Origin of the sequence: Streptomyces sp. NBC_00663 (assembly GCF_036226885.1) — a bacterium.
In the GTDB taxonomy this organism is placed as follows: domain Bacteria; phylum Actinomycetota; class Actinomycetes; order Streptomycetales; family Streptomycetaceae; genus Streptomyces.
Map to the genome: position 1 here is coordinate 1477210 of NZ_CP109027.1, position 57671 is coordinate 1534880.

At 71.0% G+C, this 57671-nt stretch carries 48 protein-coding genes, 3 tRNA genes and 2 pseudogenes (2 of these 53 only partly in view); 30 read left to right on the plus strand and 23 right to left on the minus strand.

From position 1 onward, the window contains the following. Positions 1-283 carry the 5' portion of a CaiB/BaiF CoA transferase family protein gene (locus OG866_RS06735; protein WP_329332514.1) on the minus strand. 857 nt of this gene lie to the left of the window's left edge, so only the first 283 of its 1140 coding nucleotides appear in the window; it begins with the start codon at positions 281-283; its stop codon lies off the left edge, out of view. Positions 284-484: 201 nt separating this feature from the next. Between OG866_RS06735 and OG866_RS06740 the strand changes: the two genes are divergently transcribed. Then, the gene (locus OG866_RS06740; protein ID WP_329332515.1) at positions 485-1663 is read left to right on the plus strand and encodes a saccharopine dehydrogenase family protein; all 1179 of its coding nucleotides are present in this window, start codon (positions 485-487) and stop codon (positions 1661-1663) included. 11 nt (positions 1664-1674) lie between these two features. Here the strand turns inward: OG866_RS06740 and OG866_RS06745 are convergent, their stop codons facing one another. The 5 genes and pseudogenes from OG866_RS06745 to OG866_RS06765 all read right to left on the minus strand — a co-directional run bounded on the left by OG866_RS06745 (position 1675) and on the right by OG866_RS06765 (position 5212). Further along, a complete protein-coding gene (locus tag OG866_RS06745) occupies positions 1675-2331 on the minus strand; it encodes a maleylpyruvate isomerase N-terminal domain-containing protein (protein ID WP_329332516.1) in 657 nt (218 codons plus the stop codon). A 56-nt stretch (positions 2332-2387) separates the two neighbouring features. Beyond that, positions 2388-2534 carry a morphogenic membrane protein MmpA gene (mmpA, locus tag OG866_RS06750; protein WP_443063637.1) on the minus strand — a complete coding sequence of 49 codons (147 nt, stop codon included), beginning with the start codon at positions 2532-2534 and terminating at the stop codon, positions 2388-2390. A 506-nt stretch (positions 2535-3040) separates the two neighbouring features. Continuing rightward, a pseudogene (locus tag OG866_RS06755) lies at positions 3041-3724 on the minus strand (endonuclease V); the annotation flags it as partial. Positions 3725-3762: 38 nt separating this feature from the next. Continuing rightward, positions 3763-4092 carry a plasmid stabilization protein gene (locus tag OG866_RS06760; protein ID WP_329332518.1) on the minus strand — a complete coding sequence of 110 codons (330 nt, stop codon included), beginning with the start codon at positions 4090-4092 and terminating at the stop codon, positions 3763-3765. A 64-nt stretch (positions 4093-4156) separates the two neighbouring features. Further along, on the minus strand, positions 4157-5212 hold the full coding sequence (locus OG866_RS06765) for a WD40/YVTN/BNR-like repeat-containing protein (protein WP_329332519.1): 1056 nt from the start codon (positions 5210-5212) through the stop codon (positions 4157-4159). A gap of 325 nt (positions 5213-5537) precedes the next feature. Here OG866_RS06765 and OG866_RS06770 point away from each other — a divergent pair, with 325 nt between their 5' ends. Continuing rightward, positions 5538-5954, plus strand: a complete 417-nt coding sequence (locus OG866_RS06770) for an SsgA family sporulation/cell division regulator (RefSeq protein ID WP_329332520.1) — start codon at positions 5538-5540, stop codon at positions 5952-5954. 1 nt (position 5955) lies between these two features. Here the strand turns inward: OG866_RS06770 and OG866_RS06775 are convergent, their stop codons facing one another. Both OG866_RS06775 and OG866_RS06780 read right to left on the minus strand, forming a co-directional pair. Then, positions 5956-6807 carry an isocitrate lyase/PEP mutase family protein gene (locus OG866_RS06775; RefSeq protein WP_329332521.1) on the minus strand — a complete coding sequence of 284 codons (852 nt, stop codon included), beginning with the start codon at positions 6805-6807 and terminating at the stop codon, positions 5956-5958. A gap of 74 nt (positions 6808-6881) precedes the next feature. Further along, positions 6882-7541, minus strand: coding sequence for a GOLPH3/VPS74 family protein (locus OG866_RS06780; protein WP_329332522.1), 660 nt, complete (start codon positions 7539-7541; stop codon positions 6882-6884). Positions 7542-7840: 299 nt separating this feature from the next. On the opposite strand from OG866_RS06780, the gene OG866_RS06785 reads away from it, so the two are divergent. From OG866_RS06785 to OG866_RS06800, 4 genes are all read left to right on the plus strand, one after another. After that, on the plus strand, positions 7841-9463 hold the full coding sequence (locus OG866_RS06785; RefSeq protein WP_329332523.1) for an ABC-F family ATP-binding cassette domain-containing protein: 1623 nt from the start codon (positions 7841-7843) through the stop codon (positions 9461-9463). 201 nt (positions 9464-9664) lie between these two features. Beyond that, positions 9665-10441 (plus strand): dimethylargininase, encoded by a 777-nt coding sequence (gene ddaH / locus OG866_RS06790; RefSeq protein WP_329332524.1) that lies wholly within the window; start codon positions 9665-9667, stop codon positions 10439-10441. A gap of 225 nt (positions 10442-10666) precedes the next feature. Further along, a complete protein-coding gene (locus OG866_RS06795; RefSeq protein WP_329332525.1) occupies positions 10667-11641 on the plus strand; it encodes an acyl-ACP desaturase in 975 nt (324 codons plus the stop codon). Positions 11642-11707: 66 nt separating this feature from the next. After that, a complete protein-coding gene (locus OG866_RS06800) occupies positions 11708-12547 on the plus strand; it encodes a hypothetical protein (RefSeq protein WP_329332526.1) in 840 nt (279 codons plus the stop codon). Between the two features lie 11 nt (positions 12548-12558). Here OG866_RS06800 and OG866_RS06805 read toward each other — a convergent pair. Beyond that, positions 12559-12632: transfer RNA gene (locus OG866_RS06805), tRNA-Trp, on the minus strand. A gap of 91 nt (positions 12633-12723) precedes the next feature. Between OG866_RS06805 and OG866_RS06810 the strand changes: the two genes are divergently transcribed. Further along, positions 12724-14127 (plus strand): DUF2201 family putative metallopeptidase, encoded by a 1404-nt coding sequence (locus OG866_RS06810; protein WP_329332527.1) that lies wholly within the window; start codon positions 12724-12726, stop codon positions 14125-14127. Beyond that, the gene (locus OG866_RS06815) at positions 14128-15924 is read left to right on the plus strand and encodes an AAA family ATPase (protein WP_329332528.1); all 1797 of its coding nucleotides are present in this window, start codon (positions 14128-14130) and stop codon (positions 15922-15924) included. A gap of 3 nt (positions 15925-15927) precedes the next feature. Here the strand turns inward: OG866_RS06815 and OG866_RS06820 are convergent, their stop codons facing one another. The 4 genes from OG866_RS06820 to OG866_RS06835 all read right to left on the minus strand — a co-directional run bounded on the left by OG866_RS06820 (position 15928) and on the right by OG866_RS06835 (position 18623). Beyond that, complete coding sequence (locus tag OG866_RS06820; protein WP_329332529.1) at positions 15928-17109, minus strand: ribonuclease inhibitor; 1182 nt, start codon at positions 17107-17109, stop codon at positions 15928-15930. Then, on the minus strand, positions 17106-18437 hold the full coding sequence (locus tag OG866_RS06825; RefSeq protein WP_329332530.1) for an SDR family oxidoreductase: 1332 nt from the start codon (positions 18435-18437) through the stop codon (positions 17106-17108). The genes OG866_RS06820 and OG866_RS06825 overlap by 4 nt, the downstream gene beginning before the upstream one ends. A 31-nt stretch (positions 18438-18468) precedes the next feature. Beyond that, a tRNA-Glu gene (locus OG866_RS06830) sits at positions 18469-18540 on the minus strand. Positions 18541-18551: 11 nt separating this feature from the next. Continuing rightward, positions 18552-18623 (minus strand) — tRNA-Ala (locus OG866_RS06835). Between the two features lie 98 nt (positions 18624-18721). On the opposite strand from OG866_RS06835, the gene OG866_RS06840 reads away from it, so the two are divergent. Next, on the plus strand, positions 18722-21232 hold the full coding sequence (locus OG866_RS06840) for a hypothetical protein (RefSeq protein WP_329332531.1): 2511 nt from the start codon (positions 18722-18724) through the stop codon (positions 21230-21232). On the opposite strand, the gene OG866_RS06845 is transcribed toward OG866_RS06840, so the two are convergent. Continuing rightward, positions 21213-21458, minus strand: coding sequence for a WhiB family transcriptional regulator (locus OG866_RS06845; protein ID WP_329332532.1), 246 nt, complete (start codon positions 21456-21458; stop codon positions 21213-21215). The genes OG866_RS06840 and OG866_RS06845 overlap by 20 nt on opposite strands. A gap of 197 nt (positions 21459-21655) precedes the next feature. Here OG866_RS06845 and OG866_RS06850 point away from each other — a divergent pair, with 197 nt between their 5' ends. Then, on the plus strand, positions 21656-22447 hold the full coding sequence (locus tag OG866_RS06850) for a VOC family protein (protein ID WP_329332533.1): 792 nt from the start codon (positions 21656-21658) through the stop codon (positions 22445-22447). Positions 22448-22499: 52 nt separating this feature from the next. On the opposite strand, the gene OG866_RS06855 is transcribed toward OG866_RS06850, so the two are convergent. From OG866_RS06855 to OG866_RS06865, 3 genes are all read right to left on the minus strand, one after another. Further along, positions 22500-23513 (minus strand): LacI family DNA-binding transcriptional regulator, encoded by a 1014-nt coding sequence (locus tag OG866_RS06855; protein ID WP_329332534.1) that lies wholly within the window; start codon positions 23511-23513, stop codon positions 22500-22502. A gap of 105 nt (positions 23514-23618) precedes the next feature. Next, entirely contained in the window at positions 23619-24644 is a 1026-nt protein-coding gene (locus OG866_RS06860) for an ornithine cyclodeaminase family protein (protein WP_329332535.1), read from the minus strand. A gap of 26 nt (positions 24645-24670) precedes the next feature. Then, the gene (locus OG866_RS06865; RefSeq protein ID WP_329332536.1) at positions 24671-25639 is read right to left on the minus strand and encodes a multicopper oxidase domain-containing protein; all 969 of its coding nucleotides are present in this window, start codon (positions 25637-25639) and stop codon (positions 24671-24673) included. Positions 25640-25828: 189 nt separating this feature from the next. On the opposite strand from OG866_RS06865, the gene OG866_RS06870 reads away from it, so the two are divergent. Together OG866_RS06870 and OG866_RS06875 are read left to right on the plus strand one after the other, a co-directional pair. After that, positions 25829-28309, plus strand: coding sequence for a ThuA domain-containing protein (locus OG866_RS06870; RefSeq protein ID WP_329332537.1), 2481 nt, complete (start codon positions 25829-25831; stop codon positions 28307-28309). Positions 28310-28353: 44 nt separating this feature from the next. Continuing rightward, a complete protein-coding gene (locus tag OG866_RS06875) occupies positions 28354-30498 on the plus strand; it encodes an OmpL47-type beta-barrel domain-containing protein (protein ID WP_329343964.1) in 2145 nt (714 codons plus the stop codon). Here OG866_RS06875 and ligD read toward each other — a convergent pair. Next, positions 30485-31522 carry a non-homologous end-joining DNA ligase gene (gene ligD / locus OG866_RS06880; protein WP_329332538.1) on the minus strand — a complete coding sequence of 346 codons (1038 nt, stop codon included), beginning with the start codon at positions 31520-31522 and terminating at the stop codon, positions 30485-30487. The two genes, OG866_RS06875 and ligD, sit on opposite strands and share 14 nt — an antisense overlap. A 75-nt stretch (positions 31523-31597) precedes the next feature. On the opposite strand from ligD, the gene OG866_RS06885 reads away from it, so the two are divergent. Next, a complete protein-coding gene (locus OG866_RS06885; RefSeq protein WP_329332539.1) occupies positions 31598-32668 on the plus strand; it encodes an ATP-dependent DNA ligase in 1071 nt (356 codons plus the stop codon). Positions 32669-32678: 10 nt separating this feature from the next. Here the strand turns inward: OG866_RS06885 and OG866_RS06890 are convergent, their stop codons facing one another. After that, on the minus strand, positions 32679-33869 hold the full coding sequence (locus OG866_RS06890) for a zinc-dependent alcohol dehydrogenase (protein ID WP_329332540.1): 1191 nt from the start codon (positions 33867-33869) through the stop codon (positions 32679-32681). 245 nt (positions 33870-34114) lie between these two features. Here OG866_RS06890 and OG866_RS06895 point away from each other — a divergent pair, with 245 nt between their 5' ends. After that, on the plus strand, positions 34115-35134 hold the full coding sequence (locus OG866_RS06895; protein WP_329332541.1) for a DUF3048 domain-containing protein: 1020 nt from the start codon (positions 34115-34117) through the stop codon (positions 35132-35134). 27 nt (positions 35135-35161) lie between these two features. On the opposite strand, the gene OG866_RS06900 is transcribed toward OG866_RS06895, so the two are convergent. Next, positions 35162-35626 (minus strand): MarR family winged helix-turn-helix transcriptional regulator, encoded by a 465-nt coding sequence (locus OG866_RS06900; protein ID WP_329332542.1) that lies wholly within the window; start codon positions 35624-35626, stop codon positions 35162-35164. Between the two features lie 195 nt (positions 35627-35821). Between OG866_RS06900 and OG866_RS06905 the strand changes: the two genes are divergently transcribed. From OG866_RS06905 to OG866_RS06940, 8 genes are all read left to right on the plus strand, one after another. Beyond that, positions 35822-36577 carry a CoA transferase subunit A gene (locus tag OG866_RS06905; RefSeq protein ID WP_329332543.1) on the plus strand — a complete coding sequence of 252 codons (756 nt, stop codon included), beginning with the start codon at positions 35822-35824 and terminating at the stop codon, positions 36575-36577. Then, a complete protein-coding gene (locus tag OG866_RS06910; protein WP_329332544.1) occupies positions 36577-37221 on the plus strand; it encodes a CoA transferase subunit B in 645 nt (214 codons plus the stop codon). The genes OG866_RS06905 and OG866_RS06910 overlap by 1 nt, the downstream gene beginning before the upstream one ends. Then, entirely contained in the window at positions 37218-38420 is a 1203-nt protein-coding gene (locus OG866_RS06915; RefSeq protein ID WP_329332545.1) for a thiolase family protein, read from the plus strand. The genes OG866_RS06910 and OG866_RS06915 overlap by 4 nt, the downstream gene beginning before the upstream one ends. A gap of 109 nt (positions 38421-38529) precedes the next feature. Further along, positions 38530-39303, plus strand: coding sequence for a protocatechuate 3,4-dioxygenase subunit beta (gene pcaH / locus OG866_RS06920; protein WP_329332546.1), 774 nt, complete (start codon positions 38530-38532; stop codon positions 39301-39303). 6 nt (positions 39304-39309) lie between these two features. Continuing rightward, positions 39310-39915 carry a protocatechuate 3,4-dioxygenase subunit alpha gene (pcaG, locus tag OG866_RS06925; protein ID WP_329332547.1) on the plus strand — a complete coding sequence of 202 codons (606 nt, stop codon included), beginning with the start codon at positions 39310-39312 and terminating at the stop codon, positions 39913-39915. After that, on the plus strand, positions 39912-41237 hold the full coding sequence (gene pcaB / locus OG866_RS06930; RefSeq protein WP_329332548.1) for a 3-carboxy-cis,cis-muconate cycloisomerase: 1326 nt from the start codon (positions 39912-39914) through the stop codon (positions 41235-41237). Before pcaG ends, pcaB begins: the two co-directional genes overlap by 4 nt. After that, a complete protein-coding gene (gene pcaDC / locus OG866_RS06935; RefSeq protein ID WP_329332549.1) occupies positions 41234-42355 on the plus strand; it encodes a bifunctional 3-oxoadipate enol-lactonase/4-carboxymuconolactone decarboxylase PcaDC in 1122 nt (373 codons plus the stop codon). The genes pcaB and pcaDC overlap by 4 nt, the downstream gene beginning before the upstream one ends. Positions 42356-42419: 64 nt before the next feature. Continuing rightward, on the plus strand, positions 42420-43211 hold the full coding sequence (locus OG866_RS06940) for an SDR family NAD(P)-dependent oxidoreductase (RefSeq protein WP_329332550.1): 792 nt from the start codon (positions 42420-42422) through the stop codon (positions 43209-43211). 78 nt (positions 43212-43289) lie between these two features. Here the strand turns inward: OG866_RS06940 and OG866_RS06945 are convergent, their stop codons facing one another. Then, the gene (locus OG866_RS06945; RefSeq protein WP_329332551.1) at positions 43290-45974 is read right to left on the minus strand and encodes an ATP-binding protein; all 2685 of its coding nucleotides are present in this window, start codon (positions 45972-45974) and stop codon (positions 43290-43292) included. Positions 45975-46164: 190 nt separating this feature from the next. Between OG866_RS06945 and OG866_RS06950 the strand changes: the two genes are divergently transcribed. The 3 genes from OG866_RS06950 to OG866_RS06960 are packed head-to-tail and all read left to right on the plus strand — an operon-like array spanning position 46165 to position 49701. Then, on the plus strand, positions 46165-47457 hold the full coding sequence (locus OG866_RS06950) for an MFS transporter (protein WP_329343966.1): 1293 nt from the start codon (positions 46165-46167) through the stop codon (positions 47455-47457). A 4-nt stretch (positions 47458-47461) separates the two neighbouring features. Further along, positions 47462-48616 carry an anhydro-N-acetylmuramic acid kinase gene (locus tag OG866_RS06955; protein WP_329332552.1) on the plus strand — a complete coding sequence of 385 codons (1155 nt, stop codon included), beginning with the start codon at positions 47462-47464 and terminating at the stop codon, positions 48614-48616. A gap of 59 nt (positions 48617-48675) precedes the next feature. Continuing rightward, on the plus strand, positions 48676-49701 hold the full coding sequence (locus OG866_RS06960) for a DUF2510 domain-containing protein (RefSeq protein WP_329332553.1): 1026 nt from the start codon (positions 48676-48678) through the stop codon (positions 49699-49701). A gap of 193 nt (positions 49702-49894) precedes the next feature. Here OG866_RS06960 and OG866_RS06965 read toward each other — a convergent pair whose 3' ends face one another. Continuing rightward, entirely contained in the window at positions 49895-50509 is a 615-nt protein-coding gene (locus tag OG866_RS06965; protein WP_329332554.1) for a TetR/AcrR family transcriptional regulator, read from the minus strand. A 238-nt stretch (positions 50510-50747) separates the two neighbouring features. On the opposite strand from OG866_RS06965, the gene OG866_RS06970 reads away from it, so the two are divergent. After that, a complete protein-coding gene (locus OG866_RS06970; RefSeq protein WP_329332555.1) occupies positions 50748-51566 on the plus strand; it encodes a phosphatase PAP2 family protein in 819 nt (272 codons plus the stop codon). Then, complete coding sequence (locus OG866_RS06975; RefSeq protein WP_329332556.1) at positions 51563-52552, plus strand: hypothetical protein; 990 nt, start codon at positions 51563-51565, stop codon at positions 52550-52552. Before OG866_RS06970 ends, OG866_RS06975 begins: the two co-directional genes overlap by 4 nt. A gap of 483 nt (positions 52553-53035) precedes the next feature. Here OG866_RS06975 and OG866_RS06980 read toward each other — a convergent pair. Further along, positions 53036-54073, minus strand: a pseudogene (locus OG866_RS06980) (phospholipase domain-containing protein); the annotation flags it as partial. A 978-nt stretch (positions 54074-55051) separates the two neighbouring features. Here OG866_RS06980 and OG866_RS06985 point away from each other — a divergent pair. The 3 genes from OG866_RS06985 to OG866_RS06995 all read left to right on the plus strand — a co-directional run. Beyond that, a complete protein-coding gene (locus OG866_RS06985) occupies positions 55052-55273 on the plus strand; it encodes a hypothetical protein (protein ID WP_329332557.1) in 222 nt (73 codons plus the stop codon). Between the two features lie 59 nt (positions 55274-55332). Further along, positions 55333-57360 (plus strand): AAA family ATPase, encoded by a 2028-nt coding sequence (locus OG866_RS06990; RefSeq protein ID WP_329332558.1) that lies wholly within the window; start codon positions 55333-55335, stop codon positions 57358-57360. 163 nt (positions 57361-57523) lie between these two features. After that, positions 57524-57671: the start of a hypothetical protein gene (locus tag OG866_RS06995; RefSeq protein WP_329332559.1), read on the plus strand. 302 nt of this gene lie beyond the right edge of the window; 148 of the gene's 450 nt are visible here — the first part of the coding sequence; it begins with the start codon at positions 57524-57526; its stop codon lies beyond the right edge, outside the window.

Sequence of the window (57671 nt, forward strand, 5' to 3'; positions counted from 1 at the left end):
GGTAACCCTCGACGAGGATGTCGGCGTGGGCGGCGAGGTCGAGGACGCGGGCGGCGCCGTCGGGGGCCTTGAGGTCGACGACCACCGAGCGCTTGTTGCGGTTGGTGACGTCGTACGCCGGGTCGATCGCGAGTCCCGGTCCGCCGGGCCGGTCCACCCGGACGACGTCGGCGCCGAGGTCGGCGAGGAGCATGGCGGCGAACGGGCCCGGTCCGATGCCGGCGAGTTCGAGCACGCGCACACCGGTCAGCGGGCCCTGCCCTGGCGTCGTTGCCGTGGTCATCCAGCCCCCATGCCGTCCTGCCCCCGAGGGCGTGACACAACTGATGTAACACCAGTGATGCTAAGAACCCGATCCACCGGGCACAAGACCTGAACGAGCAAGCGCTTAGCCAATTTACCGATGGGTCACTGTCCGTGCATTTCCCCGGTCACGCTAGCCTCGGCCACCGACAACGGCACGTGATGCGGGACGAGGGGTGTCATGAGCAGGCTGAACAGGGCGGACCGTCCGTACGACATCGTGCTCTTCGGAGCGACGGGTTTCGTGGGGACGCTCACCGCCGAGTACCTCGCCGCGCACGCGCCCGAAGGGCTGCGCTGGGCGATCGCCGGCCGCAGCGAGGAGAAGCTCGATGCGCTGCGCGAGCGGCTGCCGGGCGGCGCGGAGATCGGGGTGCTGCGGGCCGACGTGGCCGATCCGGCCTCGCTGCGAGCGCTCGCCGAGCACGCGCGCGTGGTGGCCACGACGGTGGGCCCCTACGTGACGTACGGCGAGGAGCTGGTCGCCGCCTGCGCCGAGACGGGCGCGGACTATCTCGACCTCACCGGTGAGCCGGAGTTCGTGGACCTGATGTACATCCGCCATGACGCACGCGCGCGGGAGACCGGGGCGCGGCTGGTGCACGCGTGCGGATTCGACTCGGTGCCGCACGACCTGGGCGCGTACTTCACGGTGCGGCAACTGCCGGAGGGGGTGCCGCTGCGGGTGGACGGGTTCGTGACGGCGGACGCGACGTTCTCCGGCGGTACGTTCGCCTCGGCGCTCAACCAGTTCGCGCGCGGTCGGCAGATGCTGGCCGCCGCGCGGGACCGGAGGCGGCACGAGCCCCGACTGGTGGGGCGGCGGGCCACGACGCCGAACGGCGCGCCGCGGTTCGCCGGGGAGGTCGGCGCCTGGGCGCTGCCACTGCCGACGATCGACGCGCAGATCGTGGGCCGGTCGGCCAGGGCGCTGGACCGTTACGGCCCCGACTTCCGCTACCGCCACTACGCGGCCGTACGGCGGCTGCCGATCGCGCTCGGCGGGGTGGCGGGAGTCGCCGCGCTGTTCACGGCGGCCCAACTGCCGCCCGCGCGGCGCTGGTTGTCCGACCGGCTCAAGCCCGGGGACGGGCCGAGCGCGGAGAAGCGGGCGAAGAGCTGGTTCACGGTGCGGTTCGTGGGCGAGGGCGGCGGCCGGCAGGTCTTCACCGAGGTCGCGGGCGGGGACCCGGGCTACGACGAGACGGCGAAGATGTTCGCCGAGGCGGCGCTCTGCCTCGCCTTCGACGACCTTCCGGCGACGGCCGGGCAGGTCACCACGGCGGTGGCGATGGGCGACGCGCTGATCGAGCGGCTGCGGGCGGCCGGCATCGTGTTCCGGGTGGCGCGGAGCAGGTAGCGGCGGCCGGCTCAGCCCAGAATCAGCGGCAACCTCTTCTCCAGCTCACCCAGCTCGGCCCGCTCCGCGTCCGTGGGCGGGCGGCGGCCGGTGCCGACGAGCAGGACGCCCGGGTCGGTGAACGAGGCGGGGAACGCGGCCCCGGCGATCTGCTCCAGCAGCGCGCGGGACCGCGCCAGCCCCTCGCTCGGCGGTCCCGGCGTGCCCGGGAGGTGAGCGATCAGATCGAGGTGGTGCAGCGTCCACTCCAGGACATAGGCGTCGAGGTAGTCGCCCACGGTGAGGACCATGTCCTGGGTGCGCACCAGGGCGACGGGGTCGGCGAGTCGGGCCGCGCGGCCGGCGGCGGAACCGACGTCGTCGAGGTGGAACCTGAGCAGACCGGCCTCCTCGTACGCGGCGGCGAGCCGGACGATGAGCGCGTCGAGCGGGTCGTCCCCGGTGGGCGCCTCGTCGGAGACGTGCCAATAGGTCACGGCGTCGGCGGTCGCTTGCGAGTCGGCGGGCGTCACGAGGGTGATCAGCACGTCCTGGGCGTCGATGACCAGATGGCACACGAGGTCCCGTACCAGCCACCCGGCACAGCCGGACGGCTGTTCGAAGTCCTTGTCCGGCAGTTCCGCGACGGCCGTGCGCAGCGCGGTCCAGGAGCGCGAGAAGAGATCCACCCTCGGCAAGCTAGCCGGGCGCCGGAAGCCCCGACAAGCGAATTGCCGGGCGCGCCCTACAGCGGCCAGGTGGCCACCGTGTAGATCATTCCGCAGATCCACGCGAGGCCCGCCAGCACGGCCAGGATGAGTCCGGCCATCACGGCCCGCTCGACGGGCCGGTCGGGGTCGGCGAGGGGCTTCGGGGAGCGGTGGCGGGGCATACGGTGCGTCGTCATGCGGCACAGCCTGCCGATCATGCGGCCGGGTCCACATCCGTACAGATACTCAGTTCGCGTACTCAGTGACCGAGTACGGCCTCCACGCGCGCGTGCGCCGCGGGGTCGCCGGCGACGCTGCGCCGGGCGAGCGGCCCGATCTGCCAGCCTGCGTGATGGTCGAAGTACGGGGGCGGTCCGGCCGCGTTGTGTGCGACCTTGGCGACGACTTCGGCAAGGCGGAACAGCGACCGCTCCTCCAGTGTGAGCCCCTCGCACGGGGTGCCGGCACGGACCAGTTCGAAGACCTCACGCCCTCGGTGCCACTGGTCGCGGTCGCCCGCCATCCGCAACGCCGCCTCGATCTCCGGCGTCCGGCGCGACGCCGGTGCCGCCGCCTCCAACACGCGGCCCGCCCAGCCCACCGGGTCGGCCTGGCGTTCGTACACGGTGCGGCCCCAGCTTCGCTCCGGATCGGCCGCCGCGCGTTCGGCCTGCGGGTTCCTGACCCGTGTCGCCTCCTTCAGTGCGCTGCGGCACAGGGCGTCCGCGCGCCGGGTCGTCTCCGGGAGGCGGTACTCGGGGGTCAGGGCCAGGGTATGGGCGCAGGCGCTGGGCAGGGTGACGCGGTGGCCCACGGAGACGAAGACCGGCTTGACGGAGTCGCGGGTGCGGACGGCTCGGCCGACCTCGTCGGGGCCCGCCAGGAGGGGGGTGGTGCTGCCGCGCGGGGTGGCCGGATCGTCGTAGGTGAAGGTGAACGGATTCTTCGCGACGCCGATCGTGGGCAGGTCCGTGAGGACGCCCAGGTGGCTGGCGAGGCCGAAGCGGCGGGGGTGGGCGAGGCCGTAGCCGTCGCAGACGATCAGACCGGGTGGGCAGGGGAGGGAGGAGAGGGCGGCCAGGACCGTGGGGATCTCGCGGAAGGCAAGCAGGCCCGGGACGTACGGGAAGGAGATGCGGCCGACGGCCGTGGCCTCCGCGACGACCTCCAGGGTCGCCGCGTCCAGGACGACCGCCGCGGCCACGACGACGTCCCGCTCGTCGTCGTAGGCCACGTCGACGCCGGTCACCCGGCCTGTTCCGGGCGGCGGGCCGGGCTCGTCCAGCACCACCTTCGTCCGCAACTCGTCCTGTACGGCGCGGGCCTCGTCCTCGGTCGCGGGCCAGCCCGCGGGAATGCGTACGGTCGTCATGATGTCGACGAGCGTACGCACTCCGCCACGGGCTCCGGTCAGCTCTTTCCGCCGAGCGCCTGCTTCAGCTGGCTCTTGTTCATGTCCGAACGCCCGCTGATGTTGCGGCGCTTGGCCTCCTCGTAGAGCTGGTCGTAGGTCGGGCCCTGGGAGCCCTTGCCGGACCGCTGTCCGCCCCGCTTGCCGGACGACATGTCCTGCGTGGAGGTGCGGCTCGCGGTCTTGGACTCGCCGGAGCGGGCGCGTTCCTTGTTGACCGTGCGCGCGGCGATCTCCTCAGCGCGCTTCGTGCTCTCGCCCCTGTCCTGCGCGCTCTCCTTGATGTGCTCGTACTGCCGCTCCCGCTTGGGACTGGAACCGCGTGGCATGTGCGCTCACTCCTTTCGCACTCACAGTCCTTCGCATTCGGCGACCGGGTACCCACATCCGCGCTCAGCTCTCCAGCCGGGCCACCCGTCCCTTCTCGCCGGCCGCCCAGCAGCCCAGGTCGGGGGTGCAGTCCACGGTGTCGTACGAGCCCGTGTCGACCGTGCGCCAGGTGCGCCCGCCGTCGGTCGTCAGGTCGGTGCCGGTGGGGCCGACCGCGAGGGCGGCGGTGCGGCTGTGCGGGAGCCAGGCGACGCCGGAGCGGTAGGCGGGCGGGGGTGTGGCGGCGGGCTGCCAGGTGCGGCCGCCGTCCTTCGTCACCGCGCCGGCCTGCGGGGACGACTGGTCCGCGCGGTAGTCGCCGCCCACCGCGAGACCGTGCGTACGGTCGCGGAAGGCGAGCGCGAAGACGCCCTTGGCGGGGTCGCCCGCCGGGATCGGGGTGTCGGTGGCCGTCCAGGTCAGGCCACGGTCCGAGGAGTGGAGCACGCGCGCGCGTGCCGCTCCGCCGGTGGCGAGCCAGACGTCCTTGGGCCCGGAACCGACCAGGCACTGGCCGCTCGCGGCGAACCCGGCCTCGCCGTCCAGCGCGGCCGGCATGCCCTCACTCGGCAGCACCTTCCAGGAGCGTCCGCCGTCGCTCGTCGAAAGGATGCGGAACTTCCCGTCCACGGGGTCGCTCATCGCGAGGCCGTGCCGGCCGTCGAGGAAGGTGAGGCAGTCGTAGAAGGCCCGTGCGTCGGTGTTGCGGAAGGACTCGGTCCAGGTGGCCCCGCCGTCGTCGGTGCGGTACACCCGGGACGCCTCGCCCTCGCCGATCGCGAGGACGACCGCGCGCCGCGCGTCGAAGGCCTCGATGTCCCGGAACTGGAGGTCGGACACGCCCGGCGGAGAGACATTTCGCCAGCTCGCGCCGCCGTCGGTGGTGCGCAGGACGGTGCCCTGGGTGCCGGCCACCCAGGCGGTCGTACGGCTGACGGCGGACAGGCCCCGGAACCGCACGTCGGGGGTGCCGCTGTCCTTCAGTTCCCAGTGCGGCGCCCGGTGCTGCGGTGCGTGCGCCTGTGCGGGTACGGCCGTCAGCGCGGCGAGCGCCGCCGCGCAGGCCACTGCCGCGGCCACCCGGGTCCCGGTGTGTGTCGTGCGGGTCGTGCGGGTCGTACGTGCCGTCCGTCGCGTTCCTCGCGTGTTCCCCAAGCGCCTCATGGCGGGCGAAGCTAGCCCACGCGCGCGTGGGCGTCCAGATGGGGTCCTGGTCGCCACAAGCGCCCTTCCTGACACGGGAGGTCGGCTGCGTCACTCCTGTGCATGAAAGGCGGTGACCGAGGTCACTCGCATCCGGTGTGCACGGATGGGCCGATTCCGGCGTCTCTTCCAGTAGCCGGCCCCATCCGCCCGCCCGGAAGTCAGTTCAGCCGTCAGTCCGCCGTCACAAGGGAGCAAGGCGTTGTCCACCGTCATCGAGCAGCCCGTAGAGGCCCGCCTCGTCGCCGCCGCACCGCGGATGCCGAGCATTCCCGCCACGCTGCACTACGACCGGCGCGATCCGTTCGCCGTCCGTATGACCTTCCCCGCCCCGGCCACCCTGGAGGGCGTGGAGGTCTGCTGGACGTTCTCCCGCGAACTCCTCGCCGCCGGCATGAAGGACTCCGAGGGCCACGGCGACGTGCGGGTACGGCCGTACGGCTACGACCGCACCGTCCTGGAGTTCCACGCCCCCGAGGGCACCGCCGTCGTGCACGTCCGCTCGGGTGAGTTGCGGCGTTTCCTGGAGGCGACGGCCGAGCTGGTGCCCGTCGGGCTGGAGCATCTCCAGCTCGACCTGGACCAGCAGCTGGCCGAGCTGATGCGGGACGCCTGCTGAGCTAGCGCCGACGCTCCCCGCCCAGCAGCGCGTTGAGCTCGCCGTAGTCGTACGCGTCGGCCAGCGACGCGTACGTGCCCGCGCCCAGCAGCTCCCGCGCGGCGCGGCGCACCAGGGCGTGCGCGGCCAGCGGGATGCTCGCGCCCGCGCTCACGCGCGCGACGCCGAGCGCCGCCAGTTCGGCGACCGGTGGGGCGCCGGGGCCGACCATGATGTTCAGGGGGCCGTCGACACCGTCGACAAGCTCCTTCACGGTTCCCGGGTCGACGGCCCCGGGGACGAAGATCCCGTCGGCGCCCGCGGCCCGGAAGGCGGCGGCCCGCTCCAGGGTGAGGTCCACTCCCCCGGCTGCCCGCACAAACGTGTCGATGCGGGCGTTGACGAACAGCGGCACGTCCGCCGCGTCGGCGGCGGCGCGCGCGGCGGCGATCCGCTCGGCCTGCTCGGTGACGTCCCGCAGCGGTCCCGCGCCCTCCTCGTAGGGCTCGTGGAGGGCGTCCTCGATGTTCACGCCGACCGCGCCCGCCGCGAGGACCGCGCGGATCGTGTCGGCGACGCCCTCCGGGTCCGCGGCGAAGCCGCTCTCGACGTCCGCGCTGACCGGTACGTCCACGGTGGCGGCGATGTCCGCGACGACCGCGAGGGCCCGCTCCCGGTCCACCCGGTCGCCGTCCGCCGCTCCGAGGCCCCAGGCGAGCCCCGCGCTGGTGGTCGCGACGGCCGCGGCTCCGGCGTCCTCGACGATCCGGGCGCTCGCCGTGTCCCAAGCGTTCGGCAGGATCAGCGGACGCCCGGGGACGTGCAGGGCGTGGAAGGCGAGGGCGCGCTCGCGCGGGGAGGTCTGCTTCGTCATGGCGTTCACTCAAGCAGCGGGGGCGGGACGGGGCTGGCAGGAAACCGACGTCGACGTGCGAGGCCCTAGGGAGGTCAGGCGCCTGTCGGGGCGGCCGCGTTCGTCAGCGCCGCCCGCAGCTCCTCCCCCACCTTCCGCATCGCCGGCCCCGCCGCCCCGCTCCGCTCGGCCAGTTCGGCCAGACGGTCCTTGTGCAGGCCGCGTTCCTCACGGGGCACCAGGGTGCGGAGTTCGGCCGCGGCGGCCAGGGTGACCAGCGCCGCGTCGCGGGCGGAGACCTCCGCCGTACGCACCGGCCCTTCGAGGACCTGCCGGGCCCGCTCGCGCAGCGCGCCCACCGCGGCGACGCGCTCCAGGACGTACTCGACGGTCGGGAAGAGCGCGAGGACCCGACGCTTCTCCGCGCGGAGGTACCCCTCGGCGGCCAGCTGCTCCCGTACGGCGTCGAGCGTCACGCGCGCGTGCAGCGGCACCCAGCCGCGCCAGTGGTGCGGCCGGGACTCCCGTACGAGCTCCAGGAGCCCGTCGAGGACGGCGTCCCCGGTGCGGGAGTCCATGTCGGCCGGGGTGGCGATGCCGTCGTCGTCGACGAGAAGCTCGCGCTGGGCCAGCTCGGTGAGGGCTCCGGCCCGCACCAGGTGGTGGAGGTGAGGCTCGCCGGTGAGCTCGTTCCTGGTGGTGTCCCAGGCCAGCAGGTAGAGCCGGGCGGGCAGTGACAGCGAGCCGTCGGGCACGGGGCCTCCTCTAGATCGGGATTCAGGTTAATGCGGTTGACCGCCCGGAGCCCGGCTCCTACGGTGTAGAACGCTTCTGCTGCCGTCGATCGGAGAAGGACGTTGCTCCTCTGAGGTCATGAGACACCGCGTCACACACATCTGTGGTGTGTGCGCTGCGTGCGACCTCGGCGTTCGAGCCGTCCTCCGGTGCAGGGGCTTTTCTCATGCCCCCGCTCTGCCCGCGGAGCCTCCCTGTGGTCGCAGGTGTTCTCGATACGCGTGTGCCCCTGACCGCATCAAGCAACCGCGAGGCCCGCATGTCTACTTCCCTCTCCTGTACGTCCCTCGCCTTCGCCTGGCCCGACGGCACCCCCGTCTTCGACGACCTCGACATCGCCTTCGGCCCCGGCCGTACAGGCCTCGTCGGCGTCAACGGGTCCGGGAAGTCCACCCTGTTGAAGCTGATCGCCGGTGAACTCACCCCGGCCGACGGCGCCGTCCGCGTCGCCGGCGAGGTGGGTTACCTGCCGCAGAACGTCACGCTCGACACCGCGCTGCGGGTCGACGACGTGCTCGGCATCGCCGCACAGCGGGCCGCGCTGCACGCCATCGAGGCGGGCGACGTGGCCGAGGAGCACTTCGAGACTGTCGGCGACGACTGGGACGTGGAGGAACGCGCCCTGGCCACGCTCGGCGAACTCGGCCTCGGCCGCATCGGCCTGGACCGCACCGTCGGCGAGGTCTCGGGCGGCGAGTCGGTGCTGCTGCGGCTGGCCGCGCTGCTGCTGCGCCGCCCGGACGTACTGCTCCTGGACGAGCCGACCAACAACCTGGACCTGTACGCGCGCAGGCGGCTGTACGCGGCCGTCGCGTCCTGGTCCGGTGTCATGGTCGTCGTCAGCCATGACCGTGAACTCCTCGACCTCGTCGACCAGATCGCCGATCTGCGCTCCGGAGAGGTGACCTGGTACGGCGGCAACTTCTCCGCCTACGAGGCGGCTCTCGCCACCGAACAGGAGGCGGCGGAACGGATGGTGCGGGTCGCGGAGGCCGACCTGAAGCGGCAGAAGCGTGAACTCGTCGACGCGCACTCGAAGTTGGCGCAGCGCACGCGGTACGCCAACAAGATGTACGACAACAAGCGCGAGCCCAGGGCGGTGATGAAACTGAAGAAACGCTCGGCCCAGGTCTCCGCGGGCAAGCACCGCATCATGCACGAGGAGAAGCTCGCCGAGGCCAGGGACCGACTCGACGAGGCGGTGGACGCCGTACGGGACGACGACGAGATCCGCGTCGACCTGCCGTACACGGCCGTGCCCCCGGGCCGGGACGTGCTGACCCTGATGGATCTGGAGCTGGCCTACGGCGCGCGCGTGCGGGGCGGTTTCGATCTGCGCGGTCCCGAGCGGGTCGCGCTGGTCGGGCGCAACGGCGCGGGCAAGACGACGCTGCTGCGGACGATCGCCGGCGAGCTGGCGCCGGTGTCGGGCGAGACGCACGCGCACGTGCCGCTGCGGTTTTTGCCGCAACGGCTCGACGTCCTCGACGGTGAGCTGTCGGTCGCCGAGAACGTGGCCCGGTTCGCGCCGGACGCCACCAACAACCGGGTGCGGGCGCGGCTGGCCCGCTTCCTGTTCCGGGGCGCCCGGGCCGACCAGAAGGCGGCGACGCTGTCCGGCGGCGAGCGCTTCCGGGCGACGCTCGCGGCACTGATGCTGGCGGAGCCGGCCCCGCAGCTGCTGATGCTGGACGAGCCGACGAACAACCTCGACATGGCGAGCGTGCGGCAGTTGACGAGCGCGCTGGAGTCGTACGAGGGGGCGCTGATCGTGGCCTGCCACGACCTGCCGTTCCTGGAGTCGATCGGCATCACGCGCTGGCTGCTGCTGGACGGTGAGCTCCGGGAGACCTCACCGGAGGCGCTCGCGGACCCTGCCTAGTCCGGAGGGACGCCGTCGGTGATCTTCGGGACGGCCGAGGTCACCGACGGCCCCCCTCCGGGGCGTGGTTACCGCCGCGTATCTCAGGAGGGCCACAGCCTGGCGACGGGGGTTTTGTGTGCGCGGGCCCGCCCTGCATGATGGCGGACCGGCGCCGCTTTTCCCGGGGCGCCGCCACCTGCCGCCGTTACGGAGTTCCTCGTGCCCAGCAAGAAGGCCCTCATCCGCCGCCCCAGCCCGCGCCTCGCCGAAGGCCTGGTGACGCACCTCGAGCGCGAGAAGGTCGACGTCGATCTCGCGGTCGAGCAGTGGGAGGCGTACGCCGAGGCCCTGCGCGCCCACGGCTGGGAGACGATCGAGGTGGACCCGGCCGACGACTGCCCGGACTCGGTGTTCGTCGAGGACACGGTCGTCATGTACAAGAACGTCGCCCTGATCACCCGGCCCGGCGCCGAGTCGCGGCGCGAGGAGACCGCCGGGGTCGAGGAGGCCGTGGCCTCGCTGGGCTGCTCGGTGAACTGGATCTGGGAGCCGGGCACCCTGGACGGCGGTGACGTCCTCAAGGTCGGCGACACCATCTACGTCGGCCGCGGCGGCCGTACCAACGCGGCGGGCGTCCAGCAGGTGCGGGCCGCCTTCGAGCCGCTCGGGGCGCGGGTCGTCGCCGTGCCGGTGACCAAGGTGCTGCATCTGAAGTCCGCGGTGACGGCGCTGCCCGACGGGACGGTCATCGGGAACATCCCGAAGGTGGACCGCCCCGCCCTCTTCCCGCGCTTCCTGTCCGTGCCGGAGGAGGCGGGCGGTCACGTCGTGCTCCTGGGCGGTCACAAGCTGCTGATCTCGGCGAGCGCCCCGAAGACCGCCGACCTGCTGGCCGACCTCAGCCACGACCCGGTCGTGGTCGACATCAGCGAGTTCGAGAAGCTCGAAGGGTGTGTGACATGCCTCTCGGTCCGCGTACGGGAGCTGTACGCCTGACGAGTGAACGGATCATCCGTTCAGCCCTGGGACCTGCGGGTCCCGGGGCTTTTCCGGACACCTCGGGAGCCTTGGGAACACCGGCTGATCAGGGATCTTTACATCCCGCTTAACCTACGGCAACGTAACCTACGGGTTCGTAGCCTACGCTCTCGTAGGTTCCGGCATCCGCTCGCCGGGTACCCGGCTTCTCTCCGCTTAGTTACGCGTCCCCCTGGAGTTCCCGTGACGATCACTTCCCCTCACCTCGGCAGCCCCGCCGGCTGGACCGACGCCAAGCTGCTGTACGCGCTGGAGGAAGTGGTCGAGACCGAACTCAACCGGCATCTGAAGGTCACCAAGGACTGGATGCCGCACGAGTACGTGCCGTGGAGCGACGGCCGTAACTTCCCCGGCTTCTTCGAGGACGGCGAGGCCTGGGACAAGCAGCAGTCCAAGGTCACCGAGATCGGCCGCATCGCGCTCGTGGTGAACCTCCTCACCGAGGACAACCTCCCCAGCTACCACCACGAGATCGCCTCGCTCTTCGGCCGTGACGGCGCCTGGGGCACCTGGGTGCACCGCTGGACCGCCGAGGAGGGCCGGCACGGCATCGTCATGCGCGACTACCTGCTCGCCTCGCGCGCGGTGGACCCGGACAAGCTGGAAGCGTTCCGCATGCAGCACATGTCGGAGGGCTTCGAGTCGGACAACCGCCACTCGATGCTGCACTCGGTCGCCTATGTCGCCTTCCAGGAGCTGGCGACCCGTATCTCGCACCGCAACACCGGCCACCAGTCCGGCGACCCGGTCTGCGACCGCATGCTGGCGCGCATCGCGACCGACGAGAACCTCCACATGGTCTTCTACCGCAACCTCCTCAAGGCCGCGTTCGAACTCGCCCCCGACCTGACCATGCAGGCCGTCCGGGACGTCGTCGTCAACTTCCGCATGCCCGGCCACGGCATGCCCGGCTTCGAGCGCTTCGCCGCGCAGATGGCCATCGGCGAGGTCTACAACCTGCGCATCCACCACGACGACGTCATCCAGCCCGTGCTGCGCTTCCTGAAGATCATGGAGATCGACGGCCTCGGTCCCGAGGGACAGCAGGCCCAGGAGGAGCTCGGCATGTTCATGGGCGGCCTGGACGCGGAGGCTTCGAAGTTCGACGCGAAGCTCGCGGCGCGCAAGGCGCGGATGGCGGCCCGCGCGGCCGGCTGACCGCAGCCGCCGGGGGCTCTCGATTTTCCGGTGCGGTCCGCCCCTGACCGGCGGCATCATGCCGCCATGCGAGAGAACACCAGGGTGGAGAGGGCGGTCGGGTTCCTGCTCGGCCTCGTCGACGAGGAGACCGCCGTACAGGTCCGGGCCCGGACCGGCCTGCCGGAGCCCGAGAGCCCCGCGCAGGCCCGGGGACGGGTCACGCGCGCGTGGACCTGGGCCAGGCACCTTGAGGCATCCGTGGCGCTGTGGATCCTGGAGAACGACGACCCGCAGCTCAACGCCCTGGTGTGGCGGTACATCCCGACCGACTCCGGTCTGCGCCGCGCCATCGCGCGCGGGGTGCCCTTCGCTGCCGGTCGTGTCGATCCTCTGCCGGTCGACGTGACCCTGCCGGGGCAGGAACCCGAGGTTCCGCACAGCTACGTCCGCCTTGGCCTCGTCGGCGCGCTGCGCGAGGTCACCACGGTGCACCAGGGCCGCGCGGCGGCGTCCATGGTGCTGACGCGCGCCGACTGGGCGGCGGTCGGCGCGGCGGACCGCGAGCGCCCGCTGCCCGGCTACGCCCGCTGGGCGCTCAACGTACGCCCGGACTGCCCGCCGTCGGTACGGGCGGGCTTCGGCACGCACGCGAAGTTCACCCACCGCCTGCGCCAGGCGGGCGTGTTCGAGAGCGCCGCCGACTACGTGGACTCCGACGGCCCGGCGCTGACCGTCCTGGAGGTGCTGTCGATGGGACAACTCCTGTTCCCGGCGCGGTTGAAGGAGGCCGAGGACGCCCTCCGCCCGCTCGTCCGGGAGCACTTGGGCGACCGTGAGGACGCCTGGGCGGTGCTGGCCCAGCTGGCGGAGACGTTCCACGGGAACACGCCGGAACTGATCGTCACGGCGGGCGCCATCGCGTGACCGGCAGGGGGACGGGGCGGCTGGATTCGAACCAGCGTGTTCCGGTTTTGGAGACCAGCGCGCCTGCCTCTGCGCTACGACCCCGCCCTTGGCGCCCGATCGTAATGCCTTGGCCCGATGTCAGTGGGTCCTGGTACCAATGAGCCACGGGGCAGGTTCGGTACGGGGGGCGGGATATGGCGTACGGGGAGCGGGGGCGGCGTCCCCCGGTGGTCGACCTCGCCGACCGCAGGGCGCTGGAGGGGTACCGCCCGGCGGATCCGGCGGTCGTGGCGGAGGCGAGCCGGCTCAAGGAGGCGGCGCTGCTGGACTTCGGGCTGACGGAGTCGGCGGTGGCGTCCTGGCTGTACGCCAAGTGCCACCACCAGATCCCGACTACCGCGATCGACACGGCGGCCGTGGTGGCGTCCGGCGACGGGACGTGTCTGCTGCTGTACAACCCGGACTTCTTCGCCGGACTCGGCCTGGACGGCGTGAAGTTCGTCCTGTTCCACGAGGCACGCCATCTGGTGCACCGCCATCTCTTCGCCGACCCGGAGCTGCGGGCCGACCCGGTCTTCGAGCTGGCCGCCGAGGTGTCCATCAACCACGTGGCAATGGTCCGGCTCCGGAGGACCGAACTGCCCCTGCTGGACGGGCGAGCGACGGGCATCGAACCGCGCGCGGTGTACGAGCGGTACCACGCGGACCTGACGGCACACGGCCTGGAGCCGGTCCCGTACGAGACGTTCACCGAGACGGACATGCGGGTGTACGGCGAGCTGAGGCGGATGCATCACCCACCGGTGCCGGAGCGAGGGCTGTGCGTGCATCTGCGGGGCGACCTCGTCCCGGCCGACCAGGAGACCGTCGACGAGGTGACGTCGTCGGCGCTGCTCAACTCCCTGCTGGCGGCCCGGCGCGGACACGCGGGCGCGGAGCGGGAGTTGCTGGACCTCATGGGCCGCACCGAGGACGGCAGCGCACGCGCGGCGCGGATCTGGGGGCAGCTGGGCGCGGGCATGCTGCGGGGTGAGACCACGCGCACCCGGACGGTCGACTGGTGGCAGCGCTGGCTGGTCGACGTGCTCGGCTCCAAGCTGCGCGACGGCGAGCGGCTGGTGTACCCGAAGAAGCGGGGCGCGCTGCTCGCGGCGCTCGGCCAGGACCCGATGCCGGCGCGGCGCGGCCCGGTGCGGGACAAGGTGCTGGTCGTCGCGTACGACACGTCCGGCTCGATGCCGCAGCATGTGATCACCTGGCTCACCGAACTCGTGGGCCGGATCGAGGGCGTGGAGGCGCACTGGCTGTCGTTCGATGCCGTGGTGATGCCCTTCTCGCCCGGCGAGCGGGTCTACGGCGGGGGCGGCACGAGCTTCCAGGTGGTCGCGGACTACGTGGAGGGGCGCACGGAGGTGAACGGCCGCCGTTTCGACGTCACCCCGGACGCGGTCGTGGTGCTGACCGACGGCTACGCGCCACCGATCACGCCCGCCGAGCCGGACAAATGGATCTGGCTGATCACCGAGGGCGGCAGTGAGTGGCCCGAGACGCACACACCGGCGATGGACTGCCATCGCGTCACCACAGGATCACGGTAAATGACCACGGACACACAGCAGTTGACCGCCTCGCGACTCGAGTCCTTCATCGACGCGATGATCGACATGGGGCAGACCGGCCAGATCTTCGGCGAGCACGGCATCGGCAAGACGGCGACGTTCTTCTCCCACCTCGCCCACGCCCACCCGGACACCACCCTGGTGTACGTGCCGGCGGCGAACCTGACACCGGACGACCTGCTCGTCAACGCGCCTGTGCGCGATCCGCGCAGCGGTGAACTGGTGCTGCGCCAGCTGGTGATGAGCCAGCTGAAGCCGGGCACGCCGTTCGTGCTGCTCATCGACGACTCGCTCCAGGCGGGCGACACGATCCAGTCGCAGCTGATGCAGATCGCCTGCAACTGGACGCTGGGCGAGCACGACCTGCGCGCGCTGGGCTGCGTCGGCGTGTTCCTCACCGACAACGAGTCGCTGACGGAGACATCGGCCCGGCGCGGCGACCTCGCGCTCCTGGACCGGATGGTCACGATGCGGATCACGGCCAACGACACGTCGTGGCGTCGGCATCTGGCGGCCAAGTACCGCCCGTGGGACCTGCGTCCGGTGTTCTCGCTGTGGGCGTCCCTCTCCCCCGCCCTGCGCGAGCTGCTGTCCCCGCGCACGCTCGACCATGTCCTCGCCAACGCCAAGGAGGGCTTCCCGCTGCGCTGGGGCCTCCCCCTGGTCGACGGCGACCGTCTGCGCCTCGCCGAGCCGGGCCCGGACGGGAAGCCCGGGCAGAACCGTACGCACGAGATCCTGGACCGGATCGCCGAGGCGGTGGGCGTGGCCAACCCGTCGACGATTCCCGACCCGGTACGACAGGTGCTGCGCGCCGCTCTGCGCAACCGCTGGACGGTGCTGCTCCAGGGCCCGCCCGGCTGCGGCAAGACGGAGCTGGTGCGGGAGACGGTGCGGGCCGGGCTCGGCCGGGAGCCGCTGTACTTCTCGCTGCCGGTGACGAACGTCGAGGACCTGTGCGTGCCGATCCCGTCGGCCGACGGCACCCTCGACAACCTCCTCGCCGCCCACTTCACCGGTCCCGAGCCCAAGGCCATCGTGTGGGACGAGTACAACCGGCCCAAGGACAAGGCCGCGTTCGCCAAGCTGATGGAGATCACCCAGGAGTGGTCGCTCGCCGGCCGGCGGATCGAGAACCTGCGGGCACAGATCGCGGTGCAGAACCCGCCGTACCATCTGGGCCGCAAGCTGCTGGTGTCGCGGAACAATATCGCGCAGGCGACGCGTTTCACGGCCTCGCTGGAGGTCGATCCGCAGGACATCCCGGCCAACGAGTGGCTGCTGGCCCGTTACGGCGCGGACGCCGAGACGGTCCTGGAGTGGTGGAAGCACGACATCGACGACGACGGCCGCGCCTGGATCACCAAGCGCACCCTGGAGCGGCTCATCAAGCTGCACCGGCGCGGACTGCCGCTGGAGATGGGCACGGTCTATCTCGGTGACGGCGAGTACGCGCCCGTGCCGCTCACCGCGCTCCTCGACCGTCTCAAGGGCCGTGAGGTCACCGGCCTGCGCGAGCTGGCCCGCGACGCGGACGCCTGGGAGGCGAGGCTGCTCCGCGCGGCCGAGCAGTCCGCGGAGGGCGGCAACGACACGGACGTGGTCCACCAGATCCTCGCCAACGCGGAGCTGTCCCAGCTGAAGAAGCACCGCGCGGTGGTGGCCCGCCTGGTGGCGCTGCTGCCGGCCAAGCTGCGGGCGACGTATCTGGTGGGGGCCTCGGAGCGGCAGCAGCGGTTCTGGACCGAGGTGTTCATGGGGATGCGGAGGCGGTAGGAATCAGGCGTCGGGCGGAGCGGTTCGGTGCACACTCCGTACGGCGGCCACGTCGGCCGGGACCGCCGGTCGCGGCAGGTGCGCGCTGTGCGCCTCCAGGCGTCGTTTGACGCTGGCCGCGATGCCCTGGCCCAGGACGAAGCGGGTGGCCGTGGCGGCGCGGGGCGCGGTGTCGAGGAGACGGTGGGCCTCGCGGCTGCGCATGCCGGTGTGGGTGAGGACGAGGTGGGTCAGGCGGTGCTCGGCGGTCGCCAGGGCGTCGGCGATCGTACCGGCGGCTGTCAGGTCGATGCGATTGTCCGCCGCGCCGAGCACCGCCGCCGCGCGCACCCGGCCGAGGTCCAGCAGGGTGACGCCCGCAGCGGTGGCGGCCGTCACCAGCCGGGCGGCGGCCTGGGGCCCGATGCCGTTGCTGGCGACCGCGAGCCGGGTGAGCCGCCCGTACGGTGCCCGCCCCAGCGCGTCGACGAGACGGAGGGCGCCCGCGTCCCCCAACCGGGCCGCGGAGACGTACAGTTCGTCGATCGCGCCCGCGGCGACCACCGCGCCGAGCGCCTCCGCGCCCGCCTCGCCCAGCGGGTTGCCGCCGACGAAGAGCCGCTCGATGCGGCGTCCGTTGTCCACGGCGGCCAGCAGCGCGTCGGCGAGGACGACGGCGCCGGTCGCGTCGAGGCCGGTCTGGACGAGGTCGAGAGTGCGCAACGACCGTGCGGACTCGATGAGTTCGGCCGCCGCCCGGCCACCGCCGGACCCCAGCGGATTGCGCTTGAGCCACACCCCGGTGACGGCCTGCGGCGAGGCCCGCAGCTGGTCGGCGATCCGGCAGGCCCCGCCCGCGGTGATCCCGTTGCAGCCGAGGTAGAGCGTCTCGACCTCGGCACTCGCCCCGGCCCCCGCCACCACCTCGGCCCCGGCATCGCCCAGCCCGTCGGTCCCGAGCAGCAGATGCCGTACCGGGGTCGGCCCCTCCCCCAGCGCCTCCGCGACCAAGGACGCCCCCTCGGGGCCCAGTTCCTGCTTGCACAGGTCGAGGCGCCCGTCGGGCAGTGCCGTACCGGCCGGGAAGTCGAGCCGTTCACCGGCCGGTCGCCCGGCCCTCAACCAGTCGAGCAGCGGGCCCAGTTCGGCGACCGGGCGCGGTACGACGGACGGCACCCCGGCGAAGCCGCTCGTCTCCTGATTCACCACTCCGCCTCCTGGTAGTCCTTGAGGAACACCCCGGACAGGGGCTCCCCCGCCTCGCCGCGCACGATCGGGTCGTACACCCGTGCCGCACCATCCACGATGTCCAGCGGCGTCCGGAACCCGGCCCGCGCCATCCGCGCCTTCTTCGGTGCCGGGTTCTCGTCCGTGATCCAGCCGGTGTCGACGGCGCACATGTGCACGCCCTGGTCGGCGAGTTCGGCGGCGCTGGTGCGGGTGAGCATGTTGAGGGCGGCCTTGGCCATGTTGGTGTGGGGATGCCCCGCCATCTTGTTGCGGACGGCGAAGCGGCCCTCGACGGCGGTCACGTTGATCACGTACCGGCGCGGCCGGGGGGACGCCAGCAGCAGCGGCAGCAGCCGGTCGCACAGCAGCGCCGGGGCGAGGGCGTTGACGAGCTGGGTCTCCAGGACCTCGGCCGGGTCGAGCGCGCCGAGCCGGGCCGACCAGGAGTTCTCCGGGGACGGGTCGGGCAGCAGCCCCGCCTCGTCGGCCTCGCGCAGGGCGACGGGCAGGGACGCGGCGCCGCTCTCCAGCATCCGCATCGGCGTGAACCCGGGTGCCTGCCGAGCGCCCTCGGGCAGCGCGTCGTACTCACCGCCCGCGAGCAGCGCGTACGACTCGGGCGGTCTGCGCACCGTCTGGGCGGCGTTGTTGACGAGGATGTCCAGCGGCTCGCCCTCCCGCCGCAACTCCTCGCACAGGCCGAGCACTTGGCGGGGGTCACGCAGGTCGACGGCGAGCACGGTCAGCCGGTCCAGCCACTTCTCACTGCCCGGTTCGGCCCGGAAGCGGCGCACGGTGTCGTGCGGGAACCGGGAGGTGACCAGCAGTTCGGCGCCGTCCCGCAGCATCATCAGGGCCAGCTGGAAGCCGATCTTCACCCGGCCTCCGGTGAGCAGCGCGCGGCGGCCGGAGAGGTCGGTGCTCAGGGCGCGGCGGGCGGTGTTGTCGACGGCGCAGGCCGGGCACAGCCGGTGGTAGAAGGAGTCGACCTCTCGGTAAGGCGTTTTGCAGACATAGCAGGTGCGGGGCTTGCGAAAGACACCAGAGGTTCCGGCCGACGGGGTCAGCGGTGCGTCCTCGCGCCGTTCCGGGGCACCGGTCGCCGTCGCCGCCATGGTCTGCGCGTCGGCGGCGGACGCCTCGGCACCCCTGGCCTTGCGCCGGCGCAGCCGTCCGTCACGGGCGAAGGAGGCGGCGACCTGCTCGGCGGTCAGTCGTACGGGGTCGTCGACGGGCAGCTCGCGCAGCTTGCCCACGACCTGGTGGAAGGCGGCCAGTTCCGCCTCACTGATCGCCTCGCCCATGTGCCGTCCTCGCCCCGTGTTCGCCGTGCCGTGGTCCCGACCGGATTCGAACCGGCGTATCCGCCTTGAGAGGGCGGCGAGTCTGCCTCTGCTCTACGGGACCCCTCGCACGTATCCGGACGGCCGGATTCGAACCGGCGTGACCGCCATGCCATGGCGGCGCGCCTACCTCTGCGCTACGCCCGGATCGCGCCCCCGGATCCTAACCGCACCCCGAACGGCCGGTCGCACGGATTTACGGGAGGCCCCAGCGGTGCAACGGTGCCCGCAGGGGGTGACACACCATGGCCCAGACCCATGAGTGGATGTTCTACGAGGTCATGTGGCGCGGCTGGGCAGGACGGGACCGGGTCCCGTATCCCGTGCCCTGGTGGGCGCAGCAGGCCTTCCGCCGCTGGAGCGACGACTTCGACTCCGGCACGTACGACTCCAAGGAGGCTGCCTTCGCCTCCAACGCCCTGTACCGCTACTGGCACATGGTCGGCGTCAAGGACCACCGCCAGGAGTCCCTGATCGGCCAGGCGGGCGAGATCGAGCCCGTCTACGACAAGTACAGCCTCTGCTTCTTCCTCCACGACCCGGCGACGGGTGCGCTACGGCTGCCCCAACTCCCCGATGGAGGAAGGGTGGAGCAGCGGACGGAGGCTCCGCATCTGCCGGTGGTCCTGACGACGTTCCGTACACCGGACGACGTCGAGTTCGTGCAGCGCACGTTCGCGACGACGGTCGGCGCGAGTCAACGGGACCTGGTGGTCACGCGGGTGACCGTGGGCAGTCCCACCGGGCAGCCGCGCGAGGGGCTGTTGTGCGCGGCCGTACTGCCGGCCGGTCCGAGCGGATTCCAGCGGCACGACCGCAACGGGCGCGAGATCACCGACCGGCGCCTGACGTTTCTGCGCCATCTGCCGGACGAGCAGCGGGTGGAGACCAACTCGAGCTGGGGCCCGGTCTTCGACACCGCGCCGGAACAGTACGGCGTCTACGGCAACACGGACTTCTCCCTCGACCCGGACACCTACCTCACCCACAGCCCGTTCCACGACCTGGTCGTCGGCGGCAAGCTGAACGGTGCCCTGGAGGCGCAGGACCAGGTGGCGGGGATGTGCAGCGCGGTGTTCGCGTGGCCGTTCCGGGTGATGGAGAACGAGGTCTTCGAGATCGACGTACGGCTGCCGGTCGACCTGTTCAGCGGCGCGGCGGACCTCGCCGAACTCCGCGCCACCCCGACCGCCGAACTGGAGGCCGCCAACCGGGACTTCTGGACGGCGAAGATCCTCGGGCAGGGGGTGCAGCCGGGTCTGCCGCGCCCGGTGGCCCATCTCACCGACCTGTTCCGCCAGGCCCGCACCCAGCTCCTCGTCCTGTCCGACCACGGTGAGATCCATCCCGGCCCCACGGTCTACGACTCCTTCTGGATCCGGGACTCCTCCGTCGAGGCGACCGCCTGCTCACTGGTCGGCGACTCGGCCCTGGCCGAACGGCAGTTGGGCACGCACTATCCGCTGAAGTTCAACCTCGGGACGGGCCGGATCGGGCCGTGCGCCGAGTACGGCTTCTACGGTGGCCCGCACGAGAAGGACGACCGCGAGTGGGACAGCAACGGCCAAGCCCTGTGGGCGATCGGCCGGTTCGATCGCACCAGTGGACAACAGTCGGCCTTCGGGGCGAAGTTGTATGTCCCGTACGTCCGTGACGCGGCCCGCTGGCTGCGCGACAACCGCGACCGGTACGGCCTGTTGCACAGCGGCTGGAGCGCCGAACACCTCGGCGAGCGGGACAAGCCGCACTACTGGGACGACTTCTGGGCGCTGGCCGGACTCCACGAGGCCGCGCGCCTCGCCGAACGGATCGGGGCCCAGGAGGTCGACGAACTCTGGTCCGCCTTCGACGACCTGAAGAGGGCCACCGGCGACTCGATCCGCTGGGTGCTGGGCGAGCAGCAGGCTCGCGGCGCCTGGGAGACGTACATCCCGACCGGACCGGGCGACGTCGGACGGCTCGACTCGACGATGATCGGGGCGGCCGCGTACTTCCACCCGCTGCGTCTGCACATGGGCAGCAAGCTGGGCGACGACATCGACCGGGCCGCGCGCTTCACCCTCGACACCATGTACGCGCACTTCGTCACCGGCGGCTTCCGGCACGAGGCCGCCTGGCAGGCGTACGGGCCCTATCTGACCCTCCAGTTGGCGCACGCCTATCTGCTCGCCGGGGACCCGGCGCGCATGGACGCGCTGCTCGGCTGGACGGTCGCGGCGGGGTTCCCGAGCGTGGCGGAGCGTGCGGTGGCGCTGGGGGCGTGGAACGAGCAGCACGCGTTCCCGGTCGCGTCCGACTTCCGCGAAACACCGTACGGGCGCTGGTACATGGGGGACATGCCGCATGGCTGGGCGGCCGCCGAGTATCTGCTGCTGATCCGCGACATCCTCTTCTTCGAGGCCGACGAGGACCGCGACCCGCATCTGTACATCGCTCCGGGGGTACGGCCGCACTGGGTGCCCGGGGGCGAGCGCAGCGAGACGGGGGTCCCCCCGGCCGAAGGCTGGGGGAGCGTCACCGTGGACGCCGCGCCCACGCTCTTCGGGGCGCCCTTCGGCTACCGGCTCGCGCACGACCCGGCGGAGCGGAGGGTGACCGTGGAGATCACGCAGGCGCCCGAGGGGGTGCGGTTCGTCTACCCGTGCCGGTTCGGCGAGGTGCGGTCGGCGGAGGCCGACGGGCACGAGCTCGGCTGGACGGGTCAGGACGTGCGGGTACCGGCGGGGACGGGGCGCTTCAGCGTGACGTACGCCTGATCTCCAGGCGTTCCTTCTCCGACAGACCGCCCCACACACCGAAGCGCTCGTCGTTGTCGAGGGCGAACTCCAGACAGGCGGAGCGGATCGGGCACAGACCACAGATCCGCTTCGCCTCCCGCACGGAGCTGCCCGGCTCGGGGAAGAAGAAGTCCCCGCCGGTCTGCGCGCAGAGCGCCTCTTCCTGCCAGTCCGGGCCGGGTGGCGTGATCGTTTCGATGAGCATGTGCAGGATCGTGCCGGGCGGCGAAAAACGTTCGATCAACGCGGGATCAACGCCGCGCTCCGAGGCCTCCGGCCGCCCCGATACTGCTCCGCCGCGCGCCCTGACGCACGGCGGCGCGCGGCGTTGCGGGGCGATTGTCAGTGGGCGGTGCGAGACTCGGCAGTGCAGTGAACGTGACCCCTCGGAGGAGGGCAAGGATGCTCACCACCAGTTATGTCACCGGCGCACCGAACTGGCTCGATCTCGGCACCCCCGACATCGAAGGCGCCTCCACCTTCTACAACGCACTCTTCGGCTGGCACTTCGAGCCCGGGCCGCCCGAATCCGGCGGCTACGGCTTCTTCCGGCTGGACGGGAAGACCGTCGCGGGCGGCATGCAGAGCACCGCGGAGGACGGCCCGCCCTCCTGGACGGTGTACTTCCAGACCCCGGACGCGGACGCCACCGCGAAGGCCGCCGAGCAGGCGCACGGCAAGGTGCTGATGCAGCCCCTGGACGTGATGGACCAGGGCCGTATGGCGATCCTCGCCGACAAGGCCGGCGTCCCCTTCGGTATCTGGCAGCCCGGCCGCCTCAAGGGCCTCGACGTCACCCAGGAGCCCGGCTCCCTGTGCTGGATCGAGCTCTACACGGCGGACCAGCCGATGGCCGCATGGTTCTACCACGCCGTCCTCGGCCTGGAGACCTACGGCGTCGACTTCCCGGGCGGCACCTACACGACGATCAACCCGCCCGGCGAGTCCGAGAACGCCATGTTCGGCGGCATCATCCCCCTCGCCGACGCGCCCACGGAGGCGGAGGGCAGCCCCTACTGGCTGCCGTACTTCGAGGCCACGGACGTGGACGCGGTGGTCGCCAAGGCGGAGGAAGGAGGCGGCCGGGTCAGGATGCCGGCCACCGACATCCCGGGCGTGGGCCGCGTCGCTCGGCTCGCCGACCCCTACGGGGCACGCTTCGCGGTGATCAGGAGTGCGTCCGGGGAGGGGTGAGGGGCCAAGGCCACGGGGAGGCGAGGAGCGCCTCTCCCCCTCTCCGGGCCGGCTACGCGGACGCCCTGCGCACCAACGTCGTGGGCAGCACCACCCCGGAGGCCGCGTCCCCGCCGCCCTTCAGCAGCAGCCGGGCCATCAGTCGGCCCATCTCCTCGATGTCCTGGCGGATCGTCGTGAGAGGTGGGTCGGTCTGTTCGGCGATCGGCAGCATGTCGTCGAAGCCGATGACGGCGACGTCGTCGGGGACACGTCGGCCGTGCTCGCGCAGGACGCGCAGGGCACCGGACGCGGTGAGGTCGTTCGCGGCGAACACCGCGTCGATGTCCGGGCAGCGGTGAAGGAGTTCACGCATCGCCCGCTCCCCGCCGCCCGGCGTGAAGTCACCCTCCGCGACGAGCCGCGCGTCGACGTCCCCGATGACATCCCGGAAGCCCTCCAGCCGGTCCACCGCCGACGTCTGGTCGAGGGCGCCGGTGATGTGGGCGATACGGCTGCGGCCCAGGCCGACGAGATGCCGTACGGCGTCCCGGGCACCGCCCCGGTTGTCGCTGTCGACGTACACCACGTCGTCCCCCGTACCGTCGCTCCAGCCGGGCCGGCCGCCGAACACGGTCGGGATTCCGGCCCGCTGGATCAGGCCGGGCAGCGGGTCGTCGAGGTGGAGGGAGAAGACGAGCGCCCCGTCGACATGTCCCCCGGCGAGATAGCGGCCGACCCGCGCGTGATCGTCCCGCCCCTCGGTGAGCAGCAGCACGAGCTGGTTATCGTGAGCCGTCAACTCCTTGCTGATGCCCCTGAGTTGAAGGGCGAAGAAGGGGTCGGAGAAGACCCGGGTCTCCGGTTCGGCGACGACGACGGCGATGGCGTCATGGCGTCGCGTCACCAGGCTGCGGGCGGCCTGGTTGGGGACGTACCCCAACTCCTCCACGGCCTGCCGCACCCGCTCGACGAGCGGCTCCCTGACTCCGTCACCACCGTTCACCACCCGGGACACGGTGGCCCGCGAGACCCCGGCCCGCGCGGCCACGGCCTCCAGCGTGGGACGCGGCGCTGTCTCGGTCACTTAGGGCCCTCCTCGTGGTTGCGGCCCAGGATAGCCCTGGTCGGGGTGGGAGGTGAGAGCGCTCTCGGGGGGGGACTCCTACGCCTTGTTCGACATCAGCCGACCTCACGCCAGCAGATCCACCGCGCGCCCCGTACCCCTCCGTCGAGCCTCCCCGTACGCCACCCACGCGACCGCCAGATCCTGCCAGGGCAGCCCCACGGGGGCGTACACGGTACGGTCATCCGTGCCGCGTCTGCCGGGATGCTCGCCCCGCAGCACCTCCCCGAGGGTGGCGTCGGCCGTCAGGCCGGTCCCCGCCAACGCCCCCATCGCCCCGGCGAGCTCACGGTCGTCCACGATCACCGACGCCGCCCCGAGCAGATCCGCACCCAGCTCCCGCTTACCCGGCTCGTCCGCGCCGAGGCTCGTGAAGTGCTGGCCGGGACGCGTGTCCGCGAGGCGCAGCAGTGGCTCGCGGGACCATGTCGCCAGCAGAACGGTGTCGGCCGCCGCGGCCACCTCCGCCGCCGAGCCCACCACCCGTCCCCCATGTCGCGCCGCGAACTCGGCGGCCCGTTCACCGTCCGTGTCGTGGACCACCAGGTCACCGTGAGACCGCGGAGATCGCTGGGATCGCAGAGACCGCTGGGATCGCAGAGACCGCTGGGATCGCTGGGATCGCTGGAATTCGGGAGACCGCTCGGATCGCGGAGGCCGCAGTGCCGCCAGCCCCCGTACCGTCAACTCGGCCTGTGCGCCCGCCCCGATCACCCCCAGCACGCCACCCGTACCGGCCAGCGCATGGGTTCCCAGCGCCGCCGCCAACCCTGTCCGCCACGCCGTCACCGTCGCCGAGTCGATCAGCGCCAGCAACTCGCCGTCCCGGCCGCTGTGGAGACAGATCACGCCCCGCAACGCGGGCCGCGCGCCGGGGAACTTGGCGTTCACCTTCACCGTGTACGCCTCGATGGCCGGCAGCAGCCCGGGGATGAGGGCCGTGGCGGTTCCCGGGAACGGCAGGTCCGTCCGCACGCGTTGTCCGGCCACCGTGCCACCGTCCGCCGCACGGAATCCCTCGCGCAGCGCGTCGAGACAGGCCGCCGGGTCCAGTACGGCCTCAAGGTCACTGCGGGTGAGGAGAAGAGTCACCCCTCCATGATCCGCCAGTCAGTCGATCAGTGCTCATGCTCATGCGGCTCGTATCCCGGAATCGTCCCGTCCGTCTTCTTCACCAGGAACAACCCCACCATCCCCATGTCCGAATGGCTCTGGACATGGCAGTGGTACATCCACGCGCCCGCCCCGACCCCCTCCCCCGCGATCACCTGGAAGCCGAAGGAGTCCGCCGGGCCCACGATCTTGTTGTCGATGACCTGGCTCGGGTCGTCGGGGCCGGTGAGCATGCCGGTGCGGTTGTCGGCCCAGCGGTGACCGTGCATATGGAAGGTGTGGTAGTACTCGCCGTGCGTGATCATCACGAACTCGACCCGGTCGCCCACCGTGGCCTCGAAGTCGGGGCCGGAATGCGCCGGTTTGTTGTTGATGAGCATGTCGTTGAAGACGATCGTGTGCGTCGCGTCGGGGAGGATGTCGCCCTTGCGGCGGACGATCACCGGGCCGTACAGGCCCTTGCGGATGCCGCCCGTGCCGTGTTCCGTGCCCACCACGTGGTCGTGGTAGTGCCAGTAGCCGGCGCTGCCCGACCGCCAGGTGCCGTCCTTGCGGCGGCCGGGGGCGTGGGTGCGCCAGGTGTAGGTGCGGGTGCCGCCCGGTTCCACGTCGCTCTTGTTCAACTTCGTTCCGTCGCTGGAGACTTCGTAGTCCAGACCGTGGACATGGAGGCTCGCCCGCACGTCCATCGTGTTCTCGAACTCGATGTGCAGCGTGTCGCCCTCGTTCAGCTCGATCAGCGGACCCGGGATCGTCGCCTTGCCCTTCTCGAAGCCGTAGCCCATCTGTCCGTCGGCGAGCTTCTCGGCATACAGCTTGAGGTGCCGCACCTCGCCGCCCGCCGGGGCCGTCTTCGCCGGGGTGTCGGCGCTCGCGGCCTCCGGCGCGACGGACAACGATGTCGCGACGGTCCCGGCGCCCACCACCGCCGCGCCACCCAGCAGCATCCTTCGATTGAAACCGCGTCTGTCCATGCGGAACTCCCCACCCTGGGACGGAATTTGCGGAGACGTACCTGTGATGAACCGGTGAGACGGTACCGGCCGTTCCGCCGTTTATCCACACTCAGGACAAAGTTGGCCCCAACTCGGTCATAGGTATTGGCGAGTTGCGCAAAGGGGTCTAGCTTCCTTGGCGCTGTCGCTGTGACCGAGGAGGTGCCCATGCACTTACGAGGGTTGAGCACGAGAAGACGGGTCGGTGTGGCGGGCGTGACCGCCGGGGTCGTCGTGGCCGGGCTGATGTCCGGTCCCGTCGCCACCGCGCGCCCGGCGCCGGGACCGACACTGACAACGATGTCCGTGAAGTCGCCGCCGGGCGGCGCGAATGTACGGGTGCTGCTCTTCTACGGGTCCGCCGCGGCCGGCGAGGAGTCGCCGGTCGTGAATGCCGGGATCGAGGCGATCGAGAAGATCGGGCTGTCCGGGCCGGCCGATCAGCGGTTCAAGACCGTGGCCACGAACGACGCCTCGGTGTTCACCGATGAGGCGAAGCTCGGTCGTTACAACGCCATCGTCTTCCTCACCGGGGGTGGCGACATCCTCGATCCCGAGGAGGAGGCGGGACTTGAGGCCTATATGGAGGCCGGCGGCGGGTTCGTCGGCATCCATGACGCCGCCCGCGCCGAGCCGTACTCGGACTGGTTCACGGGGCTCGTCGGCGCCCGTCCCGCCGCCGCCAGTCCCACCGCCGTGCAGCGGGCCGTCGTCGAGGTGGGCGACCGGCAGCATCCGGCGACCAAGGATCTGCCGGTGCAGTGGAAACGGCCGGATCAGTGGTTCAACTGGGCCAAGAACCCGTCGGGTTCCGTGCACACCGTGGCCCGGGTGCGCGAGTCGACGTATCAGCCGGGGGACGGGAAGAACGGCTGGGACCATCCGGTCAGCTGGTGCCGTGACTACGACGGCGGGCGCTCCTTCTACACCGGTATGGGCGGCACCGTGTCGTCGTACGACGAGGCCGACTTCCGTGCGCATCTGCGGGGCGCACTGATGTGGACCTCGCGGCTGGTGCGGGCCGACTGCAAGGCGACCATCACCGGCAACTACAAGGCCGAGCGGCTTACGCAGCCCAACCAGCCGGGGCAGAACGACCAGATCGGCGAACCGCACGGCCTGGTCACCGCGCCCGACGGGCGGGTGCTCTACATCGGGCGGGGCGGCGCCGACTCCTCCCAGCCCGTGGTCACCGACTGGAACAGCCCCGACATCGGCAAGGGCCGGGGCGAGATCCACGTCTACGACCCGAAGACCAAGAAGGTGACCCTCGCGGGCGCCCTCACCGTCTTCGGCAACAAGGGCGGCGGCGACGAACTGGTGAAGGTCGAGGAGGGCCTCCTCGGTATCGAGCTCGATCCGCGGTTCGAGGAGAACGGGTGGGTGTATCTGCACTACACGCCGCACTCCCAGATCAACCGTGAGACACAGATGGCCGAGCGGCGCGTCTCCCGCTTCACGCTCGACCTCGCGACGAACAAGCTGGACCTGGGCAGTGAGAAGGTGCTGCTCAAGTGGCCGGTGCAGATCCACAGTTGCTGCCACGCGGGCGGCGGGATGACCTGGGACTCCAAGGGCAACCTGTACATCGCGACCGGCGACAACAACTCCAGCCGCTTCAGCGACGGTTACTCGGGCAACAACCCGGAGCCCAACTACAAGGGCGTCTCCTTCGCCGACGCGCGCCGCACCGCCGGCAACACCCACAACCTCAACGGCAAGATCCTGCGCATCCACCCGGAGGCGGACGGGACCTACACCCTGCCCGCCGGGAACCTCTTCACCGGACAGGAGACCGACGAGGGCGGCGGCAAGACGCGCGGCGAGATCTATGTGATGGGGGTCAGGAACCCGGCCCGCATCTTCGTCGACAAGAAGACCGACGTCCTCTACGCCGGCTGGGTCGGCCCGGACGCCTCGGCGCCGTCCACCACCTGGGGTCCGGCGAAGTACGACACGTTCGCCGTCATCACCAAGGCGAGCAACCGGGGTTGGCCGTACTGCATGGGCAACAAGCAGCCCTACCGCGACCGCAACCTCCCCGACCCGACGCAGCCGCTCGGCTGGTACGACTGCGACCACCCGAAGAACGAGTCCCCGAACAACGACGGCCTCGTCAATCTCCCGCCGGTCACCGGCAACAACATCTGGTACTCGCCCCAGGGCGGCGCCCCGGACTTCCCGCGCGACGCCAACGGCATCCCGTCGTACAAGCAGGAGGAGTCCACGTATTTGCTGCCGTGGCTGAAGGGCGGCGGCCAGGCCGCGATGAACGGGCCGGTCTACCGCTACGACACCGGGAGCACGAGCGAGGTGAAGTGGCCTTCGTACTGGGACGGCAAATGGTTCATCGGCGACTTCTACGACGCCGACCAGCCGCGCAACGCCGTCATCACCGACCCGAAGAACCATGGGGAGGGTGGACTGCCCGTGCACTCCGAGTCGTTGAAGAAGATCATCCCGATCGGCAACGACGGCATCAAGAACCTCATGGACTGGAAGTTCGGTCCGGACGGCTCGCTGTACGTGCTCGACTACGGCCGGGGTTTCTTCACCTCGGACGCCAAGTCGGCGCTGTGGCGGGTCACTTACACGGGCGGTGGTCCGACACCGGCCGCCGATCAGCTGGCCAGGGGGGCGGCGCAGTGACACGGCAACGAAGAGTCCTGACCGCCCTGTTGGCGGCGGTGCTGATGCTGCTCGGCCTCCAGGCCGTACCGAGTACCGCACAGCCCGAGGAGACGGCCGCCGCCCAGACCCTCACCTGGACCGCCGGCGACGACATCACCCAGTACACGTCGGCGCCGACGACCGCGGTGGCCGGTCAGGCGACGATCGTCTTCGAGAACAGCGCGGCCACCGGCAACACCACCGGCATGCCGCACACGTTGACCTTCGTCACGAGCGACCCCGCGTTCAACAGCGACGTCGCGGTCAACATCCTGGCCAACCCGAACGACGACATGGGCGGCCGGCACACCGCCGAGGTCACGCTCACCCCGGGCCGCTACTTCTACCACTGCACGATCCCGGGCCACGGCCAGATGCAGGGCATCCTCGTGGTGACCGAGGGCGGCGGCACCGACACCACGCCGCCCGCGACGGCGGCGCAGGTCACGGGTACGCAGAACGCCCAGGGCGAGTACGTCGGTTCGGCGAGCGTGGCGATCAGCGCCACCGACGAGGGCGGCTCCGGGGTCGACAGCGTCCAGTACGCGGTCGGCGACACGGGCGACTGGCTGCCGTACACCACCCCGGTCGTCGTCGACCAGGTGGGCGGTCACACGATCCGCTACCGGGCGCTCGACAAGGCGGGGAACGTCTCGGCGGAGAAGAGCGTCACGTTCACGGTGGTGCCGCCGGCCTCCGACGACACCACCCCACCGGACACCTCGGCGACGGTGACGGGTGAACAGGACGCCGACGGGGCGTACTTCGACATGGCGACGGTGACCGTGTCGGCCTCCGACACCGGTTCCGGGGTCAACGGCATCGAGTACGCGGTCGACAGCGGAGCCTGGCAGCCGTACACCGCCCCCGTGATGGTGCACCAGCTCGGCACCCACACCGTCCGCTACCGGGCCACCGACAAGGCGGGGAACGTCGCCGCCGAGAAGAGCGTCCAGTTCAAGGTCGTCGCGACGCCCTCGCCGGACACCGCACCGCCCGTGACGGGCGTGAGTGTCGAGGGCACGAAGAACTCGGCCGGGGCCTACATCGGCAACGCCAAGGTCACCGTGAGCGCGACGGACGAGGGCGGGTCGGGCGTCGACCGGGTGGAGTACTCGATCGACGGCGGTCCGTATCTCACGTACACCGTCCCGGTGGTCGTCGATCGCGCGGGCACCCACACCCTCGCCTACCGGGCCACGGACAAGGCGGGCAACACCGCCGCCGCCCGCACGGTGACCTTCACCGTGGTGTCGAGCCAGGTGCCCGCACCCAACTGCCCGGAGTTCGACGAGCGGTTGACGGTGACAGTCGGTGATGTCGACTCGGGTGTGCCCAACCGGCTGACCAACAACCGGTGTCGGATCAACGAGTTGATCGAGGACGAGAAGGAGTGGACGTCCCACGCGCTCTTCCTGAAGCACGTGAAGACGGTCCTGGACAGGCTCCTCAAGGAAGGCGTCGTCGACCAGCGCGAGTACAACGCCGTCCAGAAGGCCGCCCGCCAGTCCGGGATCGGCAAGCCGGGGCAGACCGAGGGGTACCGGAAGATCCTCGACGGCACCGCCGAGTCGTTCGCCAAGTGGCAGCAGGTGGGCGGGGGTTCGTTCGCCCTCAACGCCGACGGGTCCCTCACCTCCGGGACGATCAGGGCCGGGCTCGGCATGCTGTGGTTCCCCGAGCGCAAGTACGGCGACTTCTCGCTCCGCCTCCAGTGGCGCGACGACGCCCCGGGCACCGGCAACGCCAACTCCGGTGTGTTCGTGCGCTTCCCGTGGGTCCACGACCACCCCGAGGAGTCCCGGCCGGAGTGGGTCGCCATCAAGTACGGGCACGAGGTGCAGGTGTTGGACCGGCCTGACGGCGACATGTACAAGACGGGCTCGATCTACGGGTTCGACCGTGTGGGCCTGGCCGGCGCGGGCGTGACCCAGAAGGGCACCTGGAACGACTACGAGATCCGGGTGGTGGACCAGCAGTACTCGGTCTACCGCAACGGCGTGCTCATCAACGAGTTCGACAACATCGGCGGCCAGGACTTCACTCCGCCCCGCTCGGACGACCCGGGCACGGACGGCAGGCGGTTCGCCTCCGGCTACATCGGACTCCAGGTGCACAGCACGACGGACATCGTCTCCTACCGGGACGTGCGGATCAAGGAGCTGTAGGAGGCATCCCGGGCGCCTTCTTGGCTGCTCTGCTCGGCTGTACCCGCTTGGGCTCCCCCGGCATCTTCGGATACTCGGGCGGGTACGGCAGATCGCCGAGTCCGTGGTCGTGCTCGTCCCTGCGGGCCAGTTCCAGCAGGGGTTCCAGCGAGAACGCGTGATCGTCCATGTCCGCGTGCACATCGCCGAGTTCGGCGAAGCGCGCGGGCATGGTCGCGAGATCGAAGTCCTGGGGATGCGCGACGCCCACCTCGTCCCAGCGCAGGGGTGCGGAGACGGGGGCGTGCGGGCGGGGTCGTACCGAATAGGCGGACGCGATCGTGCGGTCCCTGGCGGTCTGGTTGTAGTCGATGAAGATGCGCTCGCCGCGCTCCTCCTTCCACCACTTGATCGTCACGTGGTCCGGCATCCGCCGTTCCATCTCCCGCCCGACCGCGATCGCGGCCCGCCGCACCTGGGTGAAGGTCCAGCGCGGCTCGATGGGCACGAAGACGTGCAGTCCGCGTCCGCCGGACGTCTTGGGCCAGCCGCGCAGTCCGCCGAACTCCTCCAGCACGGCGCGGAGTTCACCGGCGGCGCGGACGGCGTCGTCGTAGTCGGTGCCGGGCTGGGGGTCGAGGTCGATGCGGAGTTCGTCGGGGCGGTCGACGTCGTCGCGCCGTACCGGCCACGGGTGGAAGGTGAGCGTGCCGAACTGGGCGGCCCACAGCACCGCGGCCTCCTCGGTGGGGCACATCTCGTCCGCGCTGCGGCCGCTCGGGAAGGTGATGTGGGCGGTCGGGATCCAGTCGGGCATGTTCTTCGGCGCCCGCTTCTGGAAGAAGTTCTCGCCCGTGACACCGTCGGGATAGCGCTCCAGGGTGGTGGGCCGGTCGCGCAGGGCGCGCAGGATTCCCGGGGCGACGGCGATGTAGTACTCGGCCAGGTCCAGCTTGGTGAAACCGCGCTCCGGGAAGAAGATCTTGTCCGGACTGGACAGCCGTACGGTCCGCCCGGCCACCTCAAGCTCCACCGCGTCACCCATGCGAGCCACGGTAGGCCAGTGGAACATCCCCCGCATACCGGGCGAAATCCAGCAGTGGCCAGCAGAATCGGAAGCATGGATCTGCCGGTCATGCCTCCCGTGAAGCCCATGCTCGCCAAGTCGGTCGCGAAGATCCCGCCGGGCATGCAGTACGAGGCGAAGTGGGACGGGTTCCGGGCCATCGTGTTCCGCGACCGGACCGAGGTCGAGCTCGGCAGCCGCACCGGCAAGCCGCTGACCAGGTACTTTCCCGAGCTGGTGGGGGCCCTCGCGGAGCGGCTGCCCGAGCGCTGCGTGCTGGACGGCGAGATCGTCATCGCCCGGGACGGGCGGCTGGACTTCGACGCGCTCACCGAGCGCATCCACCCGGCGGACTCCCGGGTGCGGACGCTCGCCGAGCGCACCCCGGCGTCGTTCGTCGCCTTCGACGTGCTGGCCCTGGCCGACGAGTCGCTCCTCGACGTCCCGCTGACCGACCGGCGGGCCCTGCTGGCCACGGCCCTGTCCGACGTCACCCCGCCGGTCCATCTCGCGCCCGCGACGACCGACATCGACGTCGCCCGGAACTGGTTCGAGCAGTACGAGGGGGCCGGTCTCGACGGCGTCATCGCCAAGCCGCTCGGCCTGCACTACCTCCAGGACGAGCGAGCGATGTTCAAGATCAAGCACGAGCGGACGGCGGACGTGGTCGTCGCGGGCTACCGCCTCCACAAGAGCGGCCCCGTAGTCGGGTCCCTGCTGCTCGGGCTGTACGACGACCAGGGCGCCCTCCAGCACGTGGGCGTGTCGGCCGCCTTCACCATGAAGCGGCGCGCGGAGCTGGTCGAGGAGCTGGAGCCGCTGCGCATGGCGGACGCCACGGGACATCCCTGGGCGGCCTGGTCGGACGAGGCCGCGCACGAGACGGCACGGCTGCCCGGGGCGCCCAGCCGCTGGTCGGGCAAGAAGGACCTGTCCTGGGTGCCGCTGCGGCCGGAGCGGGTGGCCGAGGTGGCGTACGACCACATGGAGAACGGGGCACGGTTCCGGCACACGGCCCGCTTCCGCCGCTGGCGCCCGGACCGGACGCCGGAGAGCTGCACGTACGGACAGCTGGAGGAGCCGGTGCGCTACGACCTGGCCGAGATCCTGGGCTCTCCCGGCTGACGCGCCGCGGCTACGGCTTCATCAGCACCTTCACCGCGCCGTCCTGCTTGCGCTGGAACATCTCGTACGCGTGCGGCGCATCGTCCAGCGGGACCCGATGGGTGGCGAAGTCGTCGACGCCGAGGACGTCGTCGTCGGTCAGGTGCGGGAGGATCTCGTCGACCCAGCGGCGCACATTGGCCTGGCCCATGCGGAGCTGGATCTGCTTGTCGAACAGGGTGAGCAGCGGCAGCGGGTCGGCCGTGCCGCCGTAGACACCGGAGAGGGAGATCGTGCCGCCCCGGCGTACCAGGTCGATGGCGGTGTAGAGGGCGGCGAGCCGGTCGACGCTGAAGCGTTCGGCGAGGGGGCCGCCCAGTTTCCGCGGCAGCAGGGAAGCGGCGTTCTGGGCCAGGCGGGCGGCGGCGCTGCCGTGGGCCTCGGTGCCGACCGCGTCGATCACGGCGTCGGGGCCACGGCCCGCGGTGCGGTCGCGGATCGCGGTGACGAGTTCCTTCTCGCCGTCGAAGTCCCGCAGGTCGAAGGTCTCCACACCCCGCTGCCCCGCCCGGTGCAGCCGCTCGCTGACCAGGTCGACCCCGAACACCGCTCCGGCGCCCCGCAGCTGTGCGACCCGGCAGGCCATGTCGCCGATGGGCCCGAGGCCGAGCACGGCGACGGTGCCGCCCTCCGGGATGTCCGCGTAGGCGACGGCCTGCCAGGCGGTGGGCAGGACGTCGGAGAGATAGACGAAACGGTCGTCGGGCGGCCCCTCGGGCACCTTGATCGGGCCGAACTGGGCCTGCGGGACACGCAGATACTCGGCCTGGGCGCCGGGTACGGCCCCGTACAGCCGGGTGTAGCCGAAGAGCGCGGCGCCCATGCCCTCGCCGGTGACCTGGGTGGTCTCGCACTGGGTCGGCAGGGAGTTCTCGCACATCCAGCAGCTGCCGCAGGCGATCTGGAAGGGGACGACGACCCGGTCGCCCGCCTTGAGGTCGGGCACCCCGGCGCCGACCTCCTCGACGATGCCCATGGGCTCGTGACCGAGGATGTCGCCCGGAGTCATGAACGGGGTGAGCACCTCGTACAGATGCAGATCGGAGCCGCACAGTCCGCTCGACGTGATGCGGATGACGGCGTCCGTGGGCTCCTGGATCCCCGGATCGGGCACGGTCTCCACCCGTACGTCCCGCTTGCCCTGCCAGGTGACTGCCTTCATCGCCGCACGCTCCCTTCCCCCCTGCTTCCCCCTTCGGAGGCGCCCCGGGTACCCGGCCCCACCGCGCCGAACCGCTCCGGACCGCCGCCCCGCGCCGCGCTCTGGGCCGCTCGGCGTAGCAGCGCGCTCCCTCAGAGGTGTTCACCAGAGGTATTCACCCGCCGGTCAAATCCGAGCGGGTATGGCCAGCAATGAACAAATAAGCGCACAATCAGCGAAACGAGACTTGGGTGGCGACGGTGGGCATGGGACGAAGGGCGCGCACCGGGCGCGCCGGCACTACGGCGGCGCTCCTGGCCGCCGCGCTGACGGTTTCCCTGGCGGCGGCGGGCTGCACGGGTTCCGGTCGGCCGGAGCCGAAGGACGACGGCCGGGGCGCCGAGCAGGCGCGGACCCCCGGTGACGAGCAGAGCCCGGAGCCGTCGCAGAGCGGGCAGAGCGAGCTTGCCGGCGCGTCCGTGCTCGCCGTGAAGATCGACAACGCGCGGGCGGCCCGGCCGCACACGGGCACCGATGCCGCCGACATCATCTACGCCGAGCAGGTCGAGGGCGGGCTGAGCCGGCTGATGGCGGTCTACGCGACCAGGCTCCCGAAGACCATCGGTCCGGTGCGCAGCGCCCGGGAGTCCGACCTGGAGCTGCTGCGCCAGTTCGACCATCCGACGCTCGCCTTCTCCGGCGCCCAGGGCAAGCTGATGCCGCTGATCAACAGGGCGCCGCTGAACCCGCAGACACCGGGCAAGACCTCCGGCGCCTACTTCCGCGGCACCGACAAGCCCGCCCCGCACAACCTCTACCTGCACCCGTCCCGGCTGCTGCCCAGCGCTCCCGGCGCGGACGCCCTGACCACCGGCTTCACCTACGGCGCCGCCCCCTCGGGCGGCAAGAAGGACACGTCGGAGACCGTGCGCTACCCGGCGGCCGGCTACTCCTTCACCTGGTCGTCGAGCCGCGACCGCTATCTGGTCTCCATGGACGGCACCCCGGCCGTGACGACCGGCGGCAAGCGGATCGCCCCGGCGACGGTCGTCGTGCAGTACGTGAAGATCCGCAAGTCCGACTTCCACGACTTCCTCGGCAACAACACGCCGTACACCGAGACCGTCGGCTCGGGGAAGGCGAAGGTGCTGCGCGGCGGGAAGGCGTACGACGTCCGCTGGGAGCGCGACAAGGCCACGGACGGTACGACGTTCACGACGACCGGCGGGGATCCGGTGAACTTCGCCGAGGGTCAGGTGTGGGTGCTGTTCGCCAAAGCGTCCTGAAGACCCGACCGGCGCCGCAACGCTCGGTCAACGCTGCGCCGCGAGGGGTTCCGCCGGGTTGCGGAGCCCCTCGGCCGCGTCCGCGACCCGCTGGATCAGCTCGAAGAACACGGACTGCTCGGCGGCGGAGAGCGGGGCGAGGAAGACCTGGTTCATCCGGGCCGTGCGGACGGTCAGCTTGCGGTGGGTGCGCACTCCGTCGTCGGTGAGGCGCAGCAGGAAACGGCGGCCGTCCTGCGGGTCGCGCACCTTGTCGAGCAGCCCGCGGCGGCCGAGCCGGCTGATCACCTCGGCGATGGTCGACCGGTCGAGCCCCACCCGCTCCCCCACCGTGCGCTGGTCCAGGCCCGGCTCGGCGACGAGCGCGTTGAGGACCGCGAACTGGGGCGAGGTGATCTCCTCCGAGACCATCGTGTTCCACAGCAGGTAGTGGGCCTGCTGCAAACGGCGGGCCAGGTGCCCGGGGTGGGTGGTGAGGTCCACCGCGGCCATGTGCGCTCCCCACGATCGAATTGATTGGTGCACTGAACAATACCCGTCGGCCCCATGACTGTCTGTAGCTCGCTCCACATCACTGACCTCGCCTTTCTTCAGGGTCTTGACGTCGCACCCTTCCGGTGGCAGCGTGAAGGAAACTTCACCGAAATACTCAGTGCCCTGACTAATCGGCGGGATGGAGCTTCACGCATGGACAAGGTGGTCGCCACAGCCGCCGAGGCGGTGGCCGATGTGCCGGATGGCGCGACCCTCGCCGTCGGCGGCTTCGGACTGAGCGGGGTGCCCAACGTGCTGATCCAGGCGCTGTACGAGCGCGGGACCAGCGGCCTGGGCGTCGTCTCCAACAACTGTGGCGCCATGGAGTCCGGCCTGGCCGTCCTGCTGTCGGCGGGCCGCATCGCGCGCGTGACCGGTTCCTACATCGGCGCCAACAAGGAGTTCGCCCGGCAGTACCTGTCCGGTGAGCTGGAGGTCGAGATGATCCCGCAGGGCACGCTCGCCGAGCGGCTGCGGGCCGGTGGCGCCGGCATCCCCGCCTTCTACACCCCCGCCGGTGTCGGCACCCAGGTCGCCGAGGGCGGGCTGCCGTGGCGGTACGACGGTGAGGGCGGCGTCGCGCTCGCCTCGCCGCCGAAGGAGGTGCGCGAGTTCGAGGGCACCGAGTACGTGCTGGAGCGGGGCATCCGTACCGACTTCGCGCTGGTGCGGGCCTGGAAGGGCGACCGGCACGGGAATCTCGTCTTCAACAAGTCGTCCCGGAACTTCAACCCCCTCGCGGCGATGGCGGGACGGGTGACGATCGCGGAGGTCGAGGAGCTCGTGGAGCCCGGCGAGATCGAGCCGGACGCGGTGCATCTGCCGGGGATCTTCGTGCAGCGGGTGGTGGCGCTGACGCCGGAACAGGCCGCCGACAAGGGCATCGAGAAGCGGACGGTGAGCAACTGATGGCCTGGACACGCGAGCAGATGGCCGCGCGGGCGGCGCGCGAGCTGGAGGACGGGCAGTACGTCAATCTCGGCATCGGCCTGCCGACGCTGATCCCGAACTATCTCCCGGAGGGCGTGGAGGTGGTGCTGGAGAGCGAGAACGGCATCCTCGGCACCGGCCCCTATCCGGCCGAGGACGCGGTCGACCCGGATCTGATCAACGCCGGCAAGGAGACCGTCACGGTGCTGCCGGGCGCCTCCTTCTTCGACTCGGCGCTGTCCTTCTCGATGATCCGGGGCGGGCACATCGATGTCGCCGTGCTGGGCGCGATGCAGGTCTCCGCCGGCGGTGACCTCGCGAACTGGGCGATCCCCGGGAAGATGATCACCGGGATCGGCGGGGCGATGGACCTGGTCCACGGCGCCCGTACGGTCATCGTCGTGATGACCCACACCGCCAAGGACGGCTCGCCGAAAATCCTCTCCGAATGCGCGCTGCCGCTCACGGGCAAGGCGTGTGTGAACCGAGTCATCACCGATCTCGGCGTGATCGACGTGACCACGGACGGGCTGGTGTTGACCGAGGTCGCGCCCGGAGTCGCCGTTGACGACGTCATCGCCAAGACCGACGCCAAACTGACCGTCGCGGAGGAGCTGCTGTGAAGTCCGTCTACATCGTCGACGCCGTCCGCACGCCGATCGGTCGCTACAACGGCGGTCTGTCCTCGACGCGCCCGGACGACCTGGCCGCCCACGCCATCCGCGAACTCGTCGCCCGTACACCCGGCTTGGACCCGTCCCGCATCGAGGACGTGTACTTCGGCAACGCGAACGGGGCCGGGGAGGAGAACCGCAACGTCGCGCGCATGGGCGCGCTGTTGGCCGGTCTGCCGACGTCGGTGCCGGGGGTGACCGTCAACCGCCTGTGCGCCTCCGGGCTTGAGGCGGTGATCCAGGCGGCCCGCGCCATCGCCGTCGGGGACGCGTCCATCGCCGTGGCGGGCGGTGTGGAGTCGATGACCCGTGCGCCGTACGTCCTGCCCAAGAACGACCGGGCCTTCCCCGCCGGGCACACCGAGCTGTACTCGACCACCCTCGGCTGGCGCATGGTGAACCCGCGGATGGACCCGCAGTGGACCATCCCGCTGGGCGAGAGCGCGGAGTTGATCGCGGACAAGCACAAGATCACGCGTGAGCAGCAGGACGAGTTCGCGCTGGCGTCCCATCAGAAGGCGGCCTCGGCTCAGCGACAGGGGCTGTTCGACGCGGAGTTGGCTCCTGTGTCGATCCCCCAGCGCAAGGGCGACCCGGTTGTCCTCGGCGCCGACGAATGCGTACGGGCGGATGCGTCGCTGGAGGCGATGGCGAAGCTCAAGCCGTCCTTCCGTAAGGACGGCGGAACGGTCACCGCGGGCAACGCCTCGCCGCTCAACGATGGTGCGGCGGCACTGCTGTTGGTCGACGAGGAGGGGCTGAAGGCGACCGGCCGTGAGCCGCTCGCGCGGATCTCCGCCACCGGCGTCCACGCCCTCGACCCGGACTACTTCGGGCTCGCCCCCGTAGAGGCCGTCAACCGCGCACTGGCCAAGGCGGGCAAGAGCTTCGACGACCTGTCGGTCCTGGAGCTGAACGAGGCGTTCGCGGCGCAGGTGCTCGGGTGTGTCGCCGAATGGCCCGAGTTCGATCCGGCGATCCTCAATCCGCAGGGCGGTGCGATTGCTCTCGGGCATCCGCTCGGGGCTTCCGGGGCTCGGCTTGCCGGTACCGTGGCGCACCAACTTGCCCGTCGGGGCAGTGGGGTTGGTGTCGCCACGTTGTGTATCGGTGTCGGCCAAGGACTCGCTCTCGTCTTGGAGCGTTGAGCATCGACTGCGACTGCGGGCCGCCAGTGGCTGGTCGCGCAGTTCCCCGCGCCCCTGACGGGGCGCTGTACCTCGCCCCGAATTCGTCAGGAACCCTCAGGACCTCCCTATGACCCTCACCCAGCAGGACATCGACCAGGAGATCGCGGCCGAGCACGCCGCCTACGAGAAGCGGGTCGCCGACGGCGCCCCCGTGGAGCACCAGCCGCGCCGCGACTACGCGCCGTACCGTTCCTCGGTGCTGCGCCACCCCAAGCAGCCGCCGGTCACCATCGACGTGTCCAAGGACCCGGAGCTGGTGGAGCTGCACTCCCCCGCCTTCGGGGAGCGGGACATCACCGAGATCGACAACGACCTCACCCGGCAGCACAACGGCGAGCCGATCGGCGAGCGCATCACCGTCTCCGGGCGGCTCCTCGACCGTGACGGCCGTCCCATCCGCGGCCAGCTCATCGAGATCTGGCAGGCCAACTCGGCGGGCCGGTACGCCCATCAGCGCGAGCAGCACGACGCGCCGCTCGACCCGAACTTCACCGGCGTCGGCCGTACCCTGACCGACGGCGAGGGCCAGTACCGCTTCACGACGATCCAGCCGGGCCCCTACCCGTGGCGCCAGCACGTCAACGCCTGGCGCCCCGCCCACATCCACTTCTCGCTCTTCGGGACGGCGTTCACCCAGCGGCTGGTGACGCAGATGTACTTCCCGAGCGACCCGCTGTTCCCGTACGACCCGATCATCCAGTCGGTGACGGACGACGCGGCCCGGCAGCGGCTGGTGGCGACGTACGACCACAACCTGTCGGTGCCGGAGTTCTCGATGGGCTACCACTGGGACATCGTGCTCGACGGACCGCACGCCACCTGGATCGAAGAGGGACGCTGACCTGCCATGACGAAGATCGACACCAGCCGTCCGGAGACGGTCCTCCCGACCCCGTCGCACACGGTCGGCCCCTTCTACGGCCACGCCCTGCCCTTCCCCGGCGGCGAGGACATCGCGCCGGTCGGCCACCCGGACACGATCGCCGTGCACGGCTTCGTCTACGACGGTGAGGGCAGGCCTCTGCCGGACGCGTTCGTGGAGTTGTGGGGGCCTGACCCCGACGGCAACATCCCGCGGGTCGACGGCTCGATGCGGCGCGACGGGGCCAGCGGTGGGTTCATGGGGCGCACCGGTGTGGAGTTCACCGGGTGGGGCCGCAGCCAGACGGACGCGAGCGGGCACTGGTCCGCGCGGACTCTGCGCCCGGGTGCGCGCGGACAGAGCGCGCCGTATCTCAGCGTGTGCGTGTTCGCCCGCGGCCTGCTGGTGCACCTGTACACGCGGATCTACTTCCCCGGTGACGAGGCCGCGCTCGCCGCGGACCCGCTGCTGAACCAGGTGGACCCCGCGCGACGCGGCACGTTGATCGCGGCCGACGGCGGCAACGGAACGTACCGTTTCGACATCCGCCTTCAGGGCGAAGGCGAGACGGTCTTCCTGGAGTTCCAGTGACATCTGCCCCGGAGTCGGACGCCGGCCTGCTCGCCCCCGGGTGGGCCGGGTCCCTCGCCGCCGCCGCGACGAGCGGCGCCGCGTTTCTGCGCGCGCTGCTGGACGCGGAGGCCGCGCTGACCCGTGCCCAGGCGGCCCTTGGGCTGGCCCCGGACGAGGCCGCCGCGGCGGTCACCGCGGCTGCCCGGTCCGGGGAGTTCGACGCCGGGGACATCGCTCTGCGCGCGCGTGCGGGCGGCAACCCGGTGATCCCGCTGGTCGCCGATCTGACGAAGGCGGTCGGCGGCGAGTACGGCTCGTACGTCCACCGGGGTGCGACCAGCCAGGACATCCTGGACACGGCGGCGATGCTGGTCGCCGTGCGCACCCTCGACCTGGTCCGCGCCGACCTCGCGCGGACGGAGGCGGCGCTGGCCGTGCTGGCCGCCGAGCACCGGGACACGGCGATGCCGGGTCGCACGCTGACCCAGCACGCGGTGCCGACGACGTTCGGGCTGAAGGCGGCCGGGTGGCGGTCGCTGGTCCTGGACGCACGGGACCGGGTGACGTCCGTACGCGACTGTCTGCCCGCCCAACTCGGGGGCGCGGCAGGGACACTGGCCGCCTTCACGGCGTACGGCGCGACGGACCCGACCGCGCTGCCGGCGGTGTACGCGCGCGAACTCGGCCTCAAGGCGCCCGACCTGCCCTGGCACACCCTGCGCACCCCGATCGCCGATCTCGCCGGCTGTCTGGCCTTCGCGGCCGGGGCGCTGGGGAAGATCGCCACGGATGTGCTGACGCTGGCCCGCACCGAGATCGCCGAGGTGGCGGAGGGCAGCGGCGGCGGTTCCTCGGCGATGCCGCACAAGGCGAATCCCGTACGGTCCACGCTGATCGCCGCCGCCGCCCGGCGGGCGCCTCTGCTCGCCGCGACGCTGTACGGGTCCGTGGCGGCCGAGGACGAGCGGCCGGCCGGTGCCTGGCACGCCGAGTGGGAGCCGCTGCGCGATCTGCTCCGGCTGGTCGGCGGAGCGGCGCGCGATGCCGCCGAACTCACCGAGGGGCTGCGGGTGAACGCGGATGCCATGCGGCAACACCTGGACCTCACCCACGGGTTGATCGTCTCCGAGCGGATATCCGCCGAACTGGCCCCGGTCCTGGGGCGGTCCCGCGCCAAGGAACTGCTGACCGAGCTGGCGCGCCGCACCTACACCGAGGGCCGTTCCCTTCAGGAACTCCTGCCGGAGGAGCCGGAGTTGAAGGAATCCGTGGACCTCGACCCCACTCACTACACCGGCGCCGCCGGGACTCTCACCGACCGTGCTCTGGAGCGACGTTGACCGCCACACTCCTCAACCACCACACCGAGGGACCCACTTCGGCCTCTCCGCTGCTGCTGGGCCCGTCGCTCGGCACGTCGTCCGCCCTCTGGGACAAGGTCGCGCCGGAACTGTCCGTCACCCACCGAGTGGTCCGCTGGGACCTGCCCGGACACGGCGGCAGCCCGGCCGGCCTGATCGGTCCCGGCGCCACCGTCGCCGACCTCGCCGCGCTGGTGCTCGCGCTCGCCGACTCGCTCGGCATCGAGCGGTTCGCCTACGCGGGGGTGTCGCTGGGCGGTGCGGTCGGCCTGCACCTGGCCGTCCACCACCCCGAGCGGATCTCGTCGCTGGCCGTGGTCTGCTCCTCGGCCCACTTCAACGGGGCCAAGCCCTGGGAGGAGCGGGCGGCACGGGTGCGCGACGAGGGCCTGGACTGGCTCGTGGAGAGCGCGGACGCGCGCTGGTTCACACCCGGCTTCACCGTGCCCCGGCTGGTCCGGGACCAGGGGGACGCCGATCCCGGGGCGTATGCCGCCTGCTGCGACGCGCTCGCCGCCTTCGACCTGCGGGACCGGCTGGCGGAGATCACCGCGCCGACCCTGCTGGTCGCCGGCCGGGAGGACCCGGCGACCCCGCCCGCGCATCTGCGGGAGATCGCCGACGCGGTGCCGGGCGCCGCGCTCGTGGAGATCCCGGGCGCCTCGCACATAGCTCCCGCCGAGTGCCCGGAGGCCGTGCTGACAGCCCTGCGCACCCACTTCGACGGCGGCGCCAGGAGGGGCATGGAGGTACGGCGCGAGGTCCTCGGCGACGCCCACGTGGACCGGGCGCAGGCCCGGCAGACGCCGTTCACCGCCCGCTACCAGGACTTCATCTCGCGCTACGCCTGGGGCGAGATCTGGACCGACCCGACGCTCAGCCGCCGCGAACGCAGCATGATCACGCTGACGGCGCTGGTCGCGCACGGCCACTACGACGAGCTGGCCATGCATGTGCGGGCGGCCCGGCGCAACGGTCTGACGCCGGACGAGATCGGCGCCGTACTGCTACAGACGGCTGTGTACTGCGGGGTTCCGGCGGCGAACTCGGCGTTCGCGACGGCGCAGCGGGTGCTGGCGGAGGACGGGGAAGCCTGACCCTGCCGGTCCTACCCTCGGCAGCATCTGCCACATGCCTGCCCCGTGTGCCTACGGTGGAGGCATGTCGACTGTTCTGATCACCGGCGCCACCTCCGGTCTCGGCCGGTACGTCGCCTTCGAGCTGGTCCGCTCCGGGCACGTCGTCCTCGCTCACGGCCGCGATCCGGGCCGCACCGAGCGGCTGGTCGAGGAGCTGCGGGCCGAGGGCGACGCCGAGGCGTTCGTCGCCGACCTGTCCTCGCTTGCGCAGGTGCGCGAGCTGGGCGCGCATGTCGCCGACGCCCATCCCGACCTGGACGTGCTGATCAACAACGCGGGTGTGGGCGCCGGTTCACCGGGCGCGGCCCGCGAGCTGAGCGCCGACGGCCACGAACTCCGCCTGGCCGTCAACTACTTGGCCCCGGTGGCGCTGACCCGCACCCTCCTCCCGACGCTGCGCGCCAACGCACCCGCCCGGATCGTCAACGTCGGCTCGGTGGGCCAGGACCCCGTCGACTTCGACGACATCGAGTTCCGCCGCGGATACGACGGCTTCGCGGCCTACCGACGCGCCAAGTTCGCCCTGGCCGCCCATACGTTCACCCTGGCCGAGGAGTTGACGGGCACGGGCATCGCGGTGAACGTCCTGCACCCGGCCACCTTCATGGACACGGCGATGGTCCGCGAGGGCGGGGTGACGCCCTGGAGCACCGTGGCGGACGGCGCCCCGGGCGTACTGGCCCTGGCGACCGAGGACTTGGGCACGGGCAACTACTTCGACGGCACGAACAGGGCAAGGGCGCACGAGAAAACGTACGACGACGAGGTACAGAAACGAATGGCAACGGTCACTGATCAACTCCTCGCGCTGTAACGCCCCTAGGGGCGCGGGGAACTGCGCGATCAACCACGAACAACCCGCACCAGCCCAGTCACCGAAGCGACCGAGCTCTCAACGAAGCCCCCTGCCTGTCTCCAAAACCTCTCGCGCCTGAGCCACCAACTCATCCGCCCCACAAGACCGAGCCAGCGCCAACCCCCGCTGGATCTCCGCCACCGACCGCGCGGCGATCCCGTACTCCACCCGGGCATACGCATGTTCGTACTGACAGGGCGACGCCTCCAGATAGGTCACCGCCTGCGACAGCAACCGCACCGCCCGCTGCCCCGTCTCCAGCGCGGCAGCGCATCGCAGCGCCTCACCGATCGCGGTGTCCGTACCGAACCGCTCGGCCCGCCGCCGCGCGTCCGTGGCGAGCTGGGCGGCACGCGCCGGGTCCTGGGTGGAGAGGGCGCGGGCGAGGTCGAGCGCCCAGGGGACCATGACCGGGTTGTGGTGGCCGCGGGCCGCCGCCGCCTTCTCCGCGGCCTCCAGTTCGTTGATGCCGTCCTGGGTGCGGCCCACGGCCAGCAGCAGCCTGCCCCGGACCGAGCGCGGGTCGGGCAGCACGATGGTCGACGGATAGGGCGGGGCGAAGCCGTACTGCTCGGCGATGTCCCAGGCCTCGGAGACATGCCCGCGCGCGAGCAGCGTGTCGACGAGGTTGCAGGTGGCCGACCAGTACAGCGGCAGCCCGCGGGCGACCCGGTCGGCGATGCGCAGGGACTCGCGCAGCGCGTCCTCGGCCTCCCTGAGACGGCCGCGCCTGCGGTGGTTGAAGCCGAGGAAGGCGTGGGCCAGGGCGAGGTGGCCGCCGCTCCAGCCGGCCGACTCGTAGGTGCGCAGCGCGTCGGTGAACATGCTCTCGGCGCGGTCGAGCCGGTCGGTGTAGGTGTAGGAGCTGGCCAGCATCATGAGGATCTCCAGGCCCCACTCGGTGTCGGTCCAGCCGAGTCCGGGGGCCAGCCGGCCGTTGACGAGGGAGCGGTCGCTCAGTTCCACGACGACCTCGGCGTTCTCCCCGTGGGTCATGGCGTCGAAGCCGCGCAGGATGAGCAGGGCGCGCTCGGAGTTGTCCCGCCCGGTGCAGGTCGAGGCGAGTTCGGCGAGCCGCTCGGAGCGGCCCGGTGAGCCGGCCTCGCCCGCGTGGATGCCCTCCCACATGTACTGCACGGCCTGGAGCCGGAGTTGGGCGGGGCCGGGTGTGTGCCGGGCGGCCTCCGCCTCGACCGTGCGGACCGCGTCCTCCAGCTGGTCGTTGTGGATCAGGGCCTGGGAGAGACGGACGACGGCGTCGACGCGCTCGGCTCCGTCGAGGCCCGGCATGGCGAGCGCGGACTGGAGATGGTCGACGGTGGTCGCGGGCGCGGTCAGGAGGATGGCGCAGCCCAGTTCGTAGAGCACGCGCGCGTGGGCCTCCTGCCGGGGCGGTTCCAGCAGTGCCCGTTCCAGACAGCGGCGGGCCGCGTCGGGGGCGCCGACGGCGAGGTGTTCGCGGGCGGCCTCGCGGAGCTGCTCGACGAGTTCCTCGTCGTCGTCCGGGTGGACCTGGAGGAGGTGCCGGGAGGCCATCGCCGCGCCGAGCCCGGAGTCGGTGACGACGCGGGCGGCGATGCCGTGCATCGCGGTGCACAGGGCGGGCGGGATGGAGTTGTAGACGGCGCTGGCGATGAGCGGGTGGACGAACTCCAGGTCGCCGTCGCCCGCCGGGACGGCGGAGGGGTCGGGCTCGGTCAGGATGCGGGCGTTGCGCAGGAGTTCGGCGCAGCGGACGGCGTCCTCGTCGCTCATGGTGGCGAGTTTGGCCACGAGGCCGACGGAGATGCCGGTGCCGAGGATGGCGGCCGCCCAGGCGAACCGGGTGGCCTCGATGCCGAGTCCTTCGAGGCGGGCGACGAGGCCGCCGCCGCGGGCGGAGCGGTTGAGGGCGCGCAGTTCGGGGGCCTGGGCCTCGACCGGTTCGAGTTCGCTGTCCTGGACCTTGGCGAGGAGTTCGACCGTCTCGTACGGGTTGCCGCCGGTGACGGCCCACACCTCGCGGCAGAACGGGGCGTCGGCGTGCTCACCGAGGGTGGCGTGGGTCAGGCCGGCGGTCGCCTCCGGGGTCAGGGCGCTGAGCGTGGCGACGGGGGCGTCCGCGGCGGCGGCGACGGCGTCGAGGTGGCGGGCGCTCTCGCCGCTCACCTCGCCGGGGCGGCGGGCCACCAGGACCAGGACGGACAGGTCGTCGAGGCGCTCGACGAACGCGGCGAGCCAGCGCAGGGTCTCCTGGTCGGCCCAGTGGGCGTCGTCGATGACGAGCACCAGCGGCCAGTCGCGGCGGGCGAGGCGGCGTACGGCGGCCACGAGGCCGTCGCACACGCCCTGCGGGTCGGGCTGGCGCTCGCCCGGCTCGGTCAGTCCGAGGGCGGGGCCGGCGATGTCGTACCAGTCGCCGAGGTACTCTCGCGCCTCCTCCGGCATCAGGGACACCAGGGCGGGCTGGAGCAGCTGCCGCAGCACGTTGAAGGGGACGGACCTGAGGGTCTCGCCGCCGCGGGCCGACCAGACGACGCAGCCGCGCGCTTCGGCCCTGCGCCGGGTCTCGGCCAGCAGCGCGGTCTTGCCGAGTCCGGCCTCGCCGCGGAACATCAGCACGCTGCCCGACGACGAGCTGTCGGCGCGCAGCGTGTCGATCGCCCGCTCGACGGCGGCGACCTCCTCGTCGCGCTCCCACAGGAAGGCCGAGGCGGCCTGGGTGGGCCGTGCCTCCGTCATCCCGTTACCTCCCCAAGTCGCCCGAACGACGTACAGACCTCGAGCGTAGCCGTCCGATTGCCTAAGTGGAGGGCGGTCCGGGCAGCTGTTGCCTCGACGGGTGACAGCGGGGGCGGGCGGTCGACGCACCCGGCCCGTGACCTGCGCCCCCTGCTTGTTGACTGTCAGTCAAAAACTGGAGGAGGAGCCCATTTTCCAAGATCGGCAAGCGGACCGCGCGACCGGTGAAGGAGCGGGTCGCTCCCGCCGCGCCCTGATCGCCGGGTCGGTCGGCAACTTCATCGAGTGGTACGAGTTCGGCGTCTACGGCTACTTCGCCACGATCATCGCGGCGCGCTTCTTCACCCCGGAAGGGGGCGGCGAGGTGGAGGCGCTGGTCAAGACGTACGCGTCGTTCGCGCTGGCGTTCTTCTTCCGGCCGGTCGGGGCGGCCCTGTTCGGGCGGCTCGGGGACCGGGTCGGGCGGCGGCCGGTGCTGATCCTGGTGATCGCGCTGATGACCGGCGCGACGACACTGATCGGCGCGCTGCCGACGTACGACCGGGTCGGCGTGCTCGCGCCCTGGCTGCTCACCTTTCTGAGGGTGGTTCAGGGGCTGTCCGCGGGTGGGGAGTTCGGCGGGGCGGTGTCGGTGATGACGGAGTTCGCTCCGCAGGGCCGACGGGGGCTGTACGGGTCGTGGCAGTCGTTCACGGTGGCGCTCGGGCTGTTGGGCGGCGCCGGGGCGGCGGCGCTGCTCGCGACGGTGCTGACGGAGGCGCAACTGGGCGACTGGGGCTGGCGGTTGCCGTTCCTGCTGACGCTGCCGATGGGGTTGGGGGCGCTGTGGCTGCGGTTGCGGCTGGACGAGACCCCGGCCTTCGAGGAGGCCCGGGACCGGACGCGGCGGAGGCCGCCCCCGCGTGAGCTCGCCGGGGCGATCGCGCTCGGCGCGGGGCGTGTCATGGGCTGGGCGGCGGCCGGTTACACCTTCCTCGTCGTGCTGCCCTCCTACCTCCAGAGCACCCTGCACGCGAGTTTCCGGCAGGCGCTGCTCGCCACCGTGCTGGCCAATCTGGGTTTCGCGGCGACCATCGTCCCGGCGGGGCTGCTGAGCGACCGGGTGGGGCGGCGGCCGGTGATGCTGACGGGGGCGGTGCTGGTGGTCGCGCTCGCGGTGCCGCTGCTCAACCTCCTTCAGGACGACGGAACCTCGAACGCCGTGAAGGGCGTCGCGGTGTGCGGCGCGGGTGCCGTGGTGGGTCTGATGGCGGGGCCGGGACCGGCGATGCTGGCGGAGCTGTTCCCGACCGACGTGCGCTGCACCGGGCTGGGACTCGCCTACGCGCTGTCCAATGCGGTGTTCTCGGGGTGCGCGGGCCTCATCATCACCAAGACCGTGGAGCGGACCGGGAACGTGGACATCCCGGCGTACTACGCGGCGGCGACCTGCGCGGTGAGCGCGCTCGCCCTGGCGAAGTCACCCGAGCGGAAGGGGAGTTGAGCGGATGCGGGTCATCGGGCTGATGTCCGGCACGTCGTACGACGCCATCGACGCGGCGGCGGCCGATCTGAGGCTCGTCGACGACAGCCTCGTACTCGAACCGCTGGGGATGGTGAGCGAGCCGTACGACGACGAGTTGCGCGAGGCGCTCGGGGCCGCCCTGCCGCCGGGGCGGACGTCGATGGCGCAGGTGTGCCGGCTCGACACCCTCATCGGGCGGGCCTTCGCCGCGGCGGCCGTCCGGGCCGGGCGTGAACGGTGCGACGGGCGGGCCGAGTTGGTCGCCTCGCACGGGCAGACCGTCTACCACTGGGCCGAGGCGGGCCAGGTGCACGGCACGCTCCAGCTCGGGCAGCCCGCCTGGATCGCGGAGGCCACGGGGCTGACCGTCGTGTCCGACTTCCGGCCGCGTGACATCGCCGCCGGCGGACAGGGCGCGCCGCTGGTCAGCCTGGTCGACCTGCTGTGGCTGCGCGGCCGGCCGGGCACACCGGTCGCGCTCAACCTCGGCGGCATCGCCAACCTCACCGCGCCCGACGGAACGGCCTTCGACACCGGGCCGGGGTGCGCGCTGATCGACGCGGCGGCCCGGGGGTTCAGCGGCGGACGTCTGGCGTACGACGCCGACGGAGCGCTGGCCGCGCGGGGCCGGGTGCACGGGCCGCTGCTCACCCGGCTGCTCGCGGAGCCGTACTACGCGCTGGAGCCGCCCAAGACGACCGGGAAGGAGCTGTTCCACCTCGGGCATCTCCAGGACGCCCTGGCCGGGTTCGGGACGCTGCCCGCCGAGGACGTCGTCGCCACCCTGACGATGCTCACGGCCCGGACGGTCGCCGACGCCGTACGGACGCTCGACGCGACGGAGGTGATCGCCTCGGGCGGCGGGACGCGCAACCCGACGCTGATGCGGATGCTCGGCGCCCAGCTGCCCGGCGTCGCCCTGCGCGCCTCCGACGAACTGGGGCTGCCGTCGGACGCGAAGGAGGCGTACGCCTTCGCCGTGCTGGGGTTCCTGACCGTGCACGGGCTGCCCGGCACGGTGCCGCGGAGCACGGGTGCCCGGCACGCGCGCGTGCTCGGATCGGTGACTCCGGGACGCGACGGACCGCGTCTGCCGCCGCCCGCGCGGGTGCGTCCTGTACGACTCGTCCTGAACTGACCGAAATTCCCTACCGGCCCTCTCATACGCCTTTCACCGACGCCTCATACGGTGGGGGCATGACGCAGGTGACTCCTCCCGGTTGGTATCCCGATCCCGGGCAGACAAGTGACGGTCCCGCCACCGAGCGCTGGTGGGACGGCAAGGCATGGACTGACCAGACCCGCCCCGCGGGGTCGGCCGCCGCATGGGGTCCTCCGGCGCAGACCCCCGACGCGGGGCCGTATCCGGCGTACCCCACCTATCCGGGCCAGCCACCGGCCGGCGGCCGGCGTGGGCTGCGGACGGGCATAGCCGTCGCGGTCGCCGTCGCGGTCCTCGCCAGCATCGGCGTGGGCGTGTGGGCGCTGACCAGTGACGACGACGGGGGTGGCGACACCGCCAACTCCCAGCAGCAGCCGGGCGGCCAGGGCGGCACCGATGGCCCCGGTGGCCAGGGCGGTCCCGGTGGCCAGGACGGCGGCCAGGGCGGCCCTGGTGGCAACGGCGGCTCGGGCGGATCCGGTGGTTCCGGAGGCGCGTCGCCCTCGCCGCAGGAGTCCGAGGCGCCGAAGATCGAGAGCGGTTCGGTGTCCGACTCGATCAGCGGGATCAGCATCCCGATCCCGGACGGCTGGTACGGCCAGGAGATCCAGGTCGGCGCGTCGGTCACGTCCGACGACTCCTACCAGTGCCCCGGCGAGACATCGAAGACGTGCACGAAGGGCGGCGCCTACTCCGCGCCCGCCGTCGCGTTCGGCCACCAGGACAAGACGGCCGAGGCGGTCGCCAAGGCCGACATCAAGGCCAACGCCGACGAGTCCTACGGCGGCAAGACCTACGGCGCGATCACCTCCCACGACGTGCTCGCCTCCAAGGCGGTGACCGTCGCCGGGCAGAAGGGCTATCTGGTCCGCTGGAAGGCGGTGACGAGCAAGGGCGCCGACGGCTACGTCGAGTCCCTGGCCTTCCCCTCCCCCTCGAACGCGCAGCAGATCGTCGTCGTGCGCTTCGGCGTCGACGTCGGCGAGAAGCAGTCGGTGATCGACGAGATCACCAAGGGGATCAAGGTGTCGACGGGCGGCGGCAGCGGCACGGACGTGTAGGACGCCCACCGGACAGCAGTCGGCCGGGTGGGGCGCCTCTCCGCTCAAGAGGAACCCCACCCGGCCGGGGGGTGCGCGCCGCCCCCGTCCCCACGGTGCGGCGCGAGCAGGTCACCGTCCAGTCATCCCATGGACGGCGGCCTGGGTCTTCAGGCTCCGGATCTCAAGCTCCGGGCCCTCATGTCTCGGCCCTTCACGTCAGGCCCAGTGCGGGCAGCACCACGGCGTCGACGAATCGGACCAGATAGTCGGGGTCGGCGTACTCCCCGTCCACGACGGGCCGCGCGCGGATCACCCCGAACAGCTGGGCCGGGATGTACTCCAGCGCGGGCTGGTCGGCGGTGATCTCACCGCGCTCGACCCCCCGCTGGAGGATCTCCTTCAGCGCGGTGATCTCCGGGTGGACGAGCGCCTCACGCAGCGCCATCGCCAGTTCCGCGTCCTGGGTGACGGCGTGTCCGAGGGCCTGGAGCAGCTTGGTGTCCCGCATCGACCACCGGCCCGCGGCCCGCGCGACCTCGCGCAGGTCGTTCGCGAGCGTTCCGGTGTCGATGCCCTCGAACTTCGACATACGGCGCGAGCGCAGCGCGGCCACCACGAACTGGGGCTTGGTCTTCCACTGCCGGTACAGCGTGGACTTGCTGCACCGGGTGCTGGCGGCCACCCCTTCCATGGTCACGGCGTCATAGCCGCACTCCCGGATCTGCTCGAGGACGGCGTCGAAGAACTCCTGCTCACGCTCGCGCGAGATTTTGGAGCGGCGCGAGGCGGCGACCGTGTCCGGTCCGTCCGCGGCCTGCGACGTCATCGGCTCTTCTCCTCGTTTCTAGTGCGGCTCAAGCTGCCGCGGCCAAGGTGTTGAGGGTCTGCGTTCCAGTGTGGCGTACGTCTATCGATACTCGAGTGTACCGGTACTGGACCGTATCGGTACACTGGCGTATCGGTACGCACCCGTATCGCTGGGTCTGGTGCGGAGCGCGATGAGTTCCCCGCGCTCCGGAAGTCACCAGTTCAGCCCGCACCACCGTCAGCGAAGGGGCCGGGGGATGAATGCCCGCACCGAGCCTGCACAAGGAGAGACCGACGCGATAGCGCGGCCTCCGCTCGTCCGTGAGCTCCTGCTCGTCGCAGGGCTCTTCCTCGTCTACAAGTTCGGCCGTCAGCTGGCGACCGGCCACACCGGCGAGGCCTTCGGCAACGCGCACCGCGTGTGGGACCTGGAACGAGCCGTCCACCTGCCCGGCGAGGGCTCCGTGCAGAACCTGCTGCTGCACGGCGACACCCTCGTGCACTTCGCGAACACCTACTACGCGACGGTCCACTTCCCGGCCACCGCGGCCTTCCTGATCTGGCTCTATCTGCGCCGGCCCGCGCACTACGTCTGGGCCCGCCGAATCCTCGCCGCCGTCACCGCCGCCGCCCTGCTGGTGCATCTCACGTTCCCGCTGGCCCCGCCGCGCATGCTGGCCGCGACCGGCCTGGTGGACACCGCGAAGCTGTACGGGCCCTCGGTGTACGGCCCGCCGCAGACCGACCACCTCTCGAACCAGTTCGCGGCGATGCCCTCGCTGCACTTCGGCTGGGCCCTGATGGTGGCGATCGGCCTGATCGTGGCGACCAGGTCGCGCTGGCGCTGGCTGTGGCTGCTGCACCCGCTGCTGACCCTGACGGTGATCGTCGGCACCGCGAACCACTACTGGCTCGACGCGATCGTGGCCGCCGCGATGCTCGGCATCGCGCTCGCGGTGATCCGCATGCCGCACCTTCCGCGGCGTACGAAGACCACGGCGGGGCCCGTCCAGGAGGACCCGGCCCCCGCCGACGCGAACACCGAGAAGAACGTCCTGGTCGGAGCGGGCCGATGAGCGCCACCGTCCTCGCCGTCGTCCTCTCGCTCTTCTCCGCCGTCGCCTACGCGGCCGCGGCGGTCGCCCAGGAGCGGCTGGCCTCCCGCGACCCGGGCCCGGGCATGGCGCGGATGCTCACCTCGGGCGCCTGGTGGGGGTCGGTCGTCCTGAACGCCTCCGCCGCGCTGCTGCACGTGGTGGCCCTCAAGTACGGCCCGCTCACCGTGGTCCAGCCACTGGGCGCGCTCACCCTGGTCGCCGCCGTGCCGATGGGCGCGCGCGTGGCCGGACGCCGGGTCAGCGCCACGGAGTGGCGGGGTACGGCGTACACGCTGATCGGCCTGGCCGCGATCCTGGTCACGGCCTCCGGAGCCGCCCCCGAGAACGTCCTCAGCACGCCCGAGGCCCTCGCGGTGGCCGGTGTGACGGCCGCGCTGATCGGGCTGCTGGCCCGCCGCGGCACCCGCCCCGGGCTGCGGCACGCGACCGGGTCGGGGTTCGCCTCCGGGGTCGCCTCGGCCCTCACCCAGACGGTGACCGTGGCGGCGACCGACCGCTCGGAGTCGCTGCTGAGCGTGCAGGTGATCGGCGTGGCCCTGCTGGTCGCGGCGTTCGCGGCGGGCGGTCTGCTGCTGTCCCAGGTGGCCTACCGGGGCGGTCTCGGCGCCCCGCTCGCGGTGGTGACCCTGGCGAACCCGCTGGCCGCCGCGGTGATCGGCCTGTCCCTGCTCGGCGAACGCCTCCAGGGCGGCGCCGCGGGCGTCCTGCTGGCGCTGGCCGGAGCGGGCGTGGCGGCCTGGGGCGTGGTGCTGCTGAGCCGGGTGACCCCGGAGCCGGCGGTCGCGCCCAGCAAGGTCGTGGCATCCGGCGGACCCACTGCCGAGGACCCGGTGGCCGCCCATCCCGTGGCCGCCGTACTCGCCCTGGAGTCCGCGAAGGCGGCGGCCGAGCAGGGCCTGGTGCCCCGGCAGCCGCAACAACCGGGGCACCTCACATCACTGTGAACCGAGCGGCTCCGAGCGGGCCGAGGCACGAGGAAGCCGGGCGGCTCCGAACCGGCCGAGGCACGAGGAACCCGAGCGGCCGCGAGCCAGCCGGGACACGAGGGACCCAGGCGGCCGCGAGCCAGCCGGGACACGAGGAAGCCGAGCGACCCCGAGCCGGACGCGACACGAGGAAGCCGAGCGACCCCGAGCCGGACGCGACACGAGGAACCCGGGCGACCCCGAACCAGCCGGGACACGAGGAACCCGAGCGACCCCGAACCAGCCGGGACACGAGGAACCCGAGCGACCCCGAACCAGCCGGGACACGAGGAACCCGAGCGACCCCGAACCAGCCGGGACACGAGGGACCCAGGCGGCCGCGAGCCGGACGCGACACGAGGAACCCGGGCGACCCCGAGCCGGACGCGACACGAGGAACCCGGGCGACCCCGAACCGGACGCGGCGCGAGGGAGCCGGGCGGTGGAGCGCCCGGCTCCGTGCTACTCGGCGATGATCGCCGGGTCGCTCACCCCGGGCCGGCCGTTCTCGACGTGTCCGGCGAATCCGCGCAGGAACGCCGGGTCCGCGTCGGACGTGACGGTGAGGTCGTACCAGCGCCGGCTCGCCGTGAGGCCGATCGTGCGCCTGACGGTGGCACCGGGCCGTACGGTCACCGACGTCGCGGCACCGCCGTACCCGTTGACGATCTTCAGCCGGACGCTGCCGGTCCCCTTGTTGGTGAGGGTCAGCTCGACGTCGTCGCCGCAGTGCCGCGCGGTGACCTCGGGTCCGGCCGCCTTGTTGCCGCCCTTGAAGGCGCGCACGAACCCGTTCGGGCCGTGCACGGTCAGGTCGTACGAGCCGTTCGAGTACGCCGAGTTCCAGGTGTCGGCGACGGACTTGCCGGCCTCGGTGGTGTAGGTCCAGGGCCCGTCGGTGCGGTTGCCGGACGTGACCAGGAAGCCCGCGCCCGCCTGGGCACCGGAGGCGAAGGTCAGCGTGAACTTTCCGGCCGCCGTGTCCACGGAACCGTCCACGTGCGGGGCGTACTTGAGCGGGCGTGCGGGGCGCAGCCCGCGCTCCTGCTTCGGCAGCACCGGGTTGGCGGGCGGGGTGGGCACGTAGTCGGGGTGGCGGAGGCGGTCCGGCGGTTCGTAGGCGGCCGTGTCGGGCAGGGCGACCGGCCTGACGTCCGTGCGGGAGAAGTCGAAGGCCGCGGTGAGGTCGCCGCAGACCGCCCGGCGCCAGGGTGAGATGTTCGGCTCGTGCACCCCGAAGCGGCGCTCCATGAACCGGATGATCGAGGTGTGGTCGAGGGTCTCGGAGCAGACGTAACCGCCCTTGCTCCAGGGCGAGACGACGAGCATGGGCACCCGCTGGCCGAGCCCGTAGGGACCGGCGACATGACCGGCGTCGCCCTTGAAGAGGTCCAGGGCCGGATCGACCGTGGACCTGCCCTGCGCGGCGGAGGCGGGCGGGAACGCCGGGACGACGTGGTCGAAGAAGCCGTCGTTCTCGTCGAACGTAAGCCTGAGCGAGAGCCCGTGCGTCGCACTCACAGGGCCAGGGCGAACGCCATACCTTGCGACCTGCAGATTCACCGGTTTCCGGCCGACCCTGCGGCCGGATCTGATCGCTACCTGCGGCGTTCGTGACCGAGGGGTTCCGGAGGGGCGCGGCCTCTGAGGGCGAATGGCGCCGGACTGGAGGTCTGACAGGCTGTCCAGAGTGCCGCCGAGTTGCCGGGATGCTCATGGGACCCGGCGCTCCGCTCACATCCAAGGACACTTCTCTATGCCCGTATCCAGACACCGTATGCACCTTCCAGGGCACCGCACACACCCCGACCTGCGCACATCGTCAGATACGCCTGATTCGTTCCCTTGGGCTCGTCGTCGCCCCCGCTTGATTCCGAACCGGCGATCTTGATTCCGTTTGATTCCGAACCAGCCACATACACCCTCTGACCTGCGCAAACACTTTGGAATCGGCCGGTTCCGTTGCTTGATTCCAAAGCACACTTGGGCCCGGGTTCCGGTCTTTGGAACCGGAACCGGGTCCTTAAGGGATTCCGATTCCGATTCCGTTTGACCCCGCCACCCTCAACCGAGCCCCGAACCACCCATCACCGAGCCCTGCAATTCGCCCCAGTTGATAGCCTGACCTCCACACAGCAAGGCCCCCAGGAGGCCGTCTCTCGCTCCGGACTGCACAAGTCCCACAGCGCGGAGGCGGCCTCTTCTGCGTTCCCGTTCCGACCGCCCGTCCGCCCCGCCCCAGGCAACCTGTCTCGCTGGCCCGCTCCCGGCCGAACCCCGCCAACCCCTCCCCCGCGTCCGCCCGAGCGCCGTTCTGTCGCCTACGGCCCACCGAGCGATTCAGCCGAGAAGCAGCCATTTCTGCATATCGCAGAGATATTTCTCGAAAAACTTTTGAAATTCCCACGCGACCCCGATCCGAGCGATACTTGATTCGTAACGCCCAACGAATTCAACACAGGGGAGAGGTGTGCCTAAATGCGATTTGCAACAGAAGATATCCGAGCGCGCTACTTCAAAGCGCGCTCGACCATCGGATCTGCATCCCGATGGGAGCTCGGTCCGGAGGTCGTAGCCGCCGCGCGAGCGGAGATGGCGGCCTGCCGCATAGAGAACACAATCCGCCAGGAGGCCGGACTCCTCGATGAGGAACGGCTGAACAGGCTGGCGGATCTGATGTTCGAAGTCGAGCCGGAATGAAGAATGCCCCCAGCCGGACACTGAGGGCATTCCAGGAACACAAGAAAGGAGGCGAATAGGTGCCGACCGACCGACGTCGCTCCGGACGTAAGCCTACCGCGCTCGACCCCGAAGCGCTGTATCTGCAATTCATCGACACGTTTTACGACGACAACAACACGGTTGCTATCGGGCGCTTCGACGACGGGAAGAAGCTGTCGTCGCAGTACACCGGCAAGCAGCTGAAGGACCCGGCTGCGCGGCCTCACGTTATGGCGACGACGCACGACCTGTACATCACGCCGTGTCCGCAGGCCAACGAGTTCAACGACGAGCTCAACCCCGAGGGCAAGATGCGGCGCAGCGATATCGCGCAGCACGGGCGAGCCTGCTGGGTTGACTGCGACGAGGGCCTGACAGACAAGCAGCTCGCCATAGCCAAGAAGTGGGGCTGCTGGATTATCGAGTCCGGCTCCAAGACTGCCGACGGTCGCCCTCGGCTTCATCTGTGGTTCCCACTCGCGGAGCGCACAGACCCGCGCGTCATCCGCTATCTGAACATCCAGCTCCGCGCCAAGTTCGATGGCGACTACAAGTGCGACCTTGCCGCATTCCTCCGTCTGCCGGGCACCATCAACCACAAGAACGGACAGAACACTCCAGTCCGGATTGTGCACAACAGCCCGACGAAGCACACGGCCGACGATCTGGCCGAATTGCTGGGTGTGGAGATCCCCTCGGACGAGGAGCTCGGGCAGATCCGCGCTGCCTCGGCCGTCTCACGGAAGGAGCTTCAGGAGTACCTGAAGACCTATTCCGAAGTGGAGAGGGAGGATAAGCATGTCAAGAAGTACGGCAGCTACTTCTCCAACGCGCTGGGCGAGACCGGGCTCAGGCACGAATCCATGCTCTCGACTATCCCGGCTGTGTTGCGAGACGCCAAGGCGGGCGAGATCAATGCACAGCACGTCCTTGATGCGCTGAAGAAGCGGTTCGAGCGCCTATTGAAGGACACCTCGGGGCGCAATCCAGGAGCCGAATTCGACGAGATGGTGGCCTGGTCCCTGGCCAAGAGCAAGCTCGACGAGAAGCAGGAAGCCGCCGACCTCGCGGAGAAGGTGTCCGCGATGGCTGGCCGACTCCTTGGCCTGGATGAGCTGTTCGGGATGCCGGACCCCATCTATCTGATCGACGGGTGGCTCACGCAAGGCACGTTCGCGCGGGTCGTCGGAGCGCCTGGCTCGTTCAAGACGTTCGTGGCCATTCACATGGCGATGTGCGTTGCGACGGGTAGGCCGTTCTTCGGCGGTGTGGATGTCGTAGAGGGCAAGGTCCTCTATCTGATCGCGGAAGGCGTGGACGGCTTCAAGAAGCGTATCCAGGCGTGGGTGCACAAGTTCAGCTTCGACGAGTCCAAGAAGAAGCATCTGCGGTTTCTGCCTGACCCCATCCAGGTCAAGGATGCGGAGTGGTTGCAGTTCATCGAGGTCTGCCGCGAGGAGAAGCCGATTCTCATTGTCCTCGACACGCAGGCCCGAATCACGCTTGGGATTGAGGAGTCGTCCAACTCCGAAATGGGCGAGGTGGTACAGCGCATCGAGGAACTGCGTAAGGCGACCGGAGCGTGCATCCTCCTGGTTCACCACGCCGGACATGGACAGGAGCGCGGCAGAGGAGCGTCGGCCATGCTCGCGGCTGTGAACACCGAGCTCCTGATGACCAAGGGGCCAACCGGCAATGCGAAGTTGGAGAACCAGAAGGAGAAGGACGAGGCTGACGGCTCATTCCTGGAGCTGATCCCCGAGATCGTCACGCTCGGCAAGGACTCCAAGGACAAGGACATCACTTCGGTGGTTCTCCATGCCGGCGCGAGTCAGACCGAGAAGCACCACGTCGATAAGCGTGCACTGCTGCGACAGGAAATCCTCGCCTTTGTCGAGAAGAACCCTGGCTGCTCCAGCACCCAGATCCGAGATGGCGTGCCGGGTAACACCAATGAGATCCAGGAAGAGCGCGGGAAGCTCGCCGCAGACGACCTGCTCGTGAACCGAGGGACGTCCGGACGCCCGAAGTGGCACCGCACCAGCAAAGAGGAGACGTTGTTCTGATGTCCAGGTCTCGGCCCAAGTACAAATGGCATAAGGACCGCACAGCCCACAGGCTCAAGCGAGCCGCCGAGATCCGGACCATGGGCGAGATAGCAACTCGCCGCGCCGGAAAGTACATCGCCCGTCGTGAAATGAACGCAGCCAACAACAAGGAGAACATCTGATGGACCTGCCCTTCAACATCGTGCCCGCCCCTGTCGGTCAGTTCGTGGCGTTGCACGTGCACACCGGGAACAAGGAGGCGGCTGACAAGTTCCAGATCTCCTACGAAGAGGGCGCCGACCCGCTCGTGTACGAGCTCACCCCCATTG

Excerpts from the sequence above, each read along its gene's own strand:
- ligD (WP_329332538.1), bottom strand. The coding sequence starts at position 31,522 with ATGGGTGACGCGGTGGAGCTTGAGGTGGCCGGGCGGACCGTACGGCTG.
- OG866_RS06840 (WP_329332531.1), top strand. The coding sequence starts at position 18,722 with ATGGCCCAGACCCATGAGTGGATGTTCTACGAGGTCATGTGGCGCGGC.
- OG866_RS06865 (WP_329332536.1), bottom strand. The coding sequence starts at position 25,639 with ATGGACAGACGCGGTTTCAATCGAAGGATGCTGCTGGGTGGCGCGGCG.
- OG866_RS06875 (WP_329343964.1), top strand. The coding sequence starts at position 28,354 with ATGCTGCTCGGCCTCCAGGCCGTACCGAGTACCGCACAGCCCGAGGAG.
- OG866_RS06895 (WP_329332541.1), top strand. The coding sequence starts at position 34,115 with ATGGGACGAAGGGCGCGCACCGGGCGCGCCGGCACTACGGCGGCGCTC.
- OG866_RS06890 (WP_329332540.1), bottom strand. The coding sequence starts at position 33,869 with ATGAAGGCAGTCACCTGGCAGGGCAAGCGGGACGTACGGGTGGAGACC.
- OG866_RS06785 (WP_329332523.1), top strand. The coding sequence starts at position 7,841 with ATGTCTACTTCCCTCTCCTGTACGTCCCTCGCCTTCGCCTGGCCCGAC.
- OG866_RS06940 (WP_329332550.1), top strand. The coding sequence starts at position 42,420 with ATGTCGACTGTTCTGATCACCGGCGCCACCTCCGGTCTCGGCCGGTAC.
- pcaH (WP_329332546.1), top strand. The coding sequence starts at position 38,530 with ATGACCCTCACCCAGCAGGACATCGACCAGGAGATCGCGGCCGAGCAC.
- OG866_RS06885 (WP_329332539.1), top strand. The coding sequence starts at position 31,598 with ATGGATCTGCCGGTCATGCCTCCCGTGAAGCCCATGCTCGCCAAGTCG.
- OG866_RS06825 (WP_329332530.1), bottom strand. The coding sequence starts at position 18,437 with ATGGGCGAGGCGATCAGTGAGGCGGAACTGGCCGCCTTCCACCAGGTC.
- OG866_RS06960 (WP_329332553.1), top strand. The coding sequence starts at position 48,676 with ATGACGCAGGTGACTCCTCCCGGTTGGTATCCCGATCCCGGGCAGACA.
- OG866_RS06975 (WP_329332556.1), top strand. The coding sequence starts at position 51,563 with ATGAGCGCCACCGTCCTCGCCGTCGTCCTCTCGCTCTTCTCCGCCGTC.
- OG866_RS06815 (WP_329332528.1), top strand. The coding sequence starts at position 14,128 with ATGACCACGGACACACAGCAGTTGACCGCCTCGCGACTCGAGTCCTTC.
- pcaG (WP_329332547.1), top strand. The coding sequence starts at position 39,310 with ATGACGAAGATCGACACCAGCCGTCCGGAGACGGTCCTCCCGACCCCG.
- OG866_RS06965 (WP_329332554.1), bottom strand. The coding sequence starts at position 50,509 with ATGACGTCGCAGGCCGCGGACGGACCGGACACGGTCGCCGCCTCGCGC.
- OG866_RS06905 (WP_329332543.1), top strand. The coding sequence starts at position 35,822 with ATGGACAAGGTGGTCGCCACAGCCGCCGAGGCGGTGGCCGATGTGCCG.
- OG866_RS06970 (WP_329332555.1), top strand. The coding sequence starts at position 50,748 with ATGAATGCCCGCACCGAGCCTGCACAAGGAGAGACCGACGCGATAGCG.
- OG866_RS06850 (WP_329332533.1), top strand. The coding sequence starts at position 21,656 with ATGCTCACCACCAGTTATGTCACCGGCGCACCGAACTGGCTCGATCTC.
- OG866_RS06845 (WP_329332532.1), bottom strand. The coding sequence starts at position 21,458 with ATGCTCATCGAAACGATCACGCCACCCGGCCCGGACTGGCAGGAAGAG.
- OG866_RS06775 (WP_329332521.1), bottom strand. The coding sequence starts at position 6,807 with ATGACGAAGCAGACCTCCCCGCGCGAGCGCGCCCTCGCCTTCCACGCC.
- OG866_RS06955 (WP_329332552.1), top strand. The coding sequence starts at position 47,462 with ATGCGGGTCATCGGGCTGATGTCCGGCACGTCGTACGACGCCATCGAC.
- OG866_RS06945 (WP_329332551.1), bottom strand. The coding sequence starts at position 45,974 with ATGACGGAGGCACGGCCCACCCAGGCCGCCTCGGCCTTCCTGTGGGAG.
- OG866_RS06740 (WP_329332515.1), top strand. The coding sequence starts at position 485 with ATGAGCAGGCTGAACAGGGCGGACCGTCCGTACGACATCGTGCTCTTC.
- OG866_RS06800 (WP_329332526.1), top strand. The coding sequence starts at position 11,708 with ATGCGAGAGAACACCAGGGTGGAGAGGGCGGTCGGGTTCCTGCTCGGC.
- OG866_RS06985 (WP_329332557.1), top strand. The coding sequence starts at position 55,052 with ATGCGATTTGCAACAGAAGATATCCGAGCGCGCTACTTCAAAGCGCGC.
- OG866_RS06810 (WP_329332527.1), top strand. The coding sequence starts at position 12,724 with ATGGCGTACGGGGAGCGGGGGCGGCGTCCCCCGGTGGTCGACCTCGCC.
- OG866_RS06910 (WP_329332544.1), top strand. The coding sequence starts at position 36,577 with ATGGCCTGGACACGCGAGCAGATGGCCGCGCGGGCGGCGCGCGAGCTG.
- OG866_RS06760 (WP_329332518.1), bottom strand. The coding sequence starts at position 4,092 with ATGCCACGCGGTTCCAGTCCCAAGCGGGAGCGGCAGTACGAGCACATC.
- mmpA (WP_443063637.1), bottom strand. The coding sequence starts at position 2,534 with ATGCCCCGCCACCGCTCCCCGAAGCCCCTCGCCGACCCCGACCGGCCC.
- OG866_RS06900 (WP_329332542.1), bottom strand. The coding sequence starts at position 35,626 with ATGGCCGCGGTGGACCTCACCACCCACCCCGGGCACCTGGCCCGCCGT.
- OG866_RS06870 (WP_329332537.1), top strand. The coding sequence starts at position 25,829 with ATGCACTTACGAGGGTTGAGCACGAGAAGACGGGTCGGTGTGGCGGGC.